General features: G+C 64.9%; 48 protein-coding genes (1 of these 48 running past the window's edge). 18 read left to right on the top strand and 30 right to left on the bottom strand.

Features of this window, described 5'->3' with window-relative positions:
* Positions 1-152, top strand: the final stretch of a protein-coding gene (locus tag ACXJKC_RS06675) for a winged helix-turn-helix transcriptional regulator (RefSeq protein ID WP_456695905.1). The gene continues 472 nt to the left of window position 1, outside the view; only the last 152 of its 624 coding nucleotides appear in the window; its start codon lies beyond the left edge, outside the window; it ends in the stop codon at positions 150-152.
* On the opposite strand, the gene ACXJKC_RS06670 is transcribed toward ACXJKC_RS06675, so the two are convergent.
* Positions 149-775: a 3-oxoacid CoA-transferase subunit B gene (locus ACXJKC_RS06670; RefSeq protein ID WP_456695904.1), complete on the bottom strand. Its 627-nt coding sequence runs from the start codon at positions 773-775 to the stop codon at positions 149-151. The two genes, ACXJKC_RS06675 and ACXJKC_RS06670, sit on opposite strands and share 4 nt — an antisense overlap.
* Positions 772-1,470, bottom strand: coding sequence for a CoA transferase subunit A (locus tag ACXJKC_RS06665; protein ID WP_456695903.1), 699 nt, complete (start codon positions 1,468-1,470; stop codon positions 772-774). Before ACXJKC_RS06665 ends, ACXJKC_RS06670 begins: the two co-directional genes overlap by 4 nt.
* A gap of 151 nt (positions 1,471-1,621) precedes the next feature.
* On the opposite strand from ACXJKC_RS06665, the gene ACXJKC_RS06660 reads away from it, so the two are divergent.
* The gene (locus ACXJKC_RS06660) at positions 1,622-2,389 is read left to right on the top strand and encodes an IclR family transcriptional regulator (RefSeq protein ID WP_456695902.1); all 768 of its coding nucleotides are present in this window, start codon (positions 1,622-1,624) and stop codon (positions 2,387-2,389) included.
* A 15-nt stretch (positions 2,390-2,404) separates the two neighbouring features.
* Here the strand turns inward: ACXJKC_RS06660 and ACXJKC_RS06655 are convergent, their stop codons facing one another.
* The 5 genes from ACXJKC_RS06655 to ACXJKC_RS06635 form a co-directional block, all read right to left on the bottom strand.
* Positions 2,405-2,713, bottom strand: a complete 309-nt coding sequence (locus tag ACXJKC_RS06655) for a hypothetical protein (protein WP_456695901.1) — start codon at positions 2,711-2,713, stop codon at positions 2,405-2,407.
* On the bottom strand, positions 2,710-2,907 hold the full coding sequence (locus ACXJKC_RS06650) for a hypothetical protein (RefSeq protein WP_456695900.1): 198 nt from the start codon (positions 2,905-2,907) through the stop codon (positions 2,710-2,712). The genes ACXJKC_RS06655 and ACXJKC_RS06650 overlap by 4 nt, the downstream gene beginning before the upstream one ends.
* Positions 2,908-3,039: 132 nt before the next feature.
* Complete coding sequence (locus ACXJKC_RS06645; RefSeq protein ID WP_456695899.1) at positions 3,040-4,164, bottom strand: CU044_5270 family protein; 1,125 nt, start codon at positions 4,162-4,164, stop codon at positions 3,040-3,042.
* On the bottom strand, positions 4,161-4,691 hold the full coding sequence (locus ACXJKC_RS06640) for an RNA polymerase sigma factor (RefSeq protein ID WP_456695898.1): 531 nt from the start codon (positions 4,689-4,691) through the stop codon (positions 4,161-4,163). Before ACXJKC_RS06640 ends, ACXJKC_RS06645 begins: the two co-directional genes overlap by 4 nt.
* Before the next feature lie 30 nt (positions 4,692-4,721).
* Positions 4,722-5,087: a peptidase inhibitor family I36 protein gene (locus tag ACXJKC_RS06635; RefSeq protein WP_456695897.1), complete on the bottom strand. Its 366-nt coding sequence runs from the start codon at positions 5,085-5,087 to the stop codon at positions 4,722-4,724.
* A 248-nt stretch (positions 5,088-5,335) separates the two neighbouring features.
* Between ACXJKC_RS06635 and ACXJKC_RS06630 the strand changes: the two genes are divergently transcribed.
* Both ACXJKC_RS06630 and ACXJKC_RS06625 read left to right on the top strand, forming a co-directional pair.
* Positions 5,336-5,926, top strand: coding sequence for an alpha/beta fold hydrolase (locus tag ACXJKC_RS06630; RefSeq protein WP_456695896.1), 591 nt, complete (start codon positions 5,336-5,338; stop codon positions 5,924-5,926).
* Positions 5,916-6,134, top strand: coding sequence for an alpha/beta fold hydrolase (locus ACXJKC_RS06625; RefSeq protein ID WP_456695895.1), 219 nt, complete (start codon positions 5,916-5,918; stop codon positions 6,132-6,134). Before ACXJKC_RS06630 ends, ACXJKC_RS06625 begins: the two co-directional genes overlap by 11 nt.
* 23 nt (positions 6,135-6,157) lie before the next feature.
* Here ACXJKC_RS06625 and ACXJKC_RS06620 read toward each other — a convergent pair whose 3' ends face one another.
* From ACXJKC_RS06620 to ACXJKC_RS06605, 4 genes are all read right to left on the bottom strand, one after another.
* Positions 6,158-7,333 (bottom strand): acyl-CoA dehydrogenase family protein, encoded by a 1,176-nt coding sequence (locus ACXJKC_RS06620; protein WP_456695894.1) that lies wholly within the window; start codon positions 7,331-7,333, stop codon positions 6,158-6,160.
* A gap of 5 nt (positions 7,334-7,338) precedes the next feature.
* Positions 7,339-8,193: a 3-hydroxybutyryl-CoA dehydrogenase gene (locus tag ACXJKC_RS06615; protein ID WP_456696147.1), complete on the bottom strand. Its 855-nt coding sequence runs from the start codon at positions 8,191-8,193 to the stop codon at positions 7,339-7,341.
* 125 nt (positions 8,194-8,318) lie between these two features.
* Positions 8,319-13,064, bottom strand: coding sequence for a family 78 glycoside hydrolase catalytic domain (locus tag ACXJKC_RS06610; protein WP_456695893.1), 4,746 nt, complete (start codon positions 13,062-13,064; stop codon positions 8,319-8,321).
* Between the two features lie 100 nt (positions 13,065-13,164).
* Entirely contained in the window at positions 13,165-13,368 is a 204-nt protein-coding gene (locus ACXJKC_RS06605; protein WP_456695892.1) for a LuxR C-terminal-related transcriptional regulator, read from the bottom strand.
* 273 nt (positions 13,369-13,641) lie between these two features.
* Here ACXJKC_RS06605 and ACXJKC_RS06600 point away from each other — a divergent pair, with 273 nt between their 5' ends.
* The gene (locus ACXJKC_RS06600; RefSeq protein WP_456695891.1) at positions 13,642-19,428 is read left to right on the top strand and encodes a family 78 glycoside hydrolase catalytic domain; all 5,787 of its coding nucleotides are present in this window, start codon (positions 13,642-13,644) and stop codon (positions 19,426-19,428) included.
* 467 nt (positions 19,429-19,895) lie between these two features.
* Here ACXJKC_RS06600 and ACXJKC_RS06595 read toward each other — a convergent pair whose 3' ends face one another.
* Positions 19,896-20,906, bottom strand: coding sequence for a LacI family DNA-binding transcriptional regulator (locus ACXJKC_RS06595; protein ID WP_456695890.1), 1,011 nt, complete (start codon positions 20,904-20,906; stop codon positions 19,896-19,898).
* Between the two features lie 112 nt (positions 20,907-21,018).
* Between ACXJKC_RS06595 and ACXJKC_RS06590 the strand changes: the two genes are divergently transcribed.
* The 8 genes from ACXJKC_RS06590 to ACXJKC_RS06555 all read left to right on the top strand — a co-directional run bounded on the left by ACXJKC_RS06590 (position 21,019) and on the right by ACXJKC_RS06555 (position 30,893).
* A complete protein-coding gene (locus ACXJKC_RS06590) occupies positions 21,019-22,533 on the top strand; it encodes a sugar ABC transporter ATP-binding protein (RefSeq protein WP_456695889.1) in 1,515 nt (504 codons plus the stop codon).
* Positions 22,530-23,558 (top strand): ABC transporter permease, encoded by a 1,029-nt coding sequence (locus tag ACXJKC_RS06585; RefSeq protein WP_456695888.1) that lies wholly within the window; start codon positions 22,530-22,532, stop codon positions 23,556-23,558. The genes ACXJKC_RS06590 and ACXJKC_RS06585 overlap by 4 nt, the downstream gene beginning before the upstream one ends.
* Positions 23,555-24,646 carry an ABC transporter permease gene (locus tag ACXJKC_RS06580; protein ID WP_456695887.1) on the top strand — a complete coding sequence of 364 codons (1,092 nt, stop codon included), beginning with the start codon at positions 23,555-23,557 and terminating at the stop codon, positions 24,644-24,646. The genes ACXJKC_RS06585 and ACXJKC_RS06580 overlap by 4 nt, the downstream gene beginning before the upstream one ends.
* Positions 24,643-25,683 (top strand): rhamnose ABC transporter substrate-binding protein, encoded by a 1,041-nt coding sequence (rhaS, locus tag ACXJKC_RS06575; protein WP_456695886.1) that lies wholly within the window; start codon positions 24,643-24,645, stop codon positions 25,681-25,683. Before ACXJKC_RS06580 ends, rhaS begins: the two co-directional genes overlap by 4 nt.
* A gap of 102 nt (positions 25,684-25,785) precedes the next feature.
* Entirely contained in the window at positions 25,786-26,121 is a 336-nt protein-coding gene (locus tag ACXJKC_RS06570) for an L-rhamnose mutarotase (protein ID WP_456695885.1), read from the top strand.
* 105 nt (positions 26,122-26,226) lie between these two features.
* Positions 26,227-27,390, top strand: coding sequence for an L-rhamnose isomerase (gene rhaI / locus ACXJKC_RS06565; RefSeq protein WP_456695884.1), 1,164 nt, complete (start codon positions 26,227-26,229; stop codon positions 27,388-27,390).
* Between the two features lie 27 nt (positions 27,391-27,417).
* Complete coding sequence (locus ACXJKC_RS06560; RefSeq protein WP_456695883.1) at positions 27,418-29,454, top strand: bifunctional aldolase/short-chain dehydrogenase; 2,037 nt, start codon at positions 27,418-27,420, stop codon at positions 29,452-29,454.
* Between the two features lie 29 nt (positions 29,455-29,483).
* Positions 29,484-30,893 (top strand): rhamnulokinase, encoded by a 1,410-nt coding sequence (locus tag ACXJKC_RS06555; protein ID WP_456695882.1) that lies wholly within the window; start codon positions 29,484-29,486, stop codon positions 30,891-30,893.
* Between the two features lie 38 nt (positions 30,894-30,931).
* Here the strand turns inward: ACXJKC_RS06555 and ACXJKC_RS06550 are convergent, their stop codons facing one another.
* The 16 genes from ACXJKC_RS06550 to ACXJKC_RS06475 form a co-directional block, all read right to left on the bottom strand.
* Complete coding sequence (locus ACXJKC_RS06550; protein ID WP_456695881.1) at positions 30,932-32,167, bottom strand: alpha-hydroxy acid oxidase; 1,236 nt, start codon at positions 32,165-32,167, stop codon at positions 30,932-30,934.
* Between the two features lie 4 nt (positions 32,168-32,171).
* Complete coding sequence (locus ACXJKC_RS06545) at positions 32,172-32,840, bottom strand: GntR family transcriptional regulator (protein WP_456695880.1); 669 nt, start codon at positions 32,838-32,840, stop codon at positions 32,172-32,174.
* A 46-nt stretch (positions 32,841-32,886) separates the two neighbouring features.
* On the bottom strand, positions 32,887-33,753 hold the full coding sequence (locus ACXJKC_RS06540) for a fumarylacetoacetate hydrolase family protein (protein ID WP_456695879.1): 867 nt from the start codon (positions 33,751-33,753) through the stop codon (positions 32,887-32,889).
* 20 nt (positions 33,754-33,773) lie between these two features.
* Positions 33,774-34,526, bottom strand: a complete 753-nt coding sequence (locus ACXJKC_RS06535; protein ID WP_456695878.1) for an IclR family transcriptional regulator — start codon at positions 34,524-34,526, stop codon at positions 33,774-33,776.
* On the bottom strand, positions 34,523-35,236 hold the full coding sequence (locus ACXJKC_RS06530) for a hypothetical protein (protein WP_456695877.1): 714 nt from the start codon (positions 35,234-35,236) through the stop codon (positions 34,523-34,525). Before ACXJKC_RS06530 ends, ACXJKC_RS06535 begins: the two co-directional genes overlap by 4 nt.
* 79 nt (positions 35,237-35,315) lie before the next feature.
* A complete protein-coding gene (locus ACXJKC_RS06525; protein ID WP_456695876.1) occupies positions 35,316-36,299 on the bottom strand; it encodes a zinc-dependent alcohol dehydrogenase in 984 nt (327 codons plus the stop codon).
* Positions 36,296-37,225 (bottom strand): NAD(P)-dependent oxidoreductase, encoded by a 930-nt coding sequence (locus tag ACXJKC_RS06520; protein WP_456695875.1) that lies wholly within the window; start codon positions 37,223-37,225, stop codon positions 36,296-36,298. The genes ACXJKC_RS06525 and ACXJKC_RS06520 overlap by 4 nt, the downstream gene beginning before the upstream one ends.
* A 56-nt stretch (positions 37,226-37,281) precedes the next feature.
* On the bottom strand, positions 37,282-38,058 hold the full coding sequence (locus ACXJKC_RS06515; RefSeq protein WP_456695874.1) for an SDR family oxidoreductase: 777 nt from the start codon (positions 38,056-38,058) through the stop codon (positions 37,282-37,284).
* A gap of 77 nt (positions 38,059-38,135) precedes the next feature.
* Positions 38,136-39,728 carry an ABC transporter substrate-binding protein gene (locus tag ACXJKC_RS06510; protein ID WP_456695873.1) on the bottom strand — a complete coding sequence of 531 codons (1,593 nt, stop codon included), beginning with the start codon at positions 39,726-39,728 and terminating at the stop codon, positions 38,136-38,138.
* A complete protein-coding gene (locus ACXJKC_RS06505) occupies positions 39,725-40,708 on the bottom strand; it encodes an ABC transporter ATP-binding protein (protein ID WP_456695872.1) in 984 nt (327 codons plus the stop codon). Before ACXJKC_RS06505 ends, ACXJKC_RS06510 begins: the two co-directional genes overlap by 4 nt.
* Positions 40,701-41,702 (bottom strand): ABC transporter ATP-binding protein, encoded by a 1,002-nt coding sequence (locus ACXJKC_RS06500; RefSeq protein ID WP_456695871.1) that lies wholly within the window; start codon positions 41,700-41,702, stop codon positions 40,701-40,703. Before ACXJKC_RS06500 ends, ACXJKC_RS06505 begins: the two co-directional genes overlap by 8 nt.
* On the bottom strand, positions 41,699-42,571 hold the full coding sequence (locus ACXJKC_RS06495) for an ABC transporter permease (RefSeq protein WP_456695870.1): 873 nt from the start codon (positions 42,569-42,571) through the stop codon (positions 41,699-41,701). The genes ACXJKC_RS06500 and ACXJKC_RS06495 overlap by 4 nt, the downstream gene beginning before the upstream one ends.
* A complete protein-coding gene (locus tag ACXJKC_RS06490; protein ID WP_456695869.1) occupies positions 42,568-43,566 on the bottom strand; it encodes an ABC transporter permease in 999 nt (332 codons plus the stop codon). The genes ACXJKC_RS06495 and ACXJKC_RS06490 overlap by 4 nt, the downstream gene beginning before the upstream one ends.
* Positions 43,563-46,214, bottom strand: a complete 2,652-nt coding sequence (locus ACXJKC_RS06485) for a family 78 glycoside hydrolase catalytic domain (protein WP_456695868.1) — start codon at positions 46,212-46,214, stop codon at positions 43,563-43,565. Before ACXJKC_RS06485 ends, ACXJKC_RS06490 begins: the two co-directional genes overlap by 4 nt.
* A complete protein-coding gene (locus ACXJKC_RS06480; protein ID WP_456695867.1) occupies positions 46,207-47,748 on the bottom strand; it encodes a class I adenylate-forming enzyme family protein in 1,542 nt (513 codons plus the stop codon). Before ACXJKC_RS06480 ends, ACXJKC_RS06485 begins: the two co-directional genes overlap by 8 nt.
* 183 nt (positions 47,749-47,931) lie before the next feature.
* Positions 47,932-49,290, bottom strand: a complete 1,359-nt coding sequence (locus ACXJKC_RS06475) for an FAD-dependent oxidoreductase (protein ID WP_456695866.1) — start codon at positions 49,288-49,290, stop codon at positions 47,932-47,934.
* A gap of 181 nt (positions 49,291-49,471) precedes the next feature.
* On the opposite strand from ACXJKC_RS06475, the gene ACXJKC_RS06470 reads away from it, so the two are divergent.
* A complete protein-coding gene (locus tag ACXJKC_RS06470) occupies positions 49,472-51,178 on the top strand; it encodes a DUF3556 domain-containing protein (RefSeq protein ID WP_456695865.1) in 1,707 nt (568 codons plus the stop codon).
* Here ACXJKC_RS06470 and ACXJKC_RS06465 read toward each other — a convergent pair.
* Entirely contained in the window at positions 51,155-51,529 is a 375-nt protein-coding gene (locus tag ACXJKC_RS06465) for a hypothetical protein (RefSeq protein ID WP_456695864.1), read from the bottom strand. The two genes, ACXJKC_RS06470 and ACXJKC_RS06465, sit on opposite strands and share 24 nt — an antisense overlap.
* A 180-nt stretch (positions 51,530-51,709) precedes the next feature.
* Complete coding sequence (locus tag ACXJKC_RS06460) at positions 51,710-52,927, bottom strand: DUF222 domain-containing protein (RefSeq protein WP_456695863.1); 1,218 nt, start codon at positions 52,925-52,927, stop codon at positions 51,710-51,712.
* A gap of 81 nt (positions 52,928-53,008) precedes the next feature.
* On the opposite strand from ACXJKC_RS06460, the gene ACXJKC_RS06455 reads away from it, so the two are divergent.
* The 4 genes from ACXJKC_RS06455 to ACXJKC_RS06440 all read left to right on the top strand — a co-directional run bounded on the left by ACXJKC_RS06455 (position 53,009) and on the right by ACXJKC_RS06440 (position 57,402).
* Positions 53,009-54,409, top strand: coding sequence for a phytoene desaturase family protein (locus tag ACXJKC_RS06455; RefSeq protein WP_456695862.1), 1,401 nt, complete (start codon positions 53,009-53,011; stop codon positions 54,407-54,409).
* 84 nt (positions 54,410-54,493) lie between these two features.
* Positions 54,494-54,961: an FMN-binding protein gene (locus ACXJKC_RS06450; RefSeq protein ID WP_456695861.1), complete on the top strand. Its 468-nt coding sequence runs from the start codon at positions 54,494-54,496 to the stop codon at positions 54,959-54,961.
* A 1-nt stretch (position 54,962) separates the two neighbouring features.
* Positions 54,963-55,835: an FAD:protein FMN transferase gene (locus ACXJKC_RS06445; RefSeq protein WP_456695860.1), complete on the top strand. Its 873-nt coding sequence runs from the start codon at positions 54,963-54,965 to the stop codon at positions 55,833-55,835.
* A 10-nt stretch (positions 55,836-55,845) separates the two neighbouring features.
* The gene (locus ACXJKC_RS06440; protein ID WP_456695859.1) at positions 55,846-57,402 is read left to right on the top strand and encodes an FAD-dependent oxidoreductase; all 1,557 of its coding nucleotides are present in this window, start codon (positions 55,846-55,848) and stop codon (positions 57,400-57,402) included.
* Positions 57,403-57,671 lie beyond the last annotated feature (269 nt).

Here is a 57,671-nt window from a genome sequence, read left to right as displayed (position 1 = left end):
CCATCGATTTCGATGACGAGCCTGAGACCGTGTTCGCTGCAGATCCCTTGGTCGTCCTGGGCCTTGCGTCAGGAATGCTGACGGTGGAGCAGGCGGTCGCCGCCGGAGATCTCCGCGGCGATGTGAGCGATCTCGAGGTGGTATTCGGCTAGATCAGCGGTGCACCGGTGATCGCCGCGACGCTCTCCCGCGTCTCCCCGGGGGCAACATCGCGCAGCACGAGACCCTCGGAAGTCACGTCGATGACGGCCCGGTCGGTGATGATGCGGTCGACGACCTTCAGTCCGGTCAGCGGGAGCGTGCAGTCGGCGACGATCTTGGGGCTGCCGTCCTTCGCGACGTGATCGGTGATCACGACGATGCGCTTGGTCCCGGCTACCAGGTCCATCGCGCCGCCCATGCCTTTGACGAGTGCGCCGGGCACGGCCCAGTTGGCCAGATCGCCGTTCGCGCCGACCTGCAGGGCGCCGAGGATCGCGATGTCGACCTTGCCGCCGCGGATCATCGCGAACGACTCGGTGGAGTCGAAGAAGCTCGCGCCTTTGATGACCGTGACGGTCTGCTTGCCGGCATTGATCAGATCGGGGTCCTCATCCCCCTCATAGGGAAAGGCGCCCATACCGAGGATGCCGTTCTCGGACTGCAACGTCACCGCGATCCCGTCTGGAATGTGATTGGCGACCAGAGTAGGGATGCCGATGCCGAGGTTGACGTAGTCGCCGTCGCGCAGCTCGCGGGCAGCGATCGCTGCCATCTCGTCGCGGGTCCACGTCATGACTGTGCTCCTTCGGGCCGGGGCCGGGTTGTGCGCTGCTCGATGTCTTTGACCCGATCCGTGGCTTGCACGATCTCGGTGACATAGACGCCGGGAGTGTGGACGAGTTCGGGATCGACGGCCTCGACGAGGTTCTCGACTTCGGCGACCGTGACTTTGCCACAGGTTGCGACGGCGGGATTGAAGTTTCGGGCCGCGAGCCGGTAGCGCAGATTGCCGTAGCGATCACCGGTGTGGGCGTGGACAAGGGCCAAGTCGGCGACTATGCCGCGTTCCTGGACATATGTGATGCCGTCGAATTCGGCAGTGGGTTTGCCTTCTGCGATCTGGGTGCCGACGCCGGTGCGCGTGTAGAACGCGGGAATGCCCGCTCCACCCGCCCGCATGCGTTCGGCCAGCGTGCCCTGGGGGTTGAACTCGACCTCCAGGACGCCGTCGAGGTACTGGCGGGCGAACAGCTTGTTCTCACCGACGTACGACGCGATGACTTTCGCGACTTGCTGGTTCTCCAGCAGCAGACCGAGTCCTTTGCCGTCGACGCCCATGTTGTTGGACACCACGGTCAGATCGCGGACGCCGGAGTCGCGGACCGCTTCGATCAGGTCTGAGGGGATCCCGCACAGACCGAATCCACCGACCGCGAGCGTCATCCCGTCGTGGAGGTGCCCTGCCAGGGCCTCGGCGGCAGTACTCATAGTTCCTCGTTCCAGCATTCAGCGTTCATTCACCGAACGCTGCCATGGTCGCGGGGTGCGGGTCAATGGGCGACGGGTTCCGGCGCGTGACTGCTCTCGGAGCGAACGGTAGCGCACGATGTGTCCGTTGAACGGACGCTATGCTGACAAGATGGTGGACGTCTCCCTGGGACCTGATGTGGTGTCGAGAGTCGGCGCGCTGCTGCGCGCGGTCGGTGTGAACGAACCCGATGGATCGTCGACGACCGAGGTGGCGCGCCAAGCAGAGATGACGCGGCCGACAACTCACCGGCTGCTCACATCGCTCGCCCGCGAAGGTCTGGTCGACCGCGATGCGAGCACGGGCAGATGGCATCTCGGGCCGGAACTCTACCTTCTCGGCACGGCGGCTGCTGCCCGCTACGACATCAGCCGTCACGCCCGAGGCGTCGTGCACGACTTGGCCCAGGAGACCGGCGAGAGTGCCTTCCTGTCAGCGCGTCGAGGGGACGAAACGGTGTGCCTGCTGCGCGAGGACGGCAGCTTTCCGCTGCGGTCGCATGTGCTGCACGAAGGCATCCGGTTCCCGCTGGGGGTCGCTTCGGCCGGGCTGGCGATCCTGGCGCATCTGCCTGATCGTGAGGTCCGCGAGTATCTGGACAGTCACGATCTGGAGGGCGCCTGGGGACGAGAACACGCCACGGCGGCTCTGAACGCGCGTATCGAGGAGACCCGGACGATGGGGTATGCGACGAATCCGGAGCTGCTCGTCGAGGGCAGTTGGGGCATGGGCGCTGCGGTCTTCGACCGTGCGGGGACGCCGGCTTGGGCGCTGAGCCTGACGGGTGTCGAGTCCCGATTTCGGGACGACCGTCGTGCCGAGCTCGGGCGGCTCCTGCTCAATCAGGCTCACCGCCTGACCCAGCTCCTACGCAATTAGGCACCTGCCGAGTGGCTACAGCTCGATGGTCACCGGATGGATGTGTCTGTCACCGTTGGCATATCCAGGCGGATCGGCCGGGAACACCGTGTCGGTGACGAGAAGGTCTTCGATGCGGTTGACCGCGAACATCGTCCAGAACGGCGGTCTGCGCGAATTGCTGCGTCCACTGACCTGATAGCCGCGAAGCGACAGGTTATGGGTCATCCGGTGGGGCCCGAGTGCCGCGGGCTGAACCAGGCGAGGCTGACGGTCATAGGTGAACTCGACCAGTAGCCGATCACGGATCGCACGCTCTAGATCGTCGGCACTCGCCTCGGTCATGAGGACTGGAGCTCCGCCAGCCGCGTTTCGGCATCGCGGACCTGGCTGATCAGATCGGCGAGGATTCGCTGCTGGACGACGATCTCTGCTTGGAGATCGTCCAGCGCGATCCTGCGCGCGATGATGTCGTCGTGTTCCGGTGCCCCCGAGAAGTCGGCATCGGCACTCCGGGCGGTGGTCAGGTCATTAGTCATGATTCGGCCCATCTGACTGATCGTGAATATCGGTCCAGGGCGCTCACATGCGACCGCCCTACCTGTAGATCACATTCGGGGGGCGATTGTTACAGCGAATCGGAAGATTTCTTTTCTGACCTCTTGCGAGGTTCAGTCTTTGGGCCCGCGAGCCGTGGTGTATTCGGATTCCAGGATCGCGGTGAACGAGTAGATGGCGGGAGCTTTGACACCGACGTCGGGATCGTCCTTGATGAGAATGACCTCGGTTCCGAGGAGCTGGCCAGTTGTGGGACTGATGATCAATACTTGGCGGAATTGCGGTGAGCCGACTGAGATGAGCGATATTCCAATGCCCGGCCTCCCCGCACGATCCGTGACGGCGCCAAGGAGTCGGAGCGTAGGCTCCCGCGCCAGGATCTCCCAGAAGCGGGAGCTGACCTTTGGCGGGACGACGAACTGATCGTGGAGACTGGCGATCTCTTGGAAAAGGCACGCTGTGCGGGCCGGTCCGGGTGTTCGGACCACGCATTGGGCAGAATTCATCACGGCAGTGCGAACCTTGCGGTAATCGCCATCGAGGTCGCTGACGAGCGAGGCGGATACCTCGTCGGCCGGATAAGTCTCGTTCGTCACCCGTCGTTCGCCGGTTGCCTTGGCGGTGAGACCTCGTCCGTCGGGCGAAAGAGGCGTCCCTGCGGCCTCTCGGATGCGAACAGAACCGTCTGCACGCAACCAGGATTCACGCCGTTTGGGTATCAGTTCGGCTGCCTTGGTGGCCTCAAGGGTCGCGAACCAGTTGTCGGACAGTTGATACTGCGTGGGGCCGTTTCTGCTGACAGGCGGTTGTTCGGCGGCGGTGCGGGCCAATGACAGCAGGGTGGTGCGGGCATCTTCGCCGGGAGCGTAGGCGATGTTCTGCGCATTGGCGAACTCGAAGTCCAGAACCGGCGGGGTGCCGGCGGTGGCCGAAGGCTGTTGCCATGGCGCCACGATGAGACCCACGACTCCCGCCGCAGCGGCCGCGAGCGCGAGAACCCGGGCAGCGATCCGCCGACGCTTCTTGGGCAGTTCGACGACGACGTCGTCCTCGGCATGCCCGGGTCCTGCGGTGCGCGCCTTGATCCGCGCCAAGATGTCCTCGGCGGTCTGGGGGACGATCCCCACGGATTCTGGAGTCACCTGACCGGGCATCCCGATGGCTCGGGCGTCGCGTCGTAAGAGCTCGAGCTCGTCGAGCTCGTCGAGCTCGTCGAACTCAGTTCCGTCGGGATTCACAGTTGTCCCCCTTCCAAGGTGAAGTCGCTTGCTTCGGCACTGCGCTGCAGTTCTTTGATGCGGCTGCGCAGTCGTGAGACTCGCGTCGTGAAAGTCCCCACCGAGATCGCCAACATGGCCGCCGCCTGCTCGCGCGTCACATCCTGCATGAACGCGACATCGAACAATTCCCGCTCCACGGCGCTCAGCTGTTGATAGACCCAGTATCCGAGCGAGGATTCTATGACAGTCTCGGAAACATCGGGCACGAGTGCGGGCCGAATCGCATAGTCCTCGGCGAACCGGTTGTCATGATGCTTCCGGCGTAGCCGCTCGGACTCCTGCAGAATCTTGTACCGACCGATCGTGAAGACCCAGCCGATCCGGGCATTGGGGTCCTGGGGGCACTCGGAGCGCTTGTCCCAGACCGTCTCGAAAGTCTGGCCGACTGCATCGTCCGCTGCGTCGGGCGAAAGCCGTCGAGCAGCGAACGAGAACAGCCTGCCGCTCATCTCGCGAAATAGGGCCGTGAACTCGTCTTCCCCCACTCGTTGATGGTACCCGGCGGGGGACAGGGATCAGCAGTCCGTGATGGTGGCGAGGTAGACCGCCTTGGCGCTTGTCTGCCAACCCGCCAAGTCCTTGTTCCGTTGGCCCGGCCCAAGGCAGCTATAGGTTCCTGATCCGTTGGATGTCGCGTGCAGCCAGGTTCGTTTCGATCGGTTGTTGTAGTAGGAATCGACGGTGTTCAAGCTGATGGACTTGTATGCCCCCGTGGAGTTGTACTTCTTCATCGTGCCGCTGTATCCCTTGCCGCTCCATACGCACATATAACCGCTCGGACAATCGCTGAGTGCGGCTTCGGCCGGCGTGGAGACTGCGAGATTGATGCCAGTGACGGCGATGATCGTTGCTGCTGACGTGATGAATCGTGATGTCTTCATGACACCAAATCCCTGTCAGGACAGGGAAATTACCGGTGTCTCATCCGCGTAAGAATCGGTGCTCCAGTGGGAAATCGTGAGCAGTGCGGCTCTGAGCCCCCAGGCAGTGAGATCAAAAAAGATCTGCTCACGTGTAATAACCGCCCGTCGAGCGGGACTAGTAACCGTGAGGAAATCCTGCTCGGGACTGGACCCCGCGCTCAGTAGGCTGCAGGAGGAACGGACAGATCGGTAACGAAGGGGACGCCGTGCAGCACGTCATCAACGCCGAAACCGGGCTGGCCCTCGACGTCGAAGTCTTGGGCAGCGGCGAACCGGTGCTCCTCGTCCAGGGGATGGCCGGCCACGGGGGGATGTGGGGTGAGGCATTCCTCGAACCGCTCGCGCGCGAGCACGAGGTCATCGCCTACGACCATCGGGGGGTGGGCGACAGCTCGCGGGCCGATGGACCGTTCACGATCGCCGACCTGGCTGACGACGCCACCGCACTGCTCGACGCGCTCGGCCACGAGTCGGCGCACGTCCTCGGAATCTCGATGGGCGGCATGGTGGCGCAGGAACTCGCGCTGCGTGCCCCCGATCGTGTGCGCAGTCTCGTGCTGGGTTGCACCACGGCGGGTGGACCGGACGCCTTCGGAGCTCCTGGTCCGGGCCGACTGCTGGAAGCCGTCGCATCGCGAGATCCGGAGCTGGCGACGCAGGTGGCGTTCGAGGTCAACGCGTCAGCAGAGTTTGCCGGTCGACCAGGCGAACTCGAGCGGTTCAGGACGGCTTTCGATGTCGCGGCGGGTTCCTGCCGCTGTCGTCGGCCTCCAGAGCAGTGCCGCGATGGCCCATGACGCCCGCTCGCGGCTCGCGCTTCTGGAGGCACCGACCGTGGTGGTGCACGGGGCACTGGACGAGATGATCTCGGTGTCCGAGGGAGCCAAACTCGCAGGTGGAATCCCCGGGGCCAGATTCGAGCCGTGGCCCGGCGTGGGGCACCTGTTCTGGTGGGAGAAACCGTACGCGGCAGCGGCGCTGGCCGTGGAGCACTTCCGGGCCTGACCCCGACTGCCGCGATCAGCAGATCAGAGGGTCGACTGCACTCCGGCCAGCAGCTGGCGTCCCATCACGATGCGCTGCACCTGGTTGGTGCCTTCGTAGATCTGGGTGATCTTGGCATCGCGCATCATCCGCTCGACGGGGTAATCGCTCGTGAAGCCGTAGCCGCCGAGCAGCTGGACCGCATCGGTCGTGACCTGCATCGCGGTGTCGGAGGCGAAGGCCTTGGCGGCGGCGCCGAAGAACGTCAGATCCTTGTCACCGCGCTCGGAGCGTCCGGCCGCGGCGTAGGTCAGCTGACGGGCGGCTTCGATCTTCATACCCATGTCGGCGAGCATGAACTCGATGCCCTGGAACTCCGAGATCGACTTGCCGAACTGCTTGCGCTCCTGGACGTAGCCCAGTGCGTAGTCGAGCGCGCCCTGAGCGACGCCGACGGCCTGAGCAGCGATCGTCACGCGGGTGTGGTCGAGGGTCTTCATGGCGATCGAGAAGCCCTCGCCGACCTCACCGATGATGCGATCGCCGGGGATGCGGACGTTGTCGAGGTAGACCTCGCGGGTCGGGGAGCCCTTGATGCCGAGCTTCTTCTCGGGGGCGCCGAATGAGACACCCTCGTCGGACTTCTCGACGACGAACGCCGTGATGCCCTTCGAGCGCTTCTCGGGGTCGGTCTGCGCGAGCACCGTGTAGTACTCCGACCAGCCGGCATTGGTGATCCAGCGCTTGACGCCGCTGAGGATCCAGTCGTCGCCGTCGCGGACGGCCTTGGTCTTCTGATTGGCGGCATCCGATCCGGCGTCAGGCTCGGACAGGCAGTAGGAGAAGCCACCCTCGCCGGCAGCGAGCTTGGTCAGGTACTTGGCCTTGATCTCTTCGCTGCCGCCGATCTGGACGGGCAGCGAGCCGAGCTTGTTGACCGCGGGGATCAGCGAGGACGAGACGCAGACGCGAGCGACCTCTTCGATGACCAGGACGGTGGCCAACGCGTCGGCGCCGGCTCCGCCATATTGCTCGGGGACGTGAGGAGCGTGGAAGTCGGAGGACAACAGTGCGTCCGCGGCTTCCTGCGGGAAGCGAGCCTTCTCGTCGACGTCGGCGGCGTAGGGAGCGATCTTGTTCTCCGCGACAGCACGGACGGCTTCGCGGATCGCTTGATGCTCTTCGGAGAGGACGAACATGTCGGTGGTGGTCTCAGTCATGTGAATCAGCCTTCGTAACCGTAGAAGCCCTGGCCCGACTTCTTGCCGAGCAGTCCGGCGTCGACCATGCGGTCGAGCAGCGGGGGCGGGGAGTACAGGGGCTCCTTGAACTCTTCGTACATCGAGACGCCGATTGCACGGATTGTGTCGAGGCCGATGAGGTCGGAGAGGGCCAGCGGGCCCATGGGGTGGCCGCAACCCAGCACCATGCCGCGGTCGATGTCTTCGGCCGAGGCGTAACCGGCCTCGTACATGCGGATCGCCGAGAGCAGGTACGGCACCAGGAGGCTGTTGACGACGAAACCGGCGCGGTCGGTTGCGTCGATCGGCTTCTTGCCGAGGGCTTCGGTGACCCAGCCGCGCATGCGGTCGAGCGTCTGCGTCGACGTCGTGAGGGAGGGGATGAGCTCGACGAGCTGCATGACCGGGGCGGGGTTGAAGAAGTGCACACCCATGACGTGGTGGGCGCGACCCGAGACGGCGCCGAGTTTGACGATTGGGATCGAGGAGGTGTTGGAGGCGAGGATCGCATCGTCCTTGGCGAGGATCTGGCCCAACTTGCGGAAGAGATTGAGCTTGGTCTCTTCGTGTTCGCTGGCGGCCTCGATCACCAGGTCGCGATCGGCGAGGGTCTCCAGGTCGGTCTCGAACGCGATGCGGTCCAAGATCGCGCTGACCTCGGCGGCTTCGATCTTGCCGCGGGACTCGGCGCGTCGCAGCGAGCCCTCGACGCGAGCTGCGGCGGCCTTGGCGGCGTCGTCGCTGATCTCGATGACGATGACGTGCGCTCCCGCACGGGCTGCGACCTCGGTGATTCCCGAGCCCATCAGGCCTCCGCCGATGACGCCGACCTTGTCGATCCCACTCATGACAGCTCCCCAAAGATTAGTAGGACGTCATAGTATCTCGCCCCTGGTGGGACAGGAAAATCGGGTTCTGTCCGCGTATAGCCGGACAGAACCCGATTTTCCCGTCAACCCCCGGGTTACTTCACCCGGAGATTGACCTTGGTGCTGCTGGATGAGTAGCCGGTCGACGTCAGGTACGTCGCTTTCAGGGTGTGCTTGCCCCTGACGGTGGGGCGGAACGTCGCGATGACCTTGCCTGACTTCAGAGACGTGGTCCGCACGACCTTGCCGCGATATGTGAATCGCACCTTGCCCGGCACGGTGCCCGCAGACGAGGTCACGTTGACCGTGACCCGGATCTTCTGACCGCTGCGAGTCGTACGCTTATTGACTGACATCCGCGTCTTGGTGCTCGCGCGAACGACCTTCGCGGTCCGTGCCGACTGCGCGACACCGGGCACATGGCCGGCCTTCCTGGCGGTGATCTTGACCGCCAGGCGGTGCCCCGCATCGGCCGCCGTTGCCCGGTACGTTCGCGAGGTGGCGGGGGCGATCGGTACGCCGTCACGCACCCACTGGTACGTGAATGCGAGACTGCCGATGTCCCAGCTTCCCGGCTTGGCGGTCAACGTCTTGCCGACCTTCGGACTGCCCGAGATCGACGGCGTCTTGGTCGCCACGGGTGCCGCAGCAGGTCCTGTGGGAGCCTTCTCGACGTCGATCGTCTCGTCGGCGCTTACGTTGCCGGCCACATCCGCGGCCCGGTACGTGATGGTGTGCGCTCCGCCATCGACGACGACCGGCTCGGTGTACGTGATCCAGTCACCGTCGTCGAGGCGGTACCCGATCGCGCCGACTCCCGAAGCGTCGTCACTGGCCGTCAGAGTCACGGTCCGACCGTCACGACTGGCCTTGGCAGTCGGGGGCGCGAGGTCGACCTTGGCTGTCACCGATCCGCTGTCGCCCTGTGCGCCATTGGCGCCCGTGGCGCGATACGTCAGCGAGACCTCTCCTGCGGGCACCGTGACCGGAGCGGTGTAGGTCAACCAGTCGTCATCACCGAAGCGGTACTCGATCGTCGCGACAGAATCTGCTGTGAGGGTCGCGGTCGCGCCGATTCCGAACCAGCCGTCCTGTCCCGCGTGCGATATCTCGACGTCGACCTTCGGCCCGGTGACGGGGGAGCTGGTGCAGATGCTGGTCAGGCGCTTGTCGGCCGCAGCCGCACCCCCCGCCTCGGTTGTCAGGATGTGGCAGCCGGGCGCGACGTCCTTGACGGTCAGATAGCCATCTGCCGGAGTCACGGTCTGCGGTACCCGGTCGACGTACAGCGTCGTCGGCTCGGTCGCCTTGGTCGGCACGCTGAGCGTCGCCGTCGTGTTGCCCGGGACGTTGGTCGACATCCGGACGTCGCCGTTGTCGCCGTGGTCGAAGGCAACCCCGATCTGGCCACGTACCGTCGGCACCGTGATGGTGCCGTACTGCAGCGTGCCCGGCTGCGGCTTGACCCGGAACTTCGCGTAGCCCGGGTCGACCGACTGCACTCCGAACAGTCCCGTCGGCACCGTGAATGCCGGCGATGCGGCCCATGGGTGCGAATAGGTCAGGTTCGGCTTGAGGGACGGATCCCAGGCCTCCATCGTGGCACCGGCGCCGAGGTTGATCATGTTGATCCAGCTCTTGGTGCCGGTCGCGGTCATCAGGTCGAGCGCGGCCTGGCCGTTGCCACCCTCGTACAGGCCCTTGATCAGGAAGCCCGCGCAGTAGACGCTGCACGCCATTCCGCGGGAGCCGACATAGCTCGCGACCTTGCCCAGCTCCTCGGTCTCGGGCACTCCGAACGCCAGCGCGAAGGCGCTCGCATGCAGCGAGTAGTGACCTGTGAGCGCACCGGCGGCGTTCATACCGTCGTCGTACTTGCCGTCGCTGGGGTTGTACAGGCGTTCGTTGATCGCATCGCGCATCCGATCGGCGATCGCGGTGTACGACTCGGCATCGGCGTCCTTGCCGAGCGAGGTGGCCATCGCGGCCATATCGCGGTACGCGCGGTACGAGATCGAGTTGATCACGGTGTTGTACTGCTGGAACGAGAAGCCGTCACGCTCCGACGCGGGCCAGTCGACGATGTCGTCATCGGTCGAGCTGTTGCCGCCGCTCGAACCGGACGTCTTGCGGATCAGGCCCGTCGATGCCTCCAGCCACTTGGTCGGCAACTTGCTCTGCAGATTGGAGTAGTAGCTCGCGACCTGCTCGGTGTCACCGGTCTGGCGCCACGCATCGTGAACAGCGAGGATCACGTAGATGGGCCACTCGGTCGGCCAGGTGCGGTTGTTCTTGAAGTAGTTCATCGAGTAGCGGCCGAGCGACAGATCGTCGTCGAGGTTGAGCGTCGACATCAGTTGCAGGTAGCCATCGGCCTCGTAGTTGATGCGCTCGCGCGTCCACGAGTCGGTGTAGAAATTGACGTTGAGCGACTCGATCGTGTTCTTCGACAGCTGCCAGACCTTTTCGAGGTTGGCATCGGACGAGGTGAACTTCGCGGCGTCCTCGTCGAACGGATACACCAGCGCCAGGGCCTGCAGGTTCTCGACCGTGACAGGCTCGGGCGCACCGACGATCTCGAGATAGCGGAAGACCCGCATGCCCCACGTGTCGACGGTCTGCGAGCCGCCCTTCAGCGTGACGATGTCCTGGTAGTTGTTGCCCGTGTTGAGCGCGTACCTGACGGTGTTCTCCGCGGAGGTCACCTCGCCGAACCTCAGGTCGACCTTCGAGCCCGCGGTGGCCTCGTCGATCGTGTAGTGGACTCCACCGACCCACGTGCGGCCGAAGTCGACGAAGTAGTCGCCATTTCCCTTGTCGACGATCTTGACCGGCGCCTTCAGCTCTTCGCGGACCTTCTGGGTGGGTGTCGCGGTCAGGTCAGGCAGCGCGGCCTTGACCGCAGGAGTGCTCCAGGCGGAGTCGTCGAAACCGGGGGAGTCGAAGCCGTACGGGAACTCGCCCGCATTCAGATTCTCCTTCGGCGCGGAGTAGAAGCCCGTGCCGATGCTGCCGCTGTTGGGGAACGACGAGTCTCCCGCAGTGGCCTTCCAGGTGCCGTCGGTGTCGACGACTTGGCGGCTGCCATCGGTGTACTCCACGACCAGTCGGGCCATGAACTGCTGCCCGCTGGTCGTGTAGGCGAGCGCGCCGATCGTGTTGCTGGCGCCTGCGCGGAGCTCGTCAGTCACGTCGAAGCCGTCGTAGCGGGCCTCGCTGCCGATCGAGCGGGTGGGACCGAGGCCGACGAACTTCCCGTTGACGTAGGCCTTGTAGACGTACTGCTTGGCCGGGTTCGTGCTGTTGCCGGTCGCGAACAGCGTCGCCCAGGCAATGTCCTTGTCGGCGAGAGTCGTGTCCTTGCGCAGCAGCGCCCAGTTGGCGGTCAGACCGTTCGGCAGGCAGGTCTGGCCCTTGCCGATCGTCAGGATGCCGTCGGCGACGGTGCCGCAGGCGAACGTCCTGTCTGCGGCGGCGAAGCTGGTCGCCAGCAGGGTGCCGCCGTTCGGCGACTCGCTCGTCACGCTCAGGTCGCTGAACCGGCCGACTTCGCTGGAGCCGTTGCGAAAGCCGATGACGCCGCGGCGGAACGTCGTGTCGGTCGTGGTGTCGACCAGGACGTCGTTGATCCAGGTCTTGATCGTGTTGTGGATCGCTTGGATCCTGACCGTGACGGTCGTGCCGAGCGACAACGTTCCGGCCGGCAGGTTGACGGTCTTGAGGTCTTTGTACGTGCCGTTGATCTGGGTGTGCGGTTTGAGCTGGTTGTCGGCTCCGCGCAGCTGCCACATGTAGGAGTTGCTGCTGTCGCTGGCACGGAACGCGATACCAGTGGCGACTTCCTCGATCTTGACCTTCGTGGTCAGGGTGTAGTTGGCCCAGGAACCAGCGAAGTACTCGTTCTTCCCGGTGCCGACGACCAGCTGACCGCCCGAAACGGCGAGATTGGGGAAGTCAGGATCCGAGGTGCTGCCCCGGCTGAAATCGTTGGCGTACAGCGTCGCACCACTGGCATCCTTGACCGAGATGTCGTCGTACCGGGCCTGCTCGGAACTGCCGTTCCGGAAGCCGAATCCGCCACTGGGATAGGTCGTCAGACCCGTCGTGGTGTCGACGAGAACGTCGTTGATGTACGTCTTGGCCGTTGCTCCGTCGAGCACGATCTTGAGCGCATACTGGGTCCCGCTGGTCAGGGTGATGCCGGTTCCGGCGAGGCTCTTGTCCTCGATCAGGTTCGTGCCGGTGTGCTTCTTGAGGCTGTTGGTGTCGGCCCGGATCTGCCACAGATAGAAGGCACTCGTGGAGTTGCTGTGGAATGTGACAGAAGCCGAGTTCTGGACGATCGTGAACTTGGTCTCCAGCGTGTAATCGGTCCAGTTGGCGTACTTGCCCGCAGGAGCCCAGATCGACTTCGCGTCTCCCCACGTCGAGCCCGCTCCCGTGCCGAACCAGGTGCTGTCCGACCACGCTGATGCCGTGTCGTCGGCGTCCCATGTGCGTACCTGCCAGTGGTAGCGCTCGGACTTGTCGAGTTCAGGTCCGCCGTAAGGGGCGTTGCTCTGCTCGTTCGATTCGACCTTCCCCGAGTCCCAGACCTCGTCGCCTCCGGCGGTTGTCGCGACCCGTACCTGGTAGGCGCTCTGCATGCCGAGCGGCAGCTGCCAGCCGAATCGAGGCGATGCCTCGAGATCGGTCGGAGTCGCGAGGCCGTTGACCGTGAGCCCGGTCGGCTGGCCGCCGGCTGCAACCGCCGCTTGGGCTGTGCTGCTGAGGCTTGTGACGCCGAGGGCGAGGCTGAGGACGGCCGTGATCAGGAGTCTCAGGGCGCGGACAGATGTCATCGTGCAGGTCCCGTCGGAGAGGTGGGTCCAGCGCTGGTGAGCTGGATCACAGGGTGAGGCGTACCGTACTAAATCGATTCAACATCTGGCAAGGCTGGACCTAGATCCGGCGTTTGCGCACCGCCCAGACGACTGCCTCGATCGGCGTGTTGACGCCGACCTGATCGCAGATCGCGCGAACCCGTCGGCGAAGGGTGCGCTCGGAGATGTTGAGTTCGCGGGCGATGGCGTCGGTCGTCAGGCCTTGGCTGAGCGGACGGAGGATCGCGAGATCATCTGCCGAGAGGTTGCCGTCATCTGTCATGCGAGCCTCCCTCGCGATCGGGATCGCCCCCGAATTCGAGGTGGATCCTGGGTGGCGGACACGTTACTAAATCGTTACAACGAGTACAACAGTTGGCCGACTCCGGCCATCTTCGGCCGCGCTTCGGCGCTGTCATCTCAGCGAATTCCCGGGCTTGGCCTGGCTGCTCATCCTCGGGTTGGAGGCGGTGACTCTTGCTGGTCTCAGACCCCCGTAGGTAGCGTGATCCCCGTCACGATCTGTTGAATCGTTTTAATCGAACGGGTGTATTTCATGAGCTTGACCACCACGAACCGCGGCCCGACACCGCATCGCCGCTTGATCGCGGTCGCCGTGTCGGCCGTTCTGTCCGTCTCGGCTTTGGTCGCAGCAGCGCCGGCAGCCCACGCCGCCGAGCCGTCGATCTCGGTCGACAGCCTGCAGACCAATGCCCGCACCAAGCCGCTCGGGATCCCCGGCGGTGCGCCCACGCTGAGCTGGAAGTCGTCTTCGACGGCTCGCGGCGTCGTGCAGAGTGCATACGAAGTCAAGGTCGCAGACGGTGACGGCGAAGTCTGGTCGTCGGGCAAGGTCGATTCGTCCGATCAGCTCAACGTCAAGTACGCCGGACCGGCGCTCGAGTCACAGACCCGCTACAACTGGCAGGTCAGGATCTGGGACGGCGACGACAACGCCAGCGACTGGAGTGACGAGACCTGGTTCGAGACCGGGATCCTCGACAACGCCGAGTGGGAGGGCGACTGGATCGGCAAGTCGGCCGGCGGCGAGATCGACAAGTGGAACAACTACACCGCCGACTTCGATTTCGACATCGACAAGTTGGCCATCGGTGTCTTCATCCGCGCCAAGGACACCGCGAACGCCTACATGTGGCAGATCACGACCGCCGACGGCACCGGAATCCCGAAGTTCCGGCCGCACAAGCGCGTCAACAACGGCTACTCGGTCATGGGCGGCGACATCCCGATCAGCGGCATCACGTCGGCTCAGTTGCTGGACGGCACGCACAAACTGTCGGTGACGGTCGACGGCAGCACCATCACGACCAAGCTCGACGGCAACCAGATCGACCAGCGCACCGACGCCTCGTTCACCAAGGGATTCATCGGCTTCCGTCAGGACTTCGCCAACGCGATCGACGAGAGTGTCGACGTCAAGAAGGTCCGGGTGACCTCGAAGACGGGCGACGTCCTGCTCGACACCGACTTCAGCGCCGGAAACCCGTTCAACGGCGGCACCGTGACCCCGGCCGGTCTGCACGTCGGCAACCGCAAGGACGTCCTGCTGCAGACCAACGACTCCAACAAGCCATTGCTGCGTACCGAATTCACGACGGAGCCCGGCAAGACCATCAAGTCGGCCCGCGCCTACGCATCGGCGCACGGTGTCTACGAGTTGCAGCTCAACGGCGAGACCGTCGGCGACCAGCACCTCGCACCCGGCTGGACCGACTACAAGAAGCGCATCCAGGCTCAGACGTACGACGTCACGAGCCAGGTCAACAACGGTGCCAACGCATTCGGCGCCGAGGTCGGCGACGGCTGGTGGGCCGGCAAGGTGGGCATGTGGGGGCCGGGCATGTACAGCAGCACGCTGGGCCTGATCGCCCAGCTGCGCATCGACTACACCGACGGCACACATCAGATCGTCAAGACCGACGACAGCTGGAAGAGTCACTTCGGCCCCTACAAGGCCGCCGACAACATCGACGGTGAGACGTACGACGCGAACGCCGAGCAGCCGGGCTGGGATCACCCCAACTTCGACGACTCCGGCTGGAATCCCGTCACGGTTGCAGCGGCCACGGACACGGCCAAGCTGGAGCCCCAGACCGACGAGCCGGTTCGCGTGACTCAGGAACTGCCCGCCCTCAAGCGCACCGAATCACCCGGCGTGGCCAAGGGTCACATCTACGATCTCGGCCAGAACATGGTCGGCGTCGCGCGCATGCGCATCTCGGGCAAGGCCGGACAGACCATCAAGTTCCGCTACGCCGAAGAGCTGTACAAGGACGGCCGTTTCTACGTCGGCAACCTGCGTGCCGCCAAGGTCACCGACTACTACACGTTCAAGACGACCGGCACGGTTGTCTACACGCCGAAGTTCACCCAGCACGGTTTCCGCTACATCGAGATCTCCGGCGTCGACACGGCCCCTGAGCTCGCCGATGTCACGGGCGTCGTGTGGGGTTCGGACCTCAAGGCGACCGGTGACCTCAAGACGTCCGACGGAATGCTGAACCAGCTGGTCAGCAATATCTCCTGGGGACAGCGCGGCAACTTCTTGTCGATCCCGACCGACACACCGGCTCGCGATGAGCGCCTCGGTTGGACGGGTGACATCAACGTCTTCGCCCCGACGGCCAGCTACCTGCGCGACACGCGTTCGTTCCTGCACAAGTGGACGACGGATCTGCGCGATTCGGCCTATGCCAACGGCAACCTACCGGGAATCGCGCCGTCGGTGCCGACGATCGACCTGGGAGCCGGCCTCGGCTGGTCCGACGCAGGCATCACGGTGCCCTACGCATCGTGGTACGCGCAGGGCGACACCGCCATCATCGAACAGAACTGGGCGATGATGCAGAAGTTCTTCAACCTGGTCAAGACGGGAGCCGGCGACGATCTGATCGACTCGGCGCGCGGCAACTGGAATGACTGGCTCAACCTCGACGACAACACCGGCACCGATGTCCTCGGTACCGCGTACTACGCCGAGAACGCTCGCATGATGTCTGAGATGGCTGCGGCGATCGGCGAAGATGCCGATGCGGCCACGTACGCCGCCATCTCGAAGGATGTGCGTGAGGCCTTCACCGACAAGCTCATCGCAGCTGACGGGACCGTCGAAGGCAACAGCCAGACGGCGTACGCGATGGCGCTGGGCATGAACCTGGTCACCGATCCGGCTCTGCGGATCAAGGTCGGCGAGAAGTTCATCGCCAAGCTCAAGACCAGCGACTACCACCTGACGACCGGCTTCCTCGGTACCCCGTGGCTGCTCCCGGCACTCTCGAGCATCGACCGCGACGACCTCGCGTACAAGATGCTCCTCAAGAAGGACTACCCGTCCTGGGGATACGAGATCGAGATGGGCTCCACCACGATGTGGGAGCGCTGGAACTCGATCGGACCTGACGGCAGCTTCGGCGACGAGGGTATGAACTCGTTCAACCACTACGCCTACGGCGCGGTCGGCGACTGGATGTACCAGAACATCGGTGGCATCTCGGCGGCCAAGGCCGGCTACAAGCAGTCGAGAATCGCACCCGAAGTCGGTGGCGGTCTGACGAGCGGACATGGAACGTACGAATCGGTCTACGGAACCATCTCGTCGGATTGGAAGGCCGAGGGCAAGAATCTCGACCTCGACGTCAAGATCCCGGTCAACACGACATCCAAGGTTGTCATCCCGGCGGGCAACCTGACGGCTGTGACCGAGGGCGGCAAGCCACTTGCGGACGTCGACGGTGTCAGTGACATCGAATTCGCCGACGGCATCGTGACGTTCACGGCAGGTTCGGGTAGCTACTCGTTCCGTTCGGACACTCAGATGGGTCTGCTGGGCGATCTGCTGGACGAGGTCGAGAAGGTCGACGAACGGGCCGCTGCACTGCAGACGGCCGGCGATCTGTCAGCCGGCGACCGGGCCCAGATCGGTGACGATCTGGGACGGGTCAAGGGTTCGGTCGAGCAGGCCCTCGAAGCGATTCTCGCCGGTGACGCCGGCCAGGTCTCGCAGCACCTCGCCGACGGCCTGGCAGGCGTCCGCACCCTGAAGGCGTGGATTGCGGCATCGTCGATCGATGGTCCGGTCAAGGGTGACCTGACGACCCGGATCGAGAAGCTCGAGTCGATGTTCGGCAAGGGTGTCGCGAACAACCTGGGCGTCTCGGTGGTCATTCCGCCGGTCGCCGAGAGCACCCGGCCCGGAGCTGTTGTCGCCGGGACGATCGATCTGACCAACAACGGCTCCGGTGCCCTTACAGGTGTCGAGGCCAAGGTCACGATCGATGGATGGAAGATCGATCCGATCACGGTCAAGACCGACGGTCTCGGTGCTGGTGGCAGCGTGCAACTGCCCTTCACGGTGAAGGTGCCCAAGCATCAGAAGCCGGGCACGTACGATGCGGCAGTCGCAGCGACGTTCACGAGCCAGTTCGGAACGTTCACGGTCAAGGATGCGAGTCCCTGGGTCTCGGTGTCCTCCGGAATCGTGATCGACAAGGTGACGACCGTCAGCCCGGCTGATGGCTCGGACGAGCGTGCCGACGTGGTCGTCACGGTCAAGAACGACAGTGACACGGCCGCCTCCGGCCAGGTCACGGTCAAGCTTCCGGACGGGTGGGCACCTGCGGTTCCGTCGCAGCGCGTCACGATCCCGGCCGGCGAGAGCGTGGACGTCAGCGTGCCGGTGTTCGTCGGAGTCGAGACTGTCGGCGGCACCTCGCCTATCGCGGTCACGTTCGTCGACAACGGTGTCGTGCAGGCCAGCAAGGATGCCGACATCGCGGTCAGTCTGGCGGCTCCGGGCAACACCGATCTGCCAGGTCAGCTCGATCACGTCGACTTCGGCAAGAACGCGTCGGAGACGGCCCACGCCCTGCAGACCTCACCCAGCAGCGGCACGAATGTCGAAGCGGGTCTGGATCGGCGCTACTCGCACGCCAACACGCCGGGTTCGTGGTTCTCGGCACAGTACAGCGTCACCCCCGGTGAGCCGTTCGTGATCCGGAACCTGGAGACGTTCGACGGTCCGAAGACCAAGAAGTACAACATCTACGTCAACGATGTACTGGTCAAGGACTTCCAGCTCAAGCAGACGGTGGGCGGACAGAGTGCCAAGGCCTACCAGGTGCTCGTCGATGATCCTGCGGTGCTCGCCAACAACGGCACCGTCCGGATCAAGTACGAGTTCCCGCTCAACGCCGGCGGCTACTACGATCCGTCGATCGCGGACAGTTGGGTCCTGCCGGCACCGGCTGACACCTTGGCCCCACTTGCCTCGGCAACTGTGACCAGCAGCGCCGTCCCGGGCGACAATGGTTGGTTCCGTGGCGATGCCTCGGTCGCGATCAGTGCCGTCGACAACCGGGCGGGTGCTGTGACGATCGAGACGGGCGAGACATCCGGTTGGCAGCCGTACGTCGCACCCATCGCGGTCAGCGGCGAAGGCAAGCACGAACTGTCGTTCCGGGCCAAGGACGTTTCGGGACATTCCACAGGTGAGCGCAAGGTCGAGGTGCTGATCGATGGCACGGCTCCTGGCACGCAGCTGTCGGTGACCCGCGGTTCCGGTATCGACAATGCCGACAAGGCGAAGTTGAAGTTCGCTGCGGCCGACGGGCTGTCGGGCGTCGCCTCGACGATGTACCGGGTCGACGGTGGCGACTGGCAACAGGTCGGTCATCAGGACGAGCCGCTCGTCACGGGATTCGGTGAGCACGTCGTGGAGTTCTTCTCCACGGATATCGCCGGCAACCCCGAGCCGGTGCAGTCGATGGTGGTCAACCTGACCGACGTCGAGGGAATCGCGGCGATCGTGGCTCCTCAGGTCAAGGGCACCGCGAAGTACGGGTCGACGTTGACCGCTACTGCCGGGACCTGGAACACCAAGGGCCTGACTTTCCGCTACCAGTGGTTGCGCGATGGCAAGGCGATCAGCGGTAGGACGGCTGCGTCGTACAAGCTGAGCGCCGCCGATGTGGGTCGTCGGATCGCTGTGAGGGTCACGGCATCGAAGACGGGGCTGGCTGCGAAGACAGCGACTTCGGCCGCGACGGCCAAGGTCGCCAAGGCTTCGGCCGCGGCGACGGTGAAGTCGTCGAAGTCGAAGGTCAAGAGGGGCCAGAAGGTCAAGCTGTCGATCAGGGTCACGTCGTCTGCGGGAACCCCGCGCGGCACGGTCCGGATCTACGAGAACGGCAAGCGGGTCAAGAGCGTGAAGCTTTCGAAGTCGGGCAAGGCGACGTATTGGGTTTTGTCCGCGAAATCGTGGACAAAACCCGATTCTTGCGTCCCGGCGGGGCGGCGTGGGACGCGGGTGGTCACGTCGAGGTAGTAGCGGCCGGCCTTGCGCGCTGGGCGGGTTCGGGGTGGCAGCCGCAGCGGATGTACATCGCGCTCGTCGAGGAACTTCGACCAATGCAGGATCACGTCTTTGTAGCCGATCTTCGACGCGCTCCTCTTCGCCACGACGATCGGCGTGACCGGGTTGAACGCGGTGAAGCCGTCATGCCGTAGGGCTGACAGTCCGCCGAGAACCGACCCCGGCGGGGCGGCGAGCAGGGCCACCCAGTCGCGCTGTTCGTCGGTGAGAGGTCCGTTGTGGTTGACGAACACGCCGATGGCGGGGTTCGCCCATTGTTTCGAGCTCACGCGCCGGTACAGGCGGTGGCGTCGGGAGCACCTTAGGCTCTACCGGTGATTCGATCCCTGTGGACGGCGGAACGTCTGTGGAAATCCCCGGGGGTGGACGTGAAAATCGGGTTTTGTCGCCGTATACGGGGACAAAACCCGATTCTTGCGTCAAACGCCGGTCGTGGAGCGCCGGATGACGAGGTCGGGTTTGAGGACGATGTGCTGGATCTTGGACGCTTCGGAGTCGGCGATGACGCCGAGCAGGAGGGTCGCGGCGCTCGAGCCCATCTCGTGAGCGGGCTGGCGGACCGAGGTCAGCGGGATCGCAGACGATGCCGCGAAGTCGATGTCGTCGTATCCGACGATCGCGATGTCGTCGGGCACGCGGACGCCTCGCAGCGTCAGCGCCTGGAGCACGCCGAGGGCAACCAGGTCATTGGCGGCGAACACGGCATCGGGGTGTTGGTCCTGCGGCAACGCGAGAAGTCGCTCGACACCGGCACGCCCGGCTTCGGCGTTCATGGTCTCGGTCTCGACGAACTGGAGTTCTGCATCGCCGTGCGCCTCGACGGCTGCCCGCGCCGCGGCGAGACGGTTCTTGATCTGGGCGAGATTCGCCGGCCCGCCGATGAAGGCGATCTTGCGCCTACCAGTCTCGAGCAGGTGCTCGGTCGCGATCCGGCCGCCCATCTTGTCGTCGATCGCGACCGACGAGAACTCCTTGGTACGGGTCATGCGGTCGACAACCACGACACTCGTGCCGCGGTCGCGAAGCCGCCGTAACCGGTCGATGACGTCGCCGACCGGTGTGATCAGGACGCCGTCCATGCGTTGTTGCTCGAACAGGTCGAGGTAATTGGTCTCACGCAGCGGTTCCTGGGAGCTGTTTCCCAGGATGAGAGGCCGATTCTCGGCGATCAGGACGTCATCGACACCGCGGGCGACATCGGTGAAGAACGGGTTCGCGATGTCGAGCACGATCATGCCTATTGCGCGGTTGGTGCCGGCACGCAGCTGGCGGGCCGCGTCATTGCGGATGTACCCGAGCTCATCGATCGCGGACTGGATCCTTGCCAGCGTCGCCGGCGAGACCTTCGCGGGGTGATTCAGAGCATTGGAAACGGTCGCGGGGGATACCCCCGCGCGAGCTGCGACATCGCGCACCTGAGCCACGGCCATGACGAGCAGGTTAACACGATTTAACAATTTGGGTTGACGAACTTGTGATGGCCGTCATACAGTTCTGAGGTTGGATTAAAACGATTCAAAAATGCCGAAACACGGAGGACATATGAACGCGAGCGGCCCTGTCGCCCTGCAGCTCGTGCAGGTACGTAAGTCGTTCGGCCCTGTCGTCGCCCTGCGCTCCGGCAGTCTGACGGTCCATTCCGGTTCGATTCACGCCCTCGTGGGCGAGAACGGTGCCGGCAAGTCGACCCTCGTCAAGATCGTTGCGGGTCTGTACCAGCGCGATGGCGGAGACTTCCTGCTGCACGGTGAGAGTGTCGACTTCACCTCCACCGCGGCCTCGAAAGACGCCGGCATCGCGGTCATCTACCAGGAGCCGACGCTGTTCCCCGACCTCTCGGTCACCGAGAACATCTTCATGGGCCGCCAGCCGGTCGGTGCGGGCCGCCGGATCGACCGCAAGGCCATGCACACCGAGGCGCTCGCACTGTTCAAGCGTCTCGGCGTCAACCTCGACCCCCGCCGTCTGGCAGAGGGCCTGTCGATCGCCGACCAGCAGATCATCGAGATCGCCAAAGCCATCTCGCTCGATGCGAGTGTCATGATCATGGACGAGCCCACCGCGGCGCTGAGCGGCGTCGAGGTCGACCGTCTCTTCGCGGTCGCGCGCAGCCTCCGCGACGAGGGCCGTGCGCTGGTGTTCATCTCGCACCGTTTCGACGAGGTCTTCGACCTGTGCGACACCGTCACCGTCATGCGCGACGGCGAGTACATCTCGACCGATGCGATCGCCGAGACCACGACGGCGCAGATCGTGTCCAAGATGGTCGGCCGTGAGGTCAGCGATCTGTTCCCGAAGACGCCCGCCGAGATCGGCGCCCCGGTGCTCCAGGTCGGCAACCTCGAATTGGCCGGCGTCTTCCACGATGTCAATTTCGAAGTCCGGTCGGGCGAGATCGTCGCACTTGCCGGACTCGTCGGTGCGGGACGCAGCGAGATCGCCCGTGCGATCTTCGGCGTCGACGCTTACGACTCCGGCACCGTGATGTTGAACGGCAAGAAGGTCGCCCCCAAGAGCCCGCGCGCCGCGATCCAGGCCGGGATGGGATTCGTTCCCGAGGATCGGCGTCAGCAGGGACTCGTCACCGAGGCCTCGGTCGCCCACAACGTCGCTGCTGTCATCCGCAACAAGCTAGCCCGCTTCGGTCTCATCACGAGGGGCGCGGAGAACCGCGCCGCCGGCCCGTGGTCGGGACGTCTCGAGGTCAAGACCAATGCCTTGTCGATGCATGCCACGACGATGAGCGGTGGCAATCAGCAAAAGGTCGTTATCGCCAAATGGCTTGCGACAAACCCCTCCTTGCTCATCATCGACGAGCCGACGCGCGGTATCGACGTCGGCACCAAGTCCGAGGTGCACCGGTTGATCTCAGAACTCGCCGGGCAGGGCATGGCGATCTTGATGATCTCGTCGGAGCTTCCTGAGGTGCTCGGCATGGCCGACCGCGTACTCGTGGTGCACGAGGGACGCATCACCGCCGATATCGACCGCGCGGACGCGACGCCCGAGAGCGTCATGACCGCCGCGACGAACACCATGACCGGAGTTTCCGCATGACAACTCTTGTAGAGCCAAGCCGCAAGTCGGCCGCGCAGCGCGCGATCACGACGATCCTGACCTCACGAGAATCGGCCATCGCGCTGGTCCTGGTCCTGGTCGTTCTGGCCGCGACCTCGCAGCGGCACAGCTTCTTGTTCAGCAGCGACAGCTGGCGAGATCTTCTGCTGGCGCCCTCGATCCTGGTCCTGCTCGCGATCGGCCAGGCCGTCGTGATCATCACCCGCAACGTCGACCTGTCGGTCGGCTCCACGCTGGCCCTGACGGCCTACCTGACGGGTCGGCTGTTCGTCGACAACCCGGGTATCCCGATCATCGTGGTGTTCCTGATCGGCATCGCGGCCGGTGCGGGGCTGGGCCTGATCAACGGTCTGCTGGTCGCCTTCGGCCGGGTTCCTGCACTGGTCATCACGCTCGGCACGATGTACATCTATCGCGGCGTCGTCCTCGAATGGGCCGGGAGCAACCGCATCAACGCCTCCGACATGCCCAGCGGCTTCTTGTCACTCGGCACCAAGACGATCCTGACGATCCCGGTCCTCACGATCATCGCGGTCGTCGTGCTGGTGGCCGTCGGCTACTACCTGCGCACGGCCCGTGGCGGCCGTGAACTGTACGCGATCGGGTCCGATCCCGACGCAGCTCATCTCTACGGTCTCAAGGTCCGCAAGCGCGTCATCGGGGCGTTCGTCCTGTGCGGTGCGCTGGCCGGGCTGGCAGGAGTCGTCTTCGCGGCCCGCTACGGCACGATCAGCTCCAGCGCCGGTACCGGCATCGAGCTGCAGGCCGTCGGCGCGGCCGTCATCGGTGGCGTCGCGATCTTCGGCGGCAGCGGAACCGTCTGGGGTGCCGCGATCGGCGCCTGGCTGCTCATCACGATCAACCGCGCACTGCCGATCCTCGGCGTCCAGGACTTCTGGCAGAAGGCCGTAGTCGGAACGCTCATCATCGGCGCGATCGTCCTCGACCGACTGTTGTCGGTCAGACGATCACGCAAGCTCATCGAGGCGAGGGACGAATCATGACCACCACCGAGACCCCGCGCAGCGACACGCTTCGGACGTACGCGTCGTACGCCAAACCCCTGTGGCAGCGCGTCATCTTGACCCGCGAGTTCGCGGTCATCACGCTGCTGTTGGTCGTGTTCTTCTATTCGCGCAGCGAGATCCCGGCCTTCGACGGCCCGCTGACGATCTACTACCTGTTGCTCGACGTGGCTCCCATCCTGCTGATCGCGCTGCCGATGACGTTGATCATCATCACCGGCGAGATCGACCTTTCGGTCGCGAGCATCGTGGGTCTGAGCAGTGTCATGGTCGGCGACCTGCACCAAGGCGGTATGTCGATCCCCCTGGCGGCGCTGATCGCGATCGCCGTCGGAATCGTCTGCGGAGCGTTCAACGGCTTCCTCATCGCGTATGTGGGACTTCCGTCGCTGGCCGTGACGATCGGCACGCTGGCGCTCTACCGCGGTTTGGCAGTCGGCCTGCTCGGCACGACGGCCATCACGGACTTCCCCGAGAAGTGGACCGACCTGGCCAAGGACAAGATCGGCGACAGCAGCTATCCCGTCATCATGATCCCGATCGTCGTGTTGATCATCGCCTTCGTGCTGTTGCTGCACTTCACGGCATTCGGCCGCGGCGTGTTCGATATCGGTCTGAACGACGAGGCAGCACACTTCTCGGGCGTCAACGTCGCGCGGACCAAGTTCTTCTTGTTCGTCCTCGCGGGAGCGGTGTCGGCGTTCGCCGGCATCTACTACACCTTGCGCTTCGGCAGTTCGCGCGGTGACAACGCGACGGGCATGGAGCTCCAGGTCATCGCGGCCGTGCTGCTGGGCGGTGTCTCGATCTTCGGTGGCCGCGGTGCACTGCACGGCGTCATCGCCGGCGTTCTGCTGATCGGCGTCATCTCGAGCGCTCTGCGACTCGATGAAGTCTCGGCGAACGTCATCAACATCATCATCGGGCTGCTGCTCGTGCTCTCGGTGATGTCCACAAGCTTCCTGTCCTTCGTAGCTCGGACGACGGCCGGGATGAGGAGAAGGACCAGAGACGGTCTTCCTGAACGCCAGCAGGCGTCAGCACAACACGAAGGGAACAATTCATGAAGTTCAGCAACAAGAAGGCGACCGCCCTCGCGGCCATCGCCGTCAGCGCTGCACTTGTCCTGTCGGCCTGCGGCGGTGGCTCCGACAGCGACGGTGACAAGGGCGGATCGGGCAACAGCGGTGACAAGACAACTGTCACGTTCTTGCCCAAGAACCTCGGCAACCCGTACTTCGACACCAGCGACAAGGGCGGCAAGATCGCCGTCGAGGAGTTCGGCGGAAAGTTCGCCGAGGTCGGACCGCAGGAGGCGACTCCTGATGGACAGGTCGCGTTCATCAACACCGCGGCTCAGCAGGGTGTCAAGGCGCTCGTGGTGTCGGCCAACGACCCGAAGGCCATCGGTGACGCGCTGAACGAAGCCCGTGACGCCGGAACCAAGGTCGTCACGTTCGACTCGGACACCGACCCGGAGTACCGCGACCTGTTCGTCAACCAGGCCAGCTCCGAGGGCATCGCCAAGGTGCAGGTCGAGATGATCGCCAAGCAGATCGGCGACGAGGGCGAAATCGCCATTTTGTCGGCGGCTGCCAATGCGACGAACCAGAACGCCTGGATCGACCTCATGAAGAAGGATCTGGCGGCCAACCACCCGAAGATCAAGCTCGTCGACACCGTTTACGGTGACGATGACGATCAGACGTCGTTCGACAAGACGTCGGCGCTGCTGCAGAAGTACCCGAACCTCAAGGGCATCGTGTCGCCGACCACCGTCGGTATCGCGGCTGCGGCTCGCTACGTGTCGGACTCCGACTTCAAGGGCAAGGTCAAGGTCACCGGTCTCGGTACCCCCAACCAGATGCGCGCCTACGTCGAAGACGGAACCGTCGACGCGTTCGCGCTGTGGAACCCCGAAGACCTCGGCTACCTGGCGGCTTTCGCGGCCAAGGCTCTGGTCGACGGTGACATCACCGGCAAGGAGGGTGACAAGTTCACCGCCGGCAAGCTGGGCGATTACACCGTGGGAGCGGACAGCACTGTGCTCCTGGGCGACCCGTTCGAGTTCAACAAGGACAACATCGCCGACTTCAAGTTCTGAGTCGGCCCGATGACCGCCCGGCCGGGGGCCGCTTCCCCCGGCTGGGCGCCATCTCCTCACTTCCCCAAAATGTGTAGAGCAACCCTGAAAGGGTCTGACACGATGCGTCGCGTCTGCTTCCAGCTCCAGGTCAAAGCTGACCGGATCGCGGAATACAAGGTAAGACACGCCGCGGTCTGGCCCGAGATGCTACAAGCGCTGGCCGAAACCGGCTGGCACAACTACTCGCTCTTCCTTCGCCCGGACGGTCTGTTGATCGGCTATTTCGAGACCCCGTCCCTCGCGGATGCGCAAGCCGGTATGGCGCGCACCGAGGTCAACGATCGCTGGCAGGCCGAGATGTCCGAGTTCTTCGTCGACCTCGGCGATGCAGCGCCCGATACAGGCTTCATCGAGCTCGAAGAGGTCTTCCATTTGGAAGATCAGCTCGCTCCCTGAGACCTGAACACCACCGTCTGGTGGACATCCCCAAAGTGTGATTGAATCGATTTAATGAAGCGTCGAGTACCCAGTGGCAAAGACGCCGGAGGAGAGAAGCAGAAGATGACGACATTCCGCGACATCGCGTCCCAGCTCGAGGGGCAGGGCATCGAGGTCCCGTCCTGGGCGTACGGCAATTCGGGCACCCGCTTCAAGGTGTTCGGTTCGGCCGGCACACCCCGCACCGTCGAAGAGAAGATCGCCGACGCTGCCGCGGTGCACCGCTTCACCGGACTTGCCCCGCTCGTCTCGCTGCACATCCCGTGGGACCTGGTGGACGACTACGCCGCACTGCGTCGTTACGCCGAGGACCTCGGTATCGGCCTCGGGACGATCAACTCCAACACGTTCCAGGACGACGACTACAAGCTCGGCGCCCTGACGCACACCGATGCGCGCATCCGTACCAAAGCGATCGACCACCACCTGGCCTGCATCGATGTGATGGACCAGACGGGTTCTCGTGATCTGAAGATCTGGCTCGCGGAGGGCACCAACTACCCCGGTCAGGGCGATATGCGCGGACGCCAGGACCGCCTCGCCGAGTCGCTCTCGACGATCTACGACCGGCTCGGCGACGATCAGCGTCTCGTGCTGGAGTACAAGTTCTTCGAGCCGGCGTTCTACCACACCGATGTCCCCGACTGGGGTACGTCGTATGTGCAGGTCATGGCGCTCGGCGAGAAGGCCATGGTGTGCCTCGACACCGGCCATCACGCGCCGGGCACCAACATCGAGTTCATCGTCGCGCAGCTGCTGCGGCTCGGGAAGCTCGGCTCGTTCGACTTCAACAGCCGGTTCTACGCCGATGACGACCTGATCGTGGGCGCCGCCGACCCGTTCCAGCTGTTTCGGATCATGGTCGAGGTCGTGCGCGGCGGTGGCTACGGTCCCGACAGCGACGTCGCATTCATGCTCGACCAGTGCCACAACATCGAGAAGAAGATCCCCGGCCAGATTCGTTCGGTGCTCAACGTCCAGGAGATGACGGCTCGCGCGTTGATGCTCGACACGGCTGCGCTCACCAAGGCACAGGAAGACGGCGACGTGCTCGCCGCCAACGAGATCTTCATGGACGCGTTCTACACCGACGTGCGCGGCGACCTCGCCGCTTGGCGTGAAGAGCGAGGACTTGCCGGCAACCCCATGGCCGCCTACCTCGCCAGCGGCTACCAGGAACAGATCGAGGCCGACCGCGTCGGCGGCACCCAATCCAGCTGGACCTGACCAACACTATTCAGAGATCAGAGTGAGATGACGAACACCACTGCAGCAGAGCTGATCGCCCGGTCCAACCGACTCGGCAGTGATCCGAAGAACACCAATTACGCCGGAGGCAACACCTCCGCGAAGGGCACCGAGACCGATCCCGTCACGGGTGAGGACGTCGAGCTGCTGTGGGTCAAGGGCTCCGGCGGAGACCTCGGCACGCTCAAGGAGAGCGGGCTCGCGGTGCTGCGGCTCGATCGCATGCGCGCCCTGGTCGACGTCTACCCGGGTCTCGACCGCGAGGACGAGATGGTCGCCGCGTTCGACTACTGCTTGCACGGCAAGGGCGGTGCAGCGCCGTCGATCGACACCGCTATGCATGGGCTGGTCGACGCGGCACACGTCGACCACCTGCATCCCGACTCCGGTATCGCGATCGCGACGTCGGCGGACGGCGAGAAGCTGACCGAGACGGTCTTCGGCGGGAAGGTCGTGTGGGTTCCGTGGCGTCGTCCCGGCTTCCAGCTCGGACTCGATATCGCTGAGATCAAGGAAGCGAATCCTGACGCGATCGGCTGCATCCTCGGCGGACACGGCATCACCGCCTGGGGCGATACGTCCGAGGAGGCCGAGAAGAACTCGCTGTGGATCATCGAGACCGCCGCGGCGTACATCGAGGCCAACTCCAAGGCCGAGCCGTTCGGTCCGGCCCTGGCCGGCTACGGCGCGCTGTCCGCCGACGAGCGCCGGGCCAAGGCCGCCGCGCTGGTTCCGACGATCCGCTCGATCGCCTCGCAGGACAAGGCGATGGTCGGTCATTTCACCGACAGCGACGAAGTCCTCGACTTCCTCGCGTCCGCAGAGCACCCGCGTCTGGCGGCGCTCGGCACGAGCTGCCCTGACCACTTCCTGCGCACCAAGGTCAAGCCGCTCGTGCTCGACCTGCCTTCATCGGCGACGGTCGAGGATTCGATCGCCCGTCTGCGCGAGTTGCACACCGCGTACCGCGAGGATTACCAGGCCTACTACGACCGCAATGCGGTGGCCGACAGCCCCGCCATTCGCGGCGCCGATCCGCTGATCGTCCTGGTGCCAGGAGTCGGCATGTTCAGTTTCGGCAAGGACAAGCAGACTGCCCGTGTCGCCGGTGAGTTCTACGTCAACGCGATCAACGTCATGCGTGGCGCGGAGGGGCTGTCGACGTACGCCCCGATCGACGAGGCGGAGAAATTCCGCATTGAGTACTGGGCACTCGAAGAGGCCAAGCTGCAGCGGATGCCGGCTCCCAAGCCGCTCGCGACGCGCATCGCGCTGGTCACCGGGGCCGCATCGGGCATCGGCAAGGCCATCGCCAAGAAGCTCGCAGCCCAAGGCGCTGTCGTCGCGATCGCCGACCTGAACTTGGAGAAGGCCCAGGCTGCCGCCGCTGAGATCGGCGGCACCGACATCGCGATCGGTGTGCAGGCCGACGTCAGCGACGAAGATGCTGTCAAGGCGGCTGTCGACGCGACGCTGCTGGCCTTCGGCGGAATCGACCTGATCGTCAACAATGCGGGTCTCTCGCTCAGCAAATCGCTGCTCGACACGACAGTCGCTGACTGGGATCTGCAGCACAACGTCATGGCCAAGGGCTCGTTCCTGGTCTCGCGGACCGCTGCGAAGGCGCTCATCGAGCAGGGGCTGGGCGGAGACATCGTCTACATCTCCAGCAAGAACTCGGTGTTCGCCGGACCCAACAACATCGCGTACTCCGCGACGAAGGCCGACCAGGCCCACCAGGTGCGACTGCTCGCCGCTGAGCTCGGCGAGCATGGCGTGCGGGTCAACGGCATCAATCCCGACGGTGTCGTGCAGGGCTCGGGCATCTTCTCCAGCGGCTGGGGCGCGAATCGCGCTGCGGTCTATGGCGTCGACGAGAAGGATCTGGGTGCGTTCTACGCTCAGCGCACGCTGCTCAAGCGTGAAGTCCTGCCCGATCACGTCGCGAGCGCGGTCTACGCGCTGGTCGGCCCCGACCTGACCCAGACGACGGGGCTGCACATTCCGGTCGACGCCGGCGTGGCCGCAGCGTTCCTGCGCTAGAACGGAACGCACCTCTCATCATGTCGTCTTTGTCTCGTGTCTCCGTCGCGGCCATCGACCTCGGCGCCTCCAGCGGCCGGGTCATGGTGGGCGACGTGGGGCCGGGGCACCTCGAACTGCGCGCAGTCGCGCGATTTGCCAATGAGCCGATCGTCCTTCCGGACGGGCTTCACTGGGACCCCCTCGACCTCTATCGCCACGCTCTACGCGGACTGTGGACAGCCGTGAGCCAGTCACCTGACGGGCTCGGGAGTGTGGCGGTGGATTCTTGGGCGGTTGACTACGCCCTCATGCGTGCAGACCGCATGGTGGGCGTGCCGTTCCATTATCGGGACGAGCGGACGGCCGCGGGCGTGGAGCGCATCCACGCCCGCGTGTCGCCCGCAGACCTCTACGCACGTAACGGCCTGCAGTTCTTGCCGTTCAACACGATCTATCAACTCGCCGCGGAAGAACTCGCCGGGACCGATCACATGCTGCTGATCCCCGATCTGATCGGCTTCTGGCTGACCGGCCACATGGCCACCGAGCGTACGAACGCCTCCACGACGGGTCTGCTCGATCCACGGACGGGGGAGTGGGATCTCGCCCTGATGCAGCAGGCCGGACTGCCGGCTCGCATCCTGACCGAGCTGATCGATCCGGGACAGCCGATCGGCACGGTCTCCTCACATGTCGGCGAGCGCATCGGCGCTCCGGGACTCACGGTGACCGCGGTGGGTTCGCATGACACGGCTTCGGCTGTCGTCGGCGTGCCGATTCAAAGCGACGACGCCGCCTATATCTCGTGCGGGACCTGGGGCCTGGTCGGCCTTGAGCTCGACGCCCCGGTCATGACCGAGGACGCCCGGTCTGCCAACTTCACGAACGAGGGCGGTGTCGACGGCCGGACCAGGTTCTTGACCAACGTCATGGGCACCTGGCTCATCAGCGAGACCTTGCGGCAGTGGGAGCGTGACGGTGACCCCGTCGAGCTCACCGAGATACTGCGGGCCGCGGCCGATGTCTCGGTGCCTGTCACGACGTTCGACGTCCAGGATCCGCGCTTCATGCCTCCCGGCGATATGCCGGCCCGCATCCGCGAGTGGTGCGCCGAACGGGACGTTGCCGCTCCCGGTGATCGCGCCTCGCTGATGCGGAGCATCGTGGAGAGTCTGGCCCTCGCATTCGCCGATGCGCTGGAAACTGCTCAGAGACTGTCGGGCCGACCCGTCGGCGTCGTGCACATCGTCGGTGGCGGATCGCTCAACCGACTGCTGTGCCAGCTGACCGCCGATCGCAGTGGGCGGCCGGTCCTCGCCGGTCCGGTCGAGGCGACCGCGCTGGGCAACGTCTTGGTGCAAGCCCGATCGCTAGGCGGGGTCGGGGAAACCCTGGAGGAAATGCGTCACCTCATCGCAACAACCCACGACCTAGCGACCTTCACCCCTCGCCCCTAAACGCTGACGAGGCGGTTGTTGCCCCTCGACGGGGCGGTTTAGCGGGGGCGCGGGATGAGGCGTTCCAGCTGGGTGACGTGGGCCGGTTCCAGTTCGGCGATCGTCGATGCACCGAGCAGCTTCATCGTCCGGACGATCTCGTCTTCCAGGATCGCGATGGTGCGGTCGACGCCCGCGCGGCCGCCGGCCATGAGGCCGTACAGGTACGCGCGACCGATCATCGAGAAGTTCGCCCCCAGCGCTGCGGCGGCCACGATGTCGGCGCCGGACATGATGCCGGTGTCGACGCCGATCTCGATGTCGGCGCCGACCTCGCGGACGACCTCGGGCAGCAGGTGGAACGGGATCGGGGCGCGATCGAGCTGACGTCCGCCGTGGTTCGACAAGATGATGCCATCGACGCCGAGGCTCGCGAGCTGTTTGGCGTCTTCGACGTTCTGCACGCCCTTGATGACGATCTTGCCCGGCCAGATCTGACGGATCACGTCGAGATCGGCGTACGAGATCGTGGGGTCCATCGCGGCGTCGAGCAGTTCGCCGACGGTTCCTCCGGTCGAGCTCAGCGATGCGAACTCGAGCTTCGGGGTGGTGAGGAAGTCGTACCACCACCAGGGCCGGACGGCCGCGTTCAGGACCGTCTTCAGCGAGATCTGCGGCGGGATCGAGAAGCCATTGCGCTCGTCGCGCAGACGGGCGCCGGCCACGGGGGTGTCGACCGTGAACTGGAGCGTGTCGAAGCCCGCAGCGGCGGCCCGGCGGGCAAGTTCGTAGGAGATCTCGCGATCGCGCATGACGTAGAGCTGGAACCAGTTGCGACCGTCGGGGTTGGCGGCTTTGACCCCTTCGATCGATGTGGTGCCCAAAGTCGACAAGGTGAAGGGGATCCCTGCGGCACCCGCGGCGCCGGCGCCGGCGATCTCGCCTTCGGTCTGCATCAGACGAGTGAAGCCGGTCGGCGCGATCGCGAACGGCAGACGCGACGGACCGCCGAGGATCGTGGTCGAGGTGTCGACGTCCTGCGCGGGGCGCAGCACCCGTGGGCTGAACTCGACGTCCTCGAACGCCTGACGCGCACGCGCGAGTGACAGTTCGCCTTCGGCGGCACCGTCGGTGTAGTCGAACGCCGCTCGGGGCGTGCGACGTTTGGCGATCGTGCGCAGATCATGGATCGTCAGTGCCGACTCCAGTCTGCGCCGCTTGGGACTCCAAACCGGCTTCTTGAACTTGAGCAGCTCGAAAACCTCGAGTGGGCGGGGGAACTGGCGCTGGACCATGGAACTACTTCCTGTGCGTGGTGTCGTGAGTGGAGTCGTAGTGGGCGACCAGACGGTCGCGGGAGGCGAGGACGTGCGCGCGTGCGAGTCGGCCGGCGCCCTCGACATCGCCTGCGTCGATGGCCTCGAGGATCAACCGGTGGTCGGTGCCGACCTCGTCGGCCGAGCGAAGCCCATGGGCCTCCACCTGGGCGATACCGAGCTCGATCTCGCCCATCAGCAGATCGTGCAGGCGGGGGAGCCGAGTCGAGGCGGTGCCGTGGACGAGGGCCCGGTGGAATGCGAGGTCCCGTGCGGCATAGGAACCGTCGACGGGTAGGTCGAGGAGTGCCCGGTGAGCCTCGCGGGCTTGGTCCGGAACGGTCGAGGTGGCGGCCAGGAGCTCGACGGCGGCCGACTCGATCGCAGCGCGGCTGAAGAACAGATCATCGATGTCATCGCGGCCCAGGCGTCGCACACGGGCCGCGTGGTGCGGCTCGCGGACCAGGAGGCCGTCGACCACGAGACGGTCGATCGCGATGCGAGCCGTGGGACGCGCCACGGCATATGTCGCGGCGACATGCGCTTCGGTGACCGCGGTGCCGGGAGCGAGTCCCCGTGAGAGGATCTCGCCTCGCAGCGCGGCGACAACAGCATCGGGGCGGACTGCGGCGTCGGTCGAAGAGCTAGGCATGATTGTCAGACAATATCAGATTGTCTGACAATCACGCCTACGCTGGTCAGACGGCGACCTGGACGTCCGACTCGACGACGGTCTGGCGCTGGCTGCCCAGACCGTCGATCTCGATGTCCATGACATCGCCGATCTGGAGGTACGGGAATCGACCTGAGAGCGCGACTCCCTCAGGTGTTCCGGTCAAGACGAGGTCGCCGGGCGCGAGATACACGTGCCGGCTGAGATGACGGATGATGTCGGCGACCGAGAAGATCATGTCCTGGGTCGAGGAGTTCTGACGCTGCTCGCCGTTGACCCACGAACGCAGACCCAGTGCTTGTGGGTCGATGCTGTCGGCGGGCACGAGGTACGGCCCGGTGGGGCAGAACGTCTCGGCCGACTTGCCCTTGGACCACTGTCCGCCGGAGAAGTCGAGCTGGCTGGCCCGCTCCGACAGATCGTTGGCGATCGTGTAGCCGGCCACGTACTCCATCGGGTCGTCGCTGTCGCTCAGTTGGCGCGGTGTCGACTTGATGACGATCGCGAGCTCGACCTCCCAGTCCGAACGGGTCGATCCGGGCGGCAGGATGACGTCATCGTGGGGCCCGACGACCGTCGCGGGGTGCTTGTAGAACAGCACCGGCACGGTCGGTGCGGCTGAGCCCGACTCGGCGGCGTGGGCGGCATAGTTCATCCCGATGCAGTTGACCGCCTGCGGACGCGCGATCGGGGCACCGAGACGCACGCCCGCGATGTCGATTTCCTGGAGTTGTCCCGCCGAGAGTGCGGCGGCGACACGGGCGAAGCCGTCCTGCTCCAGAAACGCCCCGTCGATGTCGTCGGTGAGCTGGGACAGACCCCAGGTGCGACCCGACGCATCCAGGACGCCGGGGCGTTCCTGTCCTACTGCGCCGTAACGGAATAGCTGCATGGTGTGACTCCTCGTTCGTGTCATTCGTAGCGTTGAGAGATATTTCGTGCGGCCTGACCCAATGTGTCGATCGTGTCGGTGACCAGCTGTTCGGTGTTGCGGACTTCGGGGATCGAGACGCTGATCGCGGCCCCGACGCCGTCGGGGCGCTCCCGCAACGGGAACGCGATGCAGAAGACGCCCTCGGTGTACTCCCCGCGATCGATCGCGTATCCGCGTTCACGGATCGCGGCCAGCTCGTCGAGCAGTGCCTCGAGATTCGGGAGCGTTGTCGCGGTGTACGGCTGGAACGTCACATCCGCGTACCTGGCCCGCACCTCCTCGGTGGGTAGCTGGCTGAGGAGTGCTTTGCCGATCCCGGTCGCGTACGCCGGGAGGCGGGCGCCGACGTGCGATGCGAGACGTAGCTGGTGATCGGGATCGACCTTGCCGATGTAGACGTTGTCGACACCGTCGAGTATCGCCAGCTGAACTGTCTCGTTGAGCCGATTCCGCACGGTTTCCATGTACGGCTTGGCGATCTCCTCGATGCTGCCGGCACTCAGATAGCTACGGCCCGCCTGCCACAGCCGAATCCCCACTCTGAACTTGCGGGTACCCGGCTCGATCGCCAAGAAGCCGCGCTGCGTCATGGTCGACAGCAGGCCGTGGGCACTGCTCCTCGGGATGTTGATCGCGGCCTGGATCTCTGCCAGCGACATGCCGGCCGGATTGTCGGTGAGGAGTTCCAGGATCTGCAGGACGCGGTCGGCGGACTTGACCGGCGCGCTCATGGGGCCGTCACGACCAGACCGTCGGGATACCGCTCGAGCTGTCCTTCGTCGTACAGCGTGAGGGCGATATCGGCGGTGCGCCGGACCCGATCATGTGCTGCGAGTGCTTCGTAGATGTTCTCGCAGATCCCGATCGGATGGTCTTCACGCAGATTGCGTTCCGTGAAGTATGCGTCGGTGATCGTCACGGTCCCGGCGGGTGTGTCGACCTCGACGGCCATCGACGCCCGATGGTGGGAACCGGTCCACCAGGTCCGAAGACCCGGCAGGATCTCGTCCTCGTCGGCCAGCAGACGTACGCGATCCCAGGCTTCGTGGGTCATATATGACAACACTTCGGGCGGGATCGAGGTCCACCGATCGTCATGAGGATGGCGGTGGCTGGAATGGAAGTGGGTCCAGCCCCGCTCGGTCAAACAGATCTGGGCCTGGTCGAACAGGTGGACGTTCGAAGTTGTGTACAGCTGGAGCGGGGTCAACAGGACATGGGTGATATCGCTCGTGGCCAGCCCCAGTTGTTCGAGTTGGGCGGGCAGCCACTGGCCGTCCTCTCGCTGGAAGGCGGCCCGTTCGCCGAGCAGGGCCGCCCAACCGGCGTTCATCGCCGTGAGGTCTTGGGCAGGTCCGGTTCCGACCAGGATGTTGGCGCCGTCCTGCTGGATCAGGAATGCCTGAAAGGCGAGACGGTGCCACTGTTCCCAATCGGACATCCAGTAGACCTCGGGACCGGGGACTTCCCCGAAACCGAGTGGGAGGATACGTACGCCAAATGTCACAGTGTTCTCCGTTTCATGAGGAAGTTGCGGATTGCTGCGGTCGAAGAACTGCTTTGACCAGGTCGTGCCGGCCATTCATCAGCTCCCCGAAGATCTCGACGCCCTCAGAGAGCTCGAACCGGGTTGTCCATCCTGCCGGAACACGTCGGGCAAGGTTCAACGCTTGGCCGAAATCGTCTGGTGTGTAGCAATACGATCCGATGACCCGCTTCTCAGAGCGGACGATCTCTTGTCCGTCGAAGCCGCTGTCGTCGCTGAGGAGCCCGATCCAGACCGCGGTGCCTCCCGGACGCAGCAGATCGATGCTGGCGGAGTGGGTCGCTGCCGCACCGACCGCATCGATGATGACGTCGAACTCTCCCTCCAGCGCCGGCCCCACGTGGGTCGCGCCGAAGCTGGCGGCATGTGCGAGACGTTCCGGCGCCAGATCGCTGACGCACACCTCGGTGCTGTACTGCAAGGCGACGAGCAGGGCGCCGAGACCGATGGTTCCGGCACCTATGACACCGATCCGCGCACCGGACTCCGGAGCGGCCAGGCGCAGTGCGTGCACCGCGTTCGCGAGAGGCTCGATCATGCACGCGGTGTCGAAGTCGACGTCATCGGGAAGTTCCCACACAGAGGCGGCCGGGACGACGACCTGCTGTGCGAATGCACCTGGACGGTGGATTCCGAGAATCTCCCGCTCGCGGCACAGATGGACGTCATCGCGGATGCACATGTCGCAGGTGCCGCAGTTGAACAGGGGATTGACCGTCACCCGCCGGCCATCGGCCGTGGTGCCGGAGATCTCATGCCCCATGATCAACGGCGGCTTGCGGAGTCCGACGTGCCGGATTCCGTGCAGCTCACTGCCGCAGATACCGCAGGCGACGATGTCGATCAGGATCTCGCCGTCGGCGGCGACCGGCCGCGGAACTTCCTGGATCTCCACCGTGCTGGGGCCGGTGAAGACCAGGGCGGTCATGGTCCCGACAGACGGGGCGATAGCGGTCATCGGACGGTTTCCCTCAAGATTTCCTGGAGGATCTGGGCAGCACGAAGGCGCAGCTGCGGCAGTGACTCCGTCGACAGGTACGCGGTGTGCGGTGTCACGAGGACCCGAGGATGATCGGCCAGCTGCGCCGCGATGTCGACGGGCGGCTCCGACGACAGGACGTCCAAGGAGGCGAAGCCCAGGTCGCCGTTGTCGAGCGCCGCGAGAAGAGCCGGCTCGTCGACGAGGGTGCCCCGTGCGGTGTTGACCAGGTGTCCCTGAGGACCGAGGGCGGCCAGCACTTCGGCATCCACGACTCCCGCGGTCTCGGCGGTCGACGGGATGTGGAGCGACAGATGATTGCTCGCCTCGGCCAGCTCGACCAGGGTCGGCCACAATGTGATGCCGTCGGGCGCATCCTGGACGTACGGGTCCCACGCATGCACCGGGAAGCCCAATGCGGCGACCCGGCTGGCCAGCGATCGGCCGATCCGGCCCAGCCCGACCACACCGACGGGATCTTGTGACGGCGGGAACGGCTTGGCGATGCCGGCTGTCGTCCAGCCTGCGGACACGTAGTTCCGCGCGGACGGAACGAGCTGCCGGTTCTGGGCGTAGATCGCGGCCGCGGCATGATCTGCCACTTCGTCAAGGCAGTAGTCGTCGACATTGCGAACCGTGACGCCGTGCCGCTTCGCGGCTTCGAGATCGATGTTGTCGAGTCCGATGCCGTACCGGACGACGGCGCGTAGGCGCGGCAGGCCGGCCAGGACCCGCTCGGTCATGGGTGCCCACTGCACCAAGATGCCGTCGGCGTCCGCCGCGGCTTCGAGCACGGCGTCTTCGGTCAGCACCTCACAGACGGTGACGGCGAATTCCGGCTCGAGCACCGCCCGCTCGTGGCTGCCGTCGCCCAGGTTGGTGTCGGTGATGACGATGTTGTCCATCGAACTTCCTTGCTCTATGAGGGTGGCTTGCTGCGTGATGTCGGATTGTTGGTCGGTCATGACGAACCGGCGAAAGACGATGATTCGCCGAGACCCTCAGGTCCCATCGCCGAGTAGCCGCCGTCGACGGGCAGGTCCGCGCCGGTGATGAAACTCGCGTCGGTCGAGCACAAGAACGCGATGGCCTTGGCGACTTCGGACGCTTCGCCGAGACGGCGCAACATGTGGAAGCGGCCCCATATGGGCTCCCAGGTGTCTCGGTCGCCGTCGGCTGCTCTGGCGACCTCCGGGGTCCAGACCCAACCGGGACTGACGGAGTTGACCCGGATCTTGTCGACCGACAGGTCGAGTGCCATGCACTTGGTCAAGGTCACGATCGCGCCCTTGGTCGCGTTGTACGTCCAACGCGATGGCTGGGCGATATTGGCCGAGATGCTGCTGGTGTTGACCACGGCGGCGTGCGGCGACGCGGCCAAGAAAGGGTGTGCGGCCTGAACGATATTGCTGATGCCCCGCACGTTGACGCCGAGGGACAGGTCCCAATCGGCGGTCGTCACATCGAGGCCACGGGCGACGAATGTCGCTGCGCAGTTCACGACGAAGTCGAGCCGCCCGCCAGGGACCGCAGCGGCGATGGTGCGTTGGACGCCGTCACTGTCGGAGACATCGACTTCGTGGCCCGTGATGTGCGTACTGGAGATCTCGGCCAGCCCGGATGCGTCGATGTCGAATGCGAGCACGTCGACGCCGCGAGAAGCGAGTTCGAGCGCAGCAGCGCGGCCGATGCCGGATGCCGCTCCGGTCACGATGGCAGTTGTGTCGTTCCAGTCCACTTGATTCCTCCTGGTGGTTGGGTGGGGTCCGGCTGACTGGTCGGACCCCACCGTTCCTCATGCGATGTCGACAGCGACTACTTCGACAGCCAGACGTTGTTGACCGTCGGCACGGAGTACCGAAGTCGGCTGGGCTCATCGAAATCGGTGCTGTGCACCTTCTTGTTGGCGAGGAAGCCGATCGGCTGCGACGTCGTCCAGACCCACGGCAGTTCCTCGGTCAAGATCTTGTCGGCGGCGATCCACAGTTCCTTCTGCTTCGCGACGTCGGACGTTGCCCGCGCCTCGTCCGTGAGCTTGTCGAACTCGGCGTTCGCGAAGCCGGTCGAGTTCAGATCGCCGCTGGAGTAGAAGAAGCGGTAGGGCAGCAGATCAGGCGTCAGGAAGCCGGCCATGGTCCAGCAGGCCGCGTCGTACTTGCCACCGATGAAGTTCGTGACGGCTGTCGTGCTCTCCTGGACGTCGACCTTGACCTTCATGCCGGCGGCGGTGAGCTGGCGTTCGATGACGTCGGTCGTGTTGACAGTCGGCCGGCACATATAGGTGAACGTGACGTCCTTGCCTGTGTCGGCCTTGTATTCGGCAACGAGCTTCTTGGCCGTGGCCAGATCGAACTCAGGATCGGAGTTGCTGTTGGCGAACGGGTCGGTCTTCGGGAAGAGATTGACTGCCGGGTTGGCCAGCCCCTCCTTCGTCAGGTCGACGATCTCCTGCCGGTTGAGCGCGTACGAGACGGCCTGACGGACCCGCAGATCGTCGAACGGCGCCTTTGTCGTGTTGAGCGAAATGCTGTCCTGATCGCTGCCGACGCCCTTGACGACGGTCAGCTGTCCGCCGGACTCTGCCTGCTTGATGATCGTCGGGTTGATCGAGGGCGCGTAGTCGATGTCACCGGCGAGCAGCGCCTGATAGCGGGCCTGCTCGTCCTCGAGGACCTTGATGCTGATCTCATCGAGGTACGGCTTCTGCTTGGCGGTGTTCCAGTAGTTGGGGTTGCGGACCAGGACGACATCCTTGCCCGGCGCCCACGACTTGAGCATGTACGGGCCCATGCCTGAGGCCTTGCTGGTGTAGCCGTCGCCGAGCTTCAGCGCCGTCGGAGAGGCGATGTAGCCGGCTGTGCCCGAGCCGTCGTACGACAGTACGGCGGGCAGGTTGGCGAACGGAGTGCTCAGGTTGAACACGACCGTCGTCGCGTCCGGGGCATCGACCGATTTGACTGCCGAGAGCAGCGAGGCCGCAGTCGACGCGGTCTTCGGATCGAGGTGGCGGTCCATGTTGAATTTGACGGCTTCGGCATCGAATGCGGTGCCATCGCTGAACTTCAGACCGGCCGGGAGCTTCATGGTCCAGACCGTGTAGTCGTCATTGGGCTCGAATGACGTCGCGATGTTCGGCTGGGGCTTGTCACCCAGCTTGTCGACCTTCATCAAGGTGTCGTAGATCGCGTATCCGCTCAGCGCCATCGCATTGGCCGATCCCTTGGCCGGGTCGAGCGTCGTGACCGCGGTGCTCACGGCGACGTTCAGCTTGCCGCCGGTCTGGGGGGACCCGCCGGACTCACCGTCTGAACTCGAGCCGCTGCTGCACGCCGACGCGAGCAGAGAGACGGACAACGCTGCCGCTGCCCACCGCAGTCCGCGGGGGCCGGCCGAGTGCCATTTACTCATATTTCACTCCTACTTTCGTTGCTGTTGGTCAAAGGATGGATACAAGCCGCGCTGTGCGAGGCGCCGACCAGTTCCGGACGCGATTCATCGCACTCAGGGGTGTGACGGGGGCACAGTGCGGCGAAGCGACAGCCGGCGAGATCGCGGCCGTCCACGGTGGTTTCGCGGGTGATGGTCAGCAGGCGCTCGCGCGGGCGGTCGGCCTTGGTCGGTGACGGAATCGCGTCGTGCAAGATCGCGGTGTACGGATGCAGCGACTCGTGGGTCACGGCTGCCGACGTCCCCTCCTCGACAACGGTCCCGGCATACATGACGGCGGTGCGATCGCACAGGGTCGAGACGACCGACAGGTCGTGCGAGATGAACAACATCGCCAGACCCAGGTCGGAGCGCAGGTGATCGAGAAGCTCGAGGATCTGCGCCTGGATCGACACGTCGAGAGCCGAGACGGGCTCATCGCAGATCAGTGCTTCTGGCCGAAGGATCGTGGCGCGGGCAATCGCAGCACGCTGGCATTGACCGCCGGAGACTTCTCCGGGGCGCCGTTCGGCCATCGCCTCGGAGATTCCGACGCTCTCAAGCTCGGCCAGGGCTTGACGTCGTCGAGCCGCCGCATCGCCGCGCTTCCATACTCGCAGCGGCTCGGCGACCGAGTCGACCAAGGAACGTTTCGGATTGAACGAACCGGCCGGGTTCTGGAAGATGGCCTGAACCTTCGGTCCCATCCCGCGCAGCCCCGTCGTGACGTCCTTGCCGTCATATCGGATGCGACCTGTCGTCAGCGGTTGCAGACCCATGAACGCACGAGCGGTGGTGGACTTACCGCATCCGGACTCGCCGACGAGTCCGAGGATCTCGCCGGGCTGAAGCGCCAGCGAGACGTCGTCGATGGCCTGGAACGGGGTGCCGTCCTTGCTGGTGAAGGTCACTCCGGCGTCGATGAGTTCCAGGATCGGCGTGGCCGTGGTCTGCTCAAGCATCGGTGCCTCCAAGCGGAACGGGATTCCAGCACGCGAAGGAGTGCTCCGGTTCGGTACTGACGGGGTCGAGGGCCGGTTGATCGACATGGCACCGATCGAGTGCGGCACTACAGCGCGGGGAGAACCGGCAACCCGCCGGTGGATCGATCAACAGTGGCGGCAGCCCTCGGATCGGGCGCGGCAGGCGGCGTTGACCTGCGGTGTCGATCTTGGGGATCGCATCCATCAGCGCACGCGTGTATCTCATGGTCGGCCGCGAGATCACGCTGTCGACGGGACCGCGCTCGGCGATGCGTCCGGCGTACATCACGGCGACGGAGTCGGTGTGCTCGGCGACGACCCCGAGGTCGTGGCTGATCATGACGAGTCCGATCGAGAACTCGCGGCACAGCTCGTCGAACAGGTCGAGGATGCGAGCTTGCACCGTGACGTCCAGCGCAGTCGTCGGTTCGTCGGCGAACAGGAGCTTGGGGTTGGCGGCCATCGCGATCGCTATCACGACTCGTTGCCGCATTCCGCCCGACAACTCGTGCGCACGTGCCTTGCTGCGGCGTTCGGCCTGTGCGATACCGACCATGTCGATGAGTTCGACAGCACGGGCGGCGGCGTCCTTGCGACCTGTGACACCGTCGCGGCGGACGGCTTCGGCGACTTGCTCGCCGATCGGGGTGATCGGATGGAGTGAGCTGAGCGGGTCTTGGAAGACCATCGCAATCTCACGACCCCACAGATCGCGACGCTCGCGCGGTCGCATGTCGAGGACCGACCGGCCGTTGATCAGGACGGATCCGGTCACCTTGGCCTCGCGAGGGCCGAACAGTCCCATCGCGGCCCGTGACAGGACGCTCTTGCCCGAGCCGGATTCGCCGACGATGCCAAGACGCTCGCCGGCCCGAACCTCCAGGCTCACGCCGTCAACGGCGCGCAGGATGCCCCGAGGGGTGTCGAACTCGACCGCGAGATCCTGGATCGAAAGCAGCGGTTGCTGTGTCATGCGGATGCCTTCCCGCGGGAGTTGTCGGTCAGCAAGAACCTGTCCGAGACGATGTTGAGGCTGAGGATCGTCAGGATCAGGAAGGCTGCCGGCACCAGGATCACGAGCGGATCGGACGACATGTAGATACGGCCTTCGTTGATCATGCTTCCCCACGTGGGCTGCGGCAGAGGAACACCGATTCCCAGGAAGCTCAGGCCGCCTTCGATCAGGATGGCCCGTCCGATGCTGACGAAGGCGAACGAGAGCAACGCCTCCAAGATGTTGGGCAGGATGTCGCGGCGCATGATCGAAGTGATCGGGGTTCCGATCACTTCGGCGGCTTCTACGTACTCCCTGCCGACGACGGACCGGGTCTGGGCCTTGGCGAGTCGCACGAAGACCGGCAGCATCGGCACCGTGATCGCGATCATCACATTGGTGATGGAAGGTCCGAGGAATGAGGTGAGGGCCAGGGCCAGCACGAGACCCGGAAAGGCCAGGATCACGTCGACGAAGAACGAGATGACTGCATCGAACCGGCCGCCCACATAGGCGGCGAGCATTCCGAGCGGGACACCGATCAGTGCCGCGATGGCTGTCGAACCGACACCGATCAACAGCGAGACCCGGGCGCCGTCGAGGGCGCGCGCCAGCAGATCGCGGCCGAGGTTGTCGGTGCCGAGCCAGTGGTCGAGGTTGGGACCCACGAGACGGGCATTCGAGTTCAAGGCCAGTGCGTCGAGGGACAACAGCGTCGGCAGCGCAAGCATCGCCAGGACCAGCGTGATGAGCCAGCCGGCCGCGATGCGCTCGGACCACGGCCACCGGGCACGACGCCTGACCGGCAGGACGTCTTCAGGGTGCGTGGTCGCAGAATCGGTGCTCATCGGGAAGCTCCTCGTGCGAAGGTCCTGGCGACGCTCAGGCGCGGATCGATGATTCCGTACATGACATCGACCAAGGCGTTGATCAAGACGAAGGCGGTGGCGATCAGGAGAACCAGTCCTTGGACCTCGACGTAGTCACGGGAGGTGACGGCCGAGGCGAGTTCGGCGCCGATTCCGGGCAGGCCGAACAGCGACTCGATCACGACTGTCGAACCGATCAAGGTGCCGATCGTGACGCCGATCGACGTGCTGAGACCCAGCAGGCTGGGACGCAGCGCGTGGCGGAACGTCACCCGTGTCGGTGAGATGCCCTTGGCCCTCGCGACGGCGATGAAGTCCTGGCCGAGCGTCTCGATCAGGTCGGCGCGGAGAACGCGCTGGTACAACGCGAATGAACTCGAGCCCAGTGCGATGGCAGGCATCAGCAGCGAGCCGAGATGGTCGCCGACACCTTCGCTCCATGGGACGTAACCGGTGGAGGGGAAGATTCCCAAGCTCACCGAGAAGATCAGGATCAGCAGCACACCGATCACGAAGTCGGGCGTCGACAGCGTGGCGAAGACCCACAGGCTGATGGCCCGGTCGGTCTTGGTCCGTCGGCGGTGCGCAGCCGCTATCGCGGCGGGGATCGCAGCGGCCAGGGCGATGACCTGGCTCCACAGGATCAGTTCGAGTGTGATCGGGGCACGGTCACCGACGATCGACAGGACGGATTGCCCGGTCCGGTAGGACTCGCCGAGGTCGCCGGTGAGGGCGCCGGTCAGCCAGCTGACGAACCGTTCGACGACGGGCTGGTCGAGACCCAGCTCGCCGCGGAGCTGCGCAACGGCCTGCGGGGTCGCACCGGTCTCGCCGAGGATCAGCCGTGCCGGATCTCCGGGTAGCAGCGACAGGCTGAAGAAGCACAGGACGCTGACGACCAGGAGGACTGCGAGCAGTCTGATGACGCGTCGCGCCACGAGCCACATACGGGCTCTCGAAGCTGACGTCGTCATGGTCGGCTCCCTTCGGACAGGAGGATGCGATGTTCTCCGGCCGAGAGTTCGACCGCACCGCGAGTACCGGCGGTCACCTGCTCGCCGTCGATGCTGAGGAGCGTGAAGTCCTCTGGCGTCGTGAACAGTCCGCTGACCCCGCGCGGCACCGTGACCGAGTGGACGACCTGGTCCGTGTCCCACTCCCAGCGGCTGCGCATCTGGCCGACGGGACTGTCGTAGGCACCTTCGACCCAGTCGAGATCGCGGGTGTAGCTCGCGGCGATGCCGACCTGGGAGGTCCACACGCCGTCGCCGGGCCGAAGGCCCAGGAGGTCCTCGAACAGGTAGATGCCCACCGCACCCAGGGCGCAGTGATTGAAGGAGTTCATCTCCGCGGTCGACAGCGAGCCGTCGGGGCGGATGCCGTCCCACTTCTCCCAGATCGTCGTGCCGCCTGCGCCGACCATGTACAGCCAGCTCGGCATGTCGTCGCGTAGCAGGACCTCGGTCGCGAACTCGCGATGTCCGTTGCGGGCAAGAGCGCCCAGCAGGTGTTCGACGCCGTGGATTCCCGTCGTCACGTGTCCGCGCTTCTCGATGTGGCTTCGCAGCAGCGTCGCCATGTCGCGGGCCTCGGAATCATCGACGAGTCCGTAGCCGATCGCCTGCGCATAGACGGTCTGAGTGGCCTTGTCGACCGTGAGGTCGGACCGCAAGAAGTTGGACCGGTACGCCTCGCGCACCCGCGCGGCTTCGTCGGCCCAGCGCCGGGCGTCCTGGTCGCGGCCGAGTCGGGCCAAGACCTGCGACAGCTGGACGAAGGTCCGGTAGGTGTGTGCCGTGCCCACGACGGGTTTGGGCGCCGTGGAGAATGCGCCGGTGTAGGCGTAGCCCGGATGGACTTCTTCATCGTCGTACTCGGGCAGCGACAGCCAGTCGGCGAAGTCGGCTCCCACGGCGTTGACGCGCAGGCCGTCGGGATTGTGGCCCAGAACGTGCTCGGCGAACTTGATCATCGACGGCGCGTGGCGCTCGGCTGCCGTCAGATCGCCGTACCTGTCGACCAGAAGGTGGACCAGGCGCACGTATCCGTCGGCCCACCCCGGAGCGCCAGGACGGTTGTGGGCCGGAGGGATCACCGGCACGTAGGAACGGATCTCGCCGTCGGGTCCCTGGTCGTCGGCTGCATCCGTGGCGAACTTGTCCATGAATGCCGCGGTGTCGAAGAAGAAGGCCGCGGTGGGCGCGATGACGCCGGCATCGCCGAGCCAGCCGTGGCGTTCATCGCGCTGGGGGCAGTCGGTGGCGACTTCGAGGAAGTTGTCGCGAACTGTCCACTCGATCGCGTCCGCGAGGGCGTTGACTCGTGGGTCCGAGCTCGTGAAAGTGCCTGCCCGATCATGTCCTGCTTCGATCGAGACCGCGGTGATCGTGGTGTCGGGATGGATCTTCGTCGCCCCGAACGGGTCGTGACTGGGCAGTCCCCACACCTCGGCGTAGCGGAATCCGTGGCTCGTGAACGAGGGCTCCAGGGTCTGTACGCCCTCGGAATCGTCGACGAAGGTGTCCTCTTGAAAGGCGCCGCGCAGATTGTCGCGCCACACCAGATTGTCCTTGGTCAGGATTTCGCCGTGCCGGACGATGACGTCGGTGCGGGGGATGAGGGGCGAGCTGATGCGGGTCCAGCCCACGAGATTCTGGCCGAAATCGAAGACCAACGGCCCGCGGGCATGTTCGTGGACCAAAGTGCCCTCATGCTCGCGGAAAACCCGGATCGAGTCGTGTGGTTGAGCGACGACATGCGCGTTGATGTCGGAATTGACCTGCACATCGGCCCACGAGCTGTCGTCGAATGCCGGCTCGTGCCAACCGGTCGGCTCCTGCCGTAGGTCGACGGTCTCGCCGCGCAGCAGGTCCGTGCACAAGATCGCACCCGGTGCGGTCTTCCAGTCGCCGTCGGTCTTGCACAGCGTCGTGGCCTGACCGGCCGCATCGATCTGATCGAGCTGGGCGAGCAGTGCGGGATGGGTTCCGTAGTAGCCGGGCTGGCGCAGCAGTCCGAGACGTCCGGCATACCAGCCTTTGGCCAGTGTGATGGCGAGGACGTTGTCACCCTCGCGCAGGATGCCGTCGCAGTCGAACGTCTGGTGGTGGACGCGCACGCCGTAGTCGGTCCAACCGGGACGCAGGAGTTCATCACGGGTCAGCTCGACGCCGTTTAGCCACACCCGGTACAGCCCCAGAGCGGTGATGTAGAGGCGATTGCGGCCAGCCGTGCTCGCGACGTCGAAGGAACGACGCAGATAGGGGACCGGGTCATAGCTCTCGCTCGCGAACTTGTGGGCAGCTGCCTGTGTCCACTGCGCCGACCACTTCGACTCGTCCTCCAAGCCGAGCTCGAAGACGTCGCCGGAGGCCTCGCTTCCCGGGCTCGAAACGGTCCAGGTGTATCGGCCCCGCGACTCCAGAACGTCGCCCGGCACACTGGCGGACGGGCGATCGGTTGTGGTCGCCCAGATCTCGTTGCCTGCCGGGTCGTGCACTGCGACGGTGTAGGGAGCCGCCGAGGTGGGCGCCCACGACAGGTGGGTCGCGCGGACCGGAAGACCCAGCGGAGCAGGTCGATGGCCCGCCCGAAGGTTGGTCGGAGTTTCGTGGTCAGGCACGGTTGGATTCCTCCCTTTCGCGCAGTTCGCGGCGCAGGATCTTCCCCGTGGGTGTCATGGGGATCTCATCGATGATTCGGATGGTTCTGGGGCATTTGAAGGATGCGAGCCGGGATCGGGTGAACTCGGTCAGTTCGGCAGCGGTCGCCGTCTGACCGGGACGGAGCGTGACCACTGCGGCCACGGATTCGCCCCGGTATTCATCGGTCACACCGAATACGGCGGACGACTCGACGGCGGGATGCTCCTCGAGGACGTCTTCGACCTCGCGGGGCCAGACCTTGAACCCGCTCGCGTTGATCTGGTCCTTCTGGCGGTCGACCAGGAAGCACCAGCCGTCCTCGTCGATGAAGGCCACATCGCCCGTGCGCAGCGCGCCTCCGGGAAACGCGGTCTCGGTGGCCTCGGGTTGGCGCCAGTACACGCCGACGACGCCTGGTCCGGCGATCATGAGTTCGCCGGGGACGTGGGGGGCCAGGCGGTTGCCGTTCTCGTCCTCGACCCAAGCGACGGTTCCGGTCACGGGGATGCCGACGGACAGGACGCCGGTGGCAGGGTCGATCCGCGGCTCGGCGTCGCGTGGCGTGGCGTGGCTGATCGATGTGGTCTCGGTGAGTCCATACGCATTGCCGAGTCTGACGCCCATCACTTGCTCGACCTGGTCGGCCACGGCCGGCTTGACTGGCGCGCCGCCGGAATACAGGCACTGCAGGGAGCTGAGATCTCGGCTTTTGCGCGCCAGCGCGGTCAGCATCGCGCGGTAGGCGGTTGCGGCGCAGATCATGAAGGTGATGCGTTTGTCCTCGATGAGATCGAGGGCCGTGTCGGGGTCGAATCGGCCCATCAGCACGAGTTCGCACGGGTTGATCAGCGAGACTGCGAGGTGCCCGATCATTCCGGTGACATGGCACAGGGGAGCGGCCGCGAGCACGATGCTGTGCGGGCCGACGCCGAGTTCATTGCGGTACACCAGCGCACCTGCGGCGACGTGGCGGTGAAGCGCGACGGCGCCCTTCGCCGGGCCGGTCGTGCCGGAGGTGTAGGTGATGAGCGCGGCATGGTCCGGGTCGGGCGTGTAGCCGACCGGACGGCGCAAGGGCGCGTCAGCAAGGGTGGCGGTCAGGTACCGGTCGGCCAGATCAGCATGGCTGTGGATCGATCGGATCCCCAGGTCGCGGGCGGTCGATTCTGCTTCGTCGCTGTCGTCGTGGACGAAGACTCGTGCTTGGCAGTCCGCCAGCAGATGGGCGAGTTCGCGGCTGCGGTACATCGGATTGATCGGCACGACGACGGCGCCGATCTTCCAGGCCGCCAGGACTCCGGCGGCGAACAGCGGGACGTTCTGTAGCTGGAAGGCGATCCGGTCGCCGATCTCGATGCCGGCGTCCTGCCAGTTGGCGGCGAGGGCGTCGGACACATCGTGGATCGCGCCGCGGGTCCAGGTGCGATCCGTGTGATGGAGATAGGCCGCATCGGCTTCGTTGAACACGCCGAGACGGAAGGCTTCGACGACGGTCTGAGCGCCGAATGACATAGCTCCTCCTTTCGGCCCTGACGTGTGAGCTGTACCTCAGGGATCTTGGTCCACCCCGAGCAATGTGTCAAGTACGAGAACTACTGTTCACAACTGTGAACAGTATCGGATCGAAAGGGCAGCACAAAGCGACCCCCGGGCGCGTGCGCTCGGGGGTCGTAAGTAGCTGGTAGGGCTAGGCGGTCAGCCTTCTCGGGCGACGCTCACCATGTCTTCGCGGGGGACGACTTTGATGCGGGTGCGGCCAGCCGCCTCGCCGAGGGCGAGTTCGTGGGCGTCGAGTTTCTCCCAGCCTTGCCAAGTGGTGTATTCGATTCCGCGTCCGTCGAGGTAGGCATCGACGTCTTCGCGGGCCGGGTTGGCGGGTGCCACGAGTTTGTCGAGGTCCTCGGTCAGGAGGCGGATGGTTTCGGCGGCGTCGGACTTGGTGTGGCCGATCAGGCCGACGGGTCCGCGTTTGATCCAGCCGGTGACGTACGCGCCCGGCAGTGGGGTGCCGTCGATCTCGATGACTCGTCCGCCGTCGTTGGGGACGGTGGCGGTGTTGTTGTCGAAGGGGATACCGGCCAGATTGTCGGATCGGTAACCGACGGCCCGGTAGACCGCCTGCACAGGCCAGTCTTTGAACTCGCCGGTGCCGCGGGCATTGCCCGTGCCGTCGAGTTCGGTGACCTCGGTGCGCAGGCCGACGACGCGGCCGTCCTCGCCGAGGATCTCGACGGGGTTCTGGCAGAAGTGGATGTGGATCCGGTGCGCGGCGCCGGTGGGCTCTTTGGCCAAGTAGTTCTGCAGGACGTCGACGACGAGCTTGACCGACTTGGAGCCGCGGATCGCGTCCATGGACCCTTCGTCGAGTTCGAACCCTTCGGGGTGCACGATGACGTCGACGTTGGGGGAGTGGGACAGTTCACGCAGTTCCATAGGGGTGAACTTGACCTGCGCGGGCCCACGCCGGGCGAAGACGTGCACGTCCTTGGCCGCATTGGCCTTGAGTCCGTCGTAGACGTTCTGCGGGATTTCGGTGACCAGCTGCTCGTCGGCGGTTTTGGCCAGCATGCGGGCGACGTCGAGGCCGACATTGCCGACGCCGAGCACGGCAACGGATTCGGCGTGGGGCTCGAAGGCCCAGTCGCGGGGGACGTCAGGGTGGCCGTCGTACCAGTAGACGAAGTCTGCGGCGCCGAAGGAGCCTTTGAGTTCGATGCCGGGGATGTTCAGATCACGGTCGGCGCGGGCGCCGGTCGCGAAGATCACGGCGTCATAGAACTGCTGCAGATGATCGAGCTTGAGATCGGCGCCGTAGTTGACGTTGCCGAAGAACCGGATGTCGTCATTGGACAGCACCCGTTTGAGGGCTTTGATGATCTCTTTGATCCGGGGGTGATCGGGGGCGACGCCGTAGCGGATCAGACCGAACGGGGTGGGGTCGCGATCGAGGATGTCGATCGTCGCATCAACGTCGTCGGACTTGCTGAGGATGTCGGCGGCGTAAATGCCTGCCGGCCCGGCGCCGATGACGGCGACTCGCAACTGCCTGCTCATGCACGGCTCCTGGGAAGGCTGAGAAAGGGAAGATCCTGTGGAAGAAAGACCACTTGTCTTAGGTAAGCCTAAAAGCATGCACCAAGCAGATGAAATCCGTCTTGCGATGCGAACGCCAATGATGTGGCGTGGGTCACGCTAAGGCTCTAGTCTCGTGCGGGGGGCCTACACAAGGAGAGCCATGGGCCTGATCTCGCCAACTTTGCCCGACGTCGACATCGACGAATGGCGAGCGCTACCGCGCGCAGAGCGCACCAAGATCCTCGTCAAGCACTGGGCTCTTCATGGCTTCGGGACGCCGTATGCGATCTACGTTCTGTATGCGGTCAAGATCGGCCTCTATGTCCTCGGCGGATTGTTGTTCGCGGCCTCGACCCCCGGGCTCGGTGGGCTGGGCGATCTGACGGACTGGTGGACCGCGCCGGTCGTGTTCCAGAAGGTCATCGTGTGGACTCTGCTGTTCGAGGTGCTCGGCTTCGGGTGTGGTTTCGGACCGCTGACGATGCGATTCCTGCCGCCGATCGGCACCTTCTTGTACTGGCTGCGGCCCGGCACGATCCGGCTTCCGCCCTGGCCCGAGCGGGTGCCCGGCACGAGTGGCTCACGTCGGAGCCTGCTGGACGTCGTGTTGTACGTTGCGGTGCTGACGTCGGCGGTATTCGTGTTGTTGTCCCCGGCCGACCGGGATCCGCTCATGATCGAGCCGGTGCGCTTCCTGCCACTACTGATCGTCCTCCCGCTGCTGGGACTGCGTGACAAGACGATCTTCTTGGCGGCTCGGGCCGAGCACTACTGGGTAACCGGGATCGTGCTGATGTTCCCGTTCGTCGACATGATCCTGGCGGCGAAGCTCATCATGATCGCCTTGTGGTGGGGTGCTGCGACATCGAAGGTCAATCGGCACTTCCCATTCGTGGTGGCGACGATGATCAGCAATGCGCCGCTCGTCCCAGTTGCGATCAAGCGACGACTTTGGCGGGACGCCGAGAACGACGTTCGACCGTCACGGTTGGCTGATGCCGCAGCGCACGGAGGCACTGTGATCGAGTACGCCGTGCCGCTACTGCTGTTGTTGTCTTCCGGAGGCACCGTCAGCAGAGTGCTCGTGGTCGTGATGGTCGTGTTCCACATCCACATCATCTCCACGATTCCGATGGGCGTGCCGTTGGAATGGAACGTCATGATGGCGTTCGGGACGATGTTCCTTTTCGGTCACTACTCCGATGTCGGACTCGGCGATGCGGACAATCCGCTGCTGGTCTACGGCCTTCTCGCATTGGTGGTCGCGGTCGTGATCTGGGGCAATCTGCGTCCGGCGCAGGTGTCATTCTTGCCGGCTATGCGGTACTACGCGGGCAACTGGCCGACTTCGGTCTGGCTCTTCGGTGAGGGTGCCGAACAGTGCTTTCACGACTCGGTCGTCAAGGCTGCGCCGCTGCCGCACCGTCAGCTCGCCAAGCTCTATCCGCCCGAAGTCGTCGACCTGATGATCGGCAAGCTCGGTGCGTGGCGCGGGCTGCATACGCACGGACGGGCGATGGCCGGGTTGTATCCGCACGCCGCCGACGATCATGAATCGCGATTCATCATGGACGGTGAGATGGTGGCCGGATCGGCGCTCGGTTGGAATTTCGGCGACGGGCACCTGCATCATGAGGGGCTCGTCGCGGCTGTGCAGGAGCGATGCTCGTTCGCTCCCGGGGAGCTCCGGGTCATCATGTTCGAGTCGCAGCCGATCGGTCACCCGGTTCAGGCTTATCGAATAGTCGACGCTGCGACGGGCACGATCGAGACGGGCGAGGTCGATGTCGCCGAGATGCTCAGCCGCCAGCCGTGGGACGGCGACCTCCCGTTCCGGGTCACGTCAGTCGTAGCTGAACGGAACTGATCTGCGACGGCATTCCTCGGCCAAGGCGGCGGTCAGGAGTTGATAGTCCTTGGGCAGAAAGGCCACGAGTTCGGGGGACATTGATCCGGACCAGCGGTCCGGTGATGTCGTGGTGAAGTGTGGATAGGTGCTGAAGCCGCCCGTGATACTCAACATGAGCTGCGCCAAGCTATCGCCCCGCTCAAGAGTGATCGAGGCGATGTCGGTCCACGGAGTCTCGAAGACGGTCTTCGTGCCGACGCGCACGCCGATGAACGTGTCGGAACTGACAAGTGCGCGACGGGTGTCACGTGCCCACCACATGACGACACGGAAGATGACTGCCGCGACCGCCACGGCGCAAATCGCCAAGAGTCTGCCTTTTGTGCTGCCGACGAAGAACGTCAGTAGGAATCCGAAAAGGAGGGGCGGCAGCACAAGTACCGGAAAGCAAACCAGGAAAGACGAGATCGGGCGCGTGGGCGTCCAAAGCGTAGTCGTGTGTTCGGTGGGGCTGGAGGCCATCCGTGGAGGGTACTAGCCAGAGGTTGGCTATTGGCGCAGTACGGGTGGTGGTCTTGAGGTGTAGGTGTGGCCGGTGGGGGTGCGCCAGCGGGTGATTTTTCCGTTGCCGGTGACTTGCCAGCCGGGTAAGTGCTTCAGCGTGTGGGATCTTTTGCAGAGTCCTTGGGCGTTGTTGGCGGTGGATTCTCCACCGAACTGGTGGTCGAGGATGTGGTCGGCGTCGCGAATCTTCAGGTCGCAGCCGGGTTGTCTGCAGGTTTTGTCGCGGGTGCGGATGTAGGACTTGGTGGTGGGGGTGAAGAACCGTCGTCGGGGTTCACGCACCACAAGACTTCCGTCGACGGGGTCGGTCAGCAGCCTGCGGATGGTGGTGGTTTTGGCGCGGGCGATGAGGTCTTCGGCCACGTCGGGGGCGATGGGTCCGTAGCCGTCGAGATCGACGGGATTGTCGCCGTCACCGAATAGGGTCTGAGCGTCCATGACGAGGTTGACTTCTACCGACACTTCATCGGCATGCGCCAGACCAGTGACGCGTTCGACGAGGGTTTGGACCATAATCTGGCCGCGGGTGCGTGGGTCGCCGGTCGATCTGAGCCCGGTGGCCCAGTCGTCGAGTGTTTTGTGGACGGCGAGGAGCTGTTCGGCGGGTCCGCGGATGATGAGGGTGGCGACTCCGTCGGTTTCGGGGCACAGTGTGACGCGTTGGTCGGCGCGGTTGCGTTCGGCGCGGACTCTGGCGGCTTCGGCGTCGATCGCGATGACGACTCGGGCGGCAGCGTGTTTGGCGGCGGTGGTGGTCAGGCCGGGGAGTTTGGTGGCGAGTTCGTGATCGGCCAAGGGGAAGTGGTCGACTGACAGTGACGCTGTTTCGGTGGCGACCGCGCGGGCGGTGGCTTCGCTGATGACACCGGTGCGGAACAGGTCGAACACCTGCGGCATATGCGCCATGGCGATGGCGAGTTGGACTTGGGAGGATGCGGCACCGGGTCCGATGTTGCGGGCCATGGCTATTTCGCCGATGACTGACAGGGTCGGGTCCCCGTGGCCCAAACCCATCACGGCGGCGCGTTCGCGGTGTAGCTCGATGATCTGGGCGATCTGTTCGGCCTGAGCGGCCCGGACCGCACGATCCAGTGACTTGATTGCTTCGATCCGGGTGTGGCCGTGTTCGTGGGTGGGGAGGTTGTCGAAATCGAACGCGCGTAGGTGACCCAGCAGGTCGGTGGTCGCGACGTCCTCGAACATGATTCCACGCTACGACCGACCTCAGACACCCGATTTCACTGCAACCCCAGTTATCCACAGTGCGCGGACTAGGTTGAACACATGACTTCTGCGGTTGTCGTGGGCTCTGGTCCCAATGGCCTGTCGGCCGCCGTCGTGCTGGCACGCGCGGGTATCGACGTGACGGTGCTCGAAGCCGAGAACGAGATCGGCGGGGGTACGCGATCAGCAGAGCTCAATGTCCCGGGCGTTCTCCATGACATCTGCTCCGCCACTCATCCGACCGGTGTCGCGTCGCCGTTCTTCCGGAGTCTCGGCCTGGAGCAGTATGGGCTCGAATGGCTGTGGCCCGAGATCGACGCCGTTCATCCGCTCGACGGCGGACGAGCGGGTGTCCTGTTCCGTGATCTAGACCGTACGGCCGATCAGCTCGGTGAGGACGGCGAGGCCTGGAGACGCCTCTTCGCGCCGCTCGTCAAGCGCGGAGACGACCTCATCGGTGAGCTGTTCGGGCCGATCCTGCACATTCCCCGGCATCCGATACTGCTGGCGGGGTTCGGCATACGGGCCATGCAACCGGCATCCTGGATCGCGCGACGCTGGAAGACCGATGAGGCGCGGGCGCTGTTCGCGGGCCTCGCCTCACACGCGATGCATCCGCTCGACCGACCGACAACAGGTGGCCTCGGACTCATGTTCGCCGTGACGAGTCACGCCTACGGATGGCCGGTCGCCAAGGGCGGATCGATCGCGATCGCGAAGGCTCTGGCCGCAGACCTCGAACACCATGGCGGCCGTATCGAGACGGGCCACCGGGTCACTGAACTGCCGCAGGCCGACATCGTCATGTTCGACACGTCACCGACGGCCGTCCTGCAGATCGTCGGGGACCGGCTTCCGGGCCGGGTCCGCCGACCGCTGCGCAAGTGGCGGAACGGGCCGGGCTCGTTCAAGGTCGACTTCGCTGTCGAGGGAGGCGTCCCGTGGGCCAACGAGCATGCACGCCGGGCCGGCACGGTTCATCTCGGCGGCACGTTCGAACAGGTCAACGCGGCTGAACGAGAGGCACACGCCGGACGGATGCCCGCACGGCCGTTCGTCCTGGTCTGTCAGCAGTACTTGGCCGATCCCGGACGTTCTGCCGGAGATATCCATCCCATCTGGTCCTATGCGCACGTGCCGGCCGGCTACACAGGCGATGCGACCGAGGCGATCATCGGGCAGATCGAGCGGTTCGCGCCGGGCTTCCGTGACCGGATCATCGCCCGGACGATCTCGACCCCTGCCGACCTCGAGGCCCACAACGCCAACTACGTGGGGGGCGACATCGGCGGTGGCGCGAATGATCCATGGCAGCTGGTGATGCGGCCACGCGTGTCCACGAATCCCTACTCGTTGGGAGTCAAAGGTCTGTATCTGTGCTCGGCGTCGACCCCGCCAGGCGGCGGGGTGCACGGGATGGGCGGCTTCAACGCAGCGAGCGCAGCTGTGGCCGACCTGTGAGAATAGGGCGATCGGAACCTGTTTCCACCACGCGGCGTTCTATTAGTTGAACCTTCATTCTTTCCATGAATCCAGGAGTCACCGATGAACCTGCCAGCCCACAAGAAGATGCTTTCCGCCGCAGCTGCGGCATCCGTCCTGCTGCTGACCGCGGCATGCGGCAGCAGCGACTCCGATCCGGCCGCCGCCGATCCGACCACATCGGCGCCCGCGGCAACGGACGCAACGACTGAGGCGCCTGGCTCAGCTGCCGCTGACGTCAAGGACGGCGAATACACCGCGCAGGGCGACTACGTCAGCCCCGCTGGACCGTCCCACGTCGAAGTCGACCTGACGATCGCCGACGGCAAGATCTCCGCCGTCACCGTGACACCCGAGGCGACCAACGGCACGTCGAAGCAGTTCCAGACACAATTCGCCGGAGGAGTGGCGGACGAGGTCGTCGGCAAGGGGCTCGACGAGATCAGCGTCTCCAAGGTCGCCGGGTCATCGCTGACCAGCGGCGGATTCAATGACGCGATCGAGAAGATCAAGGCCGAAGCGCAGGCCTGACGTGCACGCGTGGCAGTTCGAGGCGATCGGCACCGCGTGGCAGATCGACACGCGTGAACCGCTGGCTGAGGACGTGCAGGGTGCCGTGCTCGATCGCATCGAAGAGTTCGATCAGATCTGGTCCAGGTTTCGCGCCGACTCGCTCGTGACCCAGATGTCGCAGCGCGGCGGGACGTGGGCGATGCCCGACGAGGCCGAGATGCTGCTCAGCTTCTACGCGGAACTGCACGATGCGACGGGCGGGGCGGTCAATCCGGCCGTCGGTCAGACGTTGGCCGACCTGGGGTACGACGCGAACTATTCGCTGGCGCCGATCGCTGAACCCACCGTTTCTGGGTATGCCAGCACGTTGTCGCTCGACTTCGGTGTGAGCGCGATGAATGAACTGACCACTGTCGAACCCGTGTTGCTCGACGTCGGCGCCGCGGGCAAGGGGCTCCTGGTCGACCTGCTTGAGGGCATCGTCGGACAGGTGACGCATCAGTTCACGATCGACGCCAGCGGGGATATGTACCACAACGGAACCGCGCCGATACGGGTTGCGCTTGAGCATCCGCTGGATCCCACGAAGGCAATTGGAGTCGCCGAGATCGAGCCGGAAGATGCTCTCTGCGCCTCGGCGACCAACCGGCGCGCGTGGGGCGATGGACTGCACCATGTGATCGACGCGCGCACGGGCCGACCCACTGAAGACGTGATTGCCACCTGGGTCGTGGTGCCGCAGTCGTGCATGCGCGCCGACGGCCTGGCCACGGCGCACTTCTTCGCCGAACCGGACGAACTCATGTCGCGGTTCCAGCACGAATTCGTCCGTATGCACGCCGATGGCCGCGTCGAGTGGTCGCCGAACTTTCCCGGAGAGCTATTCGTATGAGGACTGCCGCATGAACACTGTGAGAGACGTACTCGACCGCCAGCTCGGCCGCATCACGATGTACCGGCTCGTGACGATCGTGCTGTCCCTTCTAGCCCTGGTCATGGTGGTCTACACCGCTGCTGGGACGTTCAAGGAGCCGTTCACGGTCGAGGGCGAACTCATCACGCTGCTCGTTCTGCTCGCCGCCTCGTACGCCAGCAACCGGGTTCTCGGCCTGATCTGGCGGATCGCGCCACACACCGAGTCGTCGATCATCACCGCATTGTTGCTGTTCTTCCTGTTCTGGCCGTCGACCGATGCGGCCGACCTCGCCTGGTTGGCCACGGCGGCCGTGCTTGCCAATGCCTCGAAGTACGTCCTCGCCTGGCGCGGTCGGCATATCTTCAATCCGGCGGCGGCCGGTGCGGTGCTGGTCGTGGTCGCGCAGGACCTGGTCGGCCGAGACACGTTGATCAACGCGACGTGGTGGATCGCTGCCGAGAAGCTGCTGCCCTTCGTCGCGGTAGCGGCACTGCTCGTCCTCTGGCGCACCAGGAGACTCGACGTCGGCCTGATCTTCGTCGCCGTGGGCGCAGTTTTCACGATCGTCGCGCTCAACGACTTGGGCGGCGGCTCGCTGATCGACATCATCAAGGTCACGGTCTACTCGTACCCCTTGGTGTTCATCGCCGGGTTCATGGTGACCGAGCCCCTCACGCTGCCGCCGCGACGCTGGCAGCAGCGGGCCGTCGCGGCCGTCACCGGATTCGTCGTCGCCTGGCCGCTGTTCGCGACAGTGGTGGGAGTCGATCCGATCAGAGTCGGCGTCGTGGCCGTCACTCCCGAACTCTCGCTACTTGTCGGCAACCTGGTCGCTTTCGCCTTCGCCCGTCGTCGGGGGCTGACGTTCGAGCTCGAGGAGACCAAGCAACTGACCCCCGAGACCTATGAGCTCACCTTCCGCCCGAAGAGGCCGGTCAGTTTCACCCCCGGCCAGTACATCGAACTGTCCCTGCCGCATCCGGGCACCGACAGTCGCGGGAGTCGTCGCACGTTCAGCATCAGCTCGGCCCCGAGCGCCGACGGGACCGTCTCGTTCGCCTTGCGAGTGCCCGAGAACTCCTCGAGCTTCAAGCGGGCGCTGTTGGCCCTGCGACCGGGTCAGCGATTGCACGGCACCGGGGTCGGCGGCGATTTTGTCCTGCCGGCCGACCCGGCGGTTCCGGTGCTCCTCGTGGCCGGTGGCATCGGCATCACCCCATTCCTGAGTCAGCTGAGACATGAGGCAGGTAGGGACGCCGTACTGATCTATGGGGCTGCGTCGCCAGATGAAGTGCCGTTCGTGCAAGAGCTGGCCGGCGCCCGGGTCGTCCTGGTGTGCCCGGTTCGTCCCGACGTGTTGCCCGACGGTTGGATGCACGTCGAAGCGCCGTTCCTGTCGGCCGAGATCATCGCCGGGGCAGTTCCGGATATCGGCGACCGGAAGGCCTACGTGTCCGGTCCGCCGGCGATGGTCAATGCGGTACGAGCCGACCTTGCCTCGGCCTGCCGCTCGGTGCGAACGGACTATTTCACCGGCTACTGACAAGGTCGATGCGCCGGTTGCAGGAATAAACCGTTGCGCTTCGAAGGGCGCGAGAGAGCGCGATGGCGTATCGTCGGGTGTGCGAAGGGCCTGTCCTAGACGGATCCATCGCCACCACCCGGTAGGAATCTCGATCTGACGATGCCTGCGCGAGCGGCTGAGGTCCTCAGGGAGAGGGCATGGTCGCAACCCATTGCCGCTCCGTGGCAAGACACCGAACGCACCAGCGACCTCTGGCTTCTGGAACAGCCCGCTGACATGTGCGCCGA

This window comes from Aeromicrobium sp. P5_D10 (assembly GCF_054049535.1).
The sequence above is the reverse complement of the archived record's forward strand: the minus strand, read 5'-3'. Positions and strand labels throughout refer to the sequence as shown.

What these genes read in the sequence shown, in the direction of transcription:
- ACXJKC_RS06670 (WP_456695904.1), bottom strand. Translation starts at nt 775, where the DNA reads ATGACGTGGACCCGCGACGAGATGGCAGCGATCGCTGCCCGCGAGCTG.
- ACXJKC_RS06665 (WP_456695903.1), bottom strand. Translation starts at nt 1,470, where the DNA reads ATGAGTACTGCCGCCGAGGCCCTGGCAGGGCACCTCCACGACGGGATG.
- ACXJKC_RS06660 (WP_456695902.1), top strand. Translation starts at nt 1,622, where the DNA reads ATGGTGGACGTCTCCCTGGGACCTGATGTGGTGTCGAGAGTCGGCGCG.
- ACXJKC_RS06655 (WP_456695901.1), bottom strand. Translation starts at nt 2,713, where the DNA reads ATGACCGAGGCGAGTGCCGACGATCTAGAGCGTGCGATCCGTGATCGG.
- ACXJKC_RS06650 (WP_456695900.1), bottom strand. Translation starts at nt 2,907, where the DNA reads ATGACTAATGACCTGACCACCGCCCGGAGTGCCGATGCCGACTTCTCG.
- ACXJKC_RS06635 (WP_456695897.1), bottom strand. Translation starts at nt 5,087, where the DNA reads ATGAAGACATCACGATTCATCACGTCAGCAGCAACGATCATCGCCGTC.
- ACXJKC_RS06625 (WP_456695895.1), top strand. Translation starts at nt 5,916, where the DNA reads ATGGCCCATGACGCCCGCTCGCGGCTCGCGCTTCTGGAGGCACCGACC.
- ACXJKC_RS06620 (WP_456695894.1), bottom strand. Translation starts at nt 7,333, where the DNA reads ATGACTGAGACCACCACCGACATGTTCGTCCTCTCCGAAGAGCATCAA.
- ACXJKC_RS06610 (WP_456695893.1), bottom strand. Translation starts at nt 13,064, where the DNA reads ATGACATCTGTCCGCGCCCTGAGACTCCTGATCACGGCCGTCCTCAGC.
- ACXJKC_RS06605 (WP_456695892.1), bottom strand. Translation starts at nt 13,368, where the DNA reads ATGACAGATGACGGCAACCTCTCGGCAGATGATCTCGCGATCCTCCGT.
- ACXJKC_RS06600 (WP_456695891.1), top strand. Translation starts at nt 13,642, where the DNA reads ATGAGCTTGACCACCACGAACCGCGGCCCGACACCGCATCGCCGCTTG.
- ACXJKC_RS06595 (WP_456695890.1), bottom strand. Translation starts at nt 20,906, where the DNA reads ATGGCCGTGGCTCAGGTGCGCGATGTCGCAGCTCGCGCGGGGGTATCC.
- ACXJKC_RS06590 (WP_456695889.1), top strand. Translation starts at nt 21,019, where the DNA reads ATGAACGCGAGCGGCCCTGTCGCCCTGCAGCTCGTGCAGGTACGTAAG.
- ACXJKC_RS06585 (WP_456695888.1), top strand. Translation starts at nt 22,530, where the DNA reads ATGACAACTCTTGTAGAGCCAAGCCGCAAGTCGGCCGCGCAGCGCGCG.
- ACXJKC_RS06580 (WP_456695887.1), top strand. Translation starts at nt 23,555, where the DNA reads ATGACCACCACCGAGACCCCGCGCAGCGACACGCTTCGGACGTACGCG.
- rhaS (WP_456695886.1), top strand. Translation starts at nt 24,643, where the DNA reads ATGAAGTTCAGCAACAAGAAGGCGACCGCCCTCGCGGCCATCGCCGTC.
- ACXJKC_RS06570 (WP_456695885.1), top strand. Translation starts at nt 25,786, where the DNA reads ATGCGTCGCGTCTGCTTCCAGCTCCAGGTCAAAGCTGACCGGATCGCG.
- rhaI (WP_456695884.1), top strand. Translation starts at nt 26,227, where the DNA reads ATGACGACATTCCGCGACATCGCGTCCCAGCTCGAGGGGCAGGGCATC.
- ACXJKC_RS06560 (WP_456695883.1), top strand. Translation starts at nt 27,418, where the DNA reads ATGACGAACACCACTGCAGCAGAGCTGATCGCCCGGTCCAACCGACTC.
- ACXJKC_RS06550 (WP_456695881.1), bottom strand. Translation starts at nt 32,167, where the DNA reads ATGGTCCAGCGCCAGTTCCCCCGCCCACTCGAGGTTTTCGAGCTGCTC.
- ACXJKC_RS06545 (WP_456695880.1), bottom strand. Translation starts at nt 32,840, where the DNA reads ATGCCTAGCTCTTCGACCGACGCCGCAGTCCGCCCCGATGCTGTTGTC.
- ACXJKC_RS06540 (WP_456695879.1), bottom strand. Translation starts at nt 33,753, where the DNA reads ATGCAGCTATTCCGTTACGGCGCAGTAGGACAGGAACGCCCCGGCGTC.
- ACXJKC_RS06535 (WP_456695878.1), bottom strand. Translation starts at nt 34,526, where the DNA reads ATGAGCGCGCCGGTCAAGTCCGCCGACCGCGTCCTGCAGATCCTGGAA.
- ACXJKC_RS06530 (WP_456695877.1), bottom strand. Translation starts at nt 35,236, where the DNA reads ATGTCCGATTGGGAACAGTGGCACCGTCTCGCCTTTCAGGCATTCCTG.
- ACXJKC_RS06525 (WP_456695876.1), bottom strand. Translation starts at nt 36,299, where the DNA reads ATGACCGCTATCGCCCCGTCTGTCGGGACCATGACCGCCCTGGTCTTC.
- ACXJKC_RS06520 (WP_456695875.1), bottom strand. Translation starts at nt 37,225, where the DNA reads ATGGACAACATCGTCATCACCGACACCAACCTGGGCGACGGCAGCCAC.
- ACXJKC_RS06510 (WP_456695873.1), bottom strand. Translation starts at nt 39,728, where the DNA reads ATGAGTAAATGGCACTCGGCCGGCCCCCGCGGACTGCGGTGGGCAGCG.
- ACXJKC_RS06505 (WP_456695872.1), bottom strand. Translation starts at nt 40,708, where the DNA reads ATGCTTGAGCAGACCACGGCCACGCCGATCCTGGAACTCATCGACGCC.
- ACXJKC_RS06500 (WP_456695871.1), bottom strand. Translation starts at nt 41,702, where the DNA reads ATGACACAGCAACCGCTGCTTTCGATCCAGGATCTCGCGGTCGAGTTC.
- ACXJKC_RS06495 (WP_456695870.1), bottom strand. Translation starts at nt 42,571, where the DNA reads ATGAGCACCGATTCTGCGACCACGCACCCTGAAGACGTCCTGCCGGTC.
- ACXJKC_RS06490 (WP_456695869.1), bottom strand. Translation starts at nt 43,566, where the DNA reads ATGACGACGTCAGCTTCGAGAGCCCGTATGTGGCTCGTGGCGCGACGC.
- ACXJKC_RS06480 (WP_456695867.1), bottom strand. Translation starts at nt 47,748, where the DNA reads ATGTCATTCGGCGCTCAGACCGTCGTCGAAGCCTTCCGTCTCGGCGTG.
- ACXJKC_RS06475 (WP_456695866.1), bottom strand. Translation starts at nt 49,290, where the DNA reads ATGAGCAGGCAGTTGCGAGTCGCCGTCATCGGCGCCGGGCCGGCAGGC.
- ACXJKC_RS06470 (WP_456695865.1), top strand. Translation starts at nt 49,472, where the DNA reads ATGGGCCTGATCTCGCCAACTTTGCCCGACGTCGACATCGACGAATGG.
- ACXJKC_RS06460 (WP_456695863.1), bottom strand. Translation starts at nt 52,927, where the DNA reads ATGTTCGAGGACGTCGCGACCACCGACCTGCTGGGTCACCTACGCGCG.
- ACXJKC_RS06455 (WP_456695862.1), top strand. Translation starts at nt 53,009, where the DNA reads ATGACTTCTGCGGTTGTCGTGGGCTCTGGTCCCAATGGCCTGTCGGCC.
- ACXJKC_RS06450 (WP_456695861.1), top strand. Translation starts at nt 54,494, where the DNA reads ATGAACCTGCCAGCCCACAAGAAGATGCTTTCCGCCGCAGCTGCGGCA.
- ACXJKC_RS06440 (WP_456695859.1), top strand. Translation starts at nt 55,846, where the DNA reads ATGAACACTGTGAGAGACGTACTCGACCGCCAGCTCGGCCGCATCACG.